50 protein-coding genes and 1 riboswitch (1 of these 51 running past the window's edge) are annotated in these 57,671 nt (G+C 38.3%); of the genes, 1 reads left to right on the plus strand and 49 read right to left on the minus strand.

Annotation, left to right across the window (positions count from 1 at the left end; all coding sequences use genetic code 11):
- Nucleotides 1-140: 140 nt before the first annotated feature.
- The 25 genes from AC2CGN_RS11470 to AC2CGN_RS11590 form a co-directional block, all read right to left on the minus strand.
- Nucleotides 141-2,300, minus strand: a complete 2,160-nt coding sequence (locus AC2CGN_RS11470; protein WP_484513944.1) for an EAL domain-containing protein — start codon at nucleotides 2,298-2,300, stop codon at nucleotides 141-143.
- Nucleotides 2,301-2,587: 287 nt separating this feature from the next.
- Nucleotides 2,588-3,829 carry a serine hydroxymethyltransferase gene (gene glyA / locus AC2CGN_RS11475; protein ID WP_484513946.1) on the minus strand — a complete coding sequence of 414 codons (1,242 nt, stop codon included), beginning with the start codon at nucleotides 3,827-3,829 and terminating at the stop codon, nucleotides 2,588-2,590.
- A gap of 61 nt (nucleotides 3,830-3,890) precedes the next feature.
- Nucleotides 3,891-4,433, minus strand: coding sequence for a TIGR01440 family protein (locus AC2CGN_RS11480; RefSeq protein ID WP_283870725.1), 543 nt, complete (start codon nucleotides 4,431-4,433; stop codon nucleotides 3,891-3,893).
- Nucleotides 4,434-4,513: 80 nt separating this feature from the next.
- Complete coding sequence (gene rpiB, locus AC2CGN_RS11485; RefSeq protein ID WP_429980262.1) at nucleotides 4,514-4,951, minus strand: ribose 5-phosphate isomerase B; 438 nt, start codon at nucleotides 4,949-4,951, stop codon at nucleotides 4,514-4,516.
- A gap of 462 nt (nucleotides 4,952-5,413) precedes the next feature.
- On the minus strand, nucleotides 5,414-6,697 hold the full coding sequence (locus tag AC2CGN_RS11490) for a methyl-accepting chemotaxis protein (protein ID WP_286924994.1): 1,284 nt from the start codon (nucleotides 6,695-6,697) through the stop codon (nucleotides 5,414-5,416).
- 8 nt (nucleotides 6,698-6,705) lie between these two features.
- Entirely contained in the window at nucleotides 6,706-7,146 is a 441-nt protein-coding gene (locus AC2CGN_RS11495) for a low molecular weight protein arginine phosphatase (protein WP_484513949.1), read from the minus strand.
- 31 nt (nucleotides 7,147-7,177) lie between these two features.
- Nucleotides 7,178-7,675: a manganese efflux pump MntP gene (locus tag AC2CGN_RS11500; protein ID WP_286924992.1), complete on the minus strand. Its 498-nt coding sequence runs from the start codon at nucleotides 7,673-7,675 to the stop codon at nucleotides 7,178-7,180.
- A 168-nt stretch (nucleotides 7,676-7,843) separates the two neighbouring features.
- Nucleotides 7,844-8,878 carry an L-threonylcarbamoyladenylate synthase gene (locus tag AC2CGN_RS11505; protein WP_429980260.1) on the minus strand — a complete coding sequence of 345 codons (1,035 nt, stop codon included), beginning with the start codon at nucleotides 8,876-8,878 and terminating at the stop codon, nucleotides 7,844-7,846.
- A 100-nt stretch (nucleotides 8,879-8,978) separates the two neighbouring features.
- Nucleotides 8,979-9,560, minus strand: a complete 582-nt coding sequence (locus AC2CGN_RS11510; protein ID WP_429980258.1) for a stage II sporulation protein R — start codon at nucleotides 9,558-9,560, stop codon at nucleotides 8,979-8,981.
- Between the two features lie 44 nt (nucleotides 9,561-9,604).
- Nucleotides 9,605-10,465, minus strand: a complete 861-nt coding sequence (gene prmC / locus AC2CGN_RS11515; RefSeq protein WP_429984268.1) for a peptide chain release factor N(5)-glutamine methyltransferase — start codon at nucleotides 10,463-10,465, stop codon at nucleotides 9,605-9,607.
- Nucleotides 10,452-11,528, minus strand: coding sequence for a peptide chain release factor 1 (prfA, locus tag AC2CGN_RS11520; RefSeq protein ID WP_286924987.1), 1,077 nt, complete (start codon nucleotides 11,526-11,528; stop codon nucleotides 10,452-10,454). Before prfA ends, prmC begins: the two co-directional genes overlap by 14 nt.
- A 425-nt stretch (nucleotides 11,529-11,953) precedes the next feature.
- The gene (locus AC2CGN_RS11525) at nucleotides 11,954-12,526 is read right to left on the minus strand and encodes a thymidine kinase (protein WP_054770248.1); all 573 of its coding nucleotides are present in this window, start codon (nucleotides 12,524-12,526) and stop codon (nucleotides 11,954-11,956) included.
- A gap of 120 nt (nucleotides 12,527-12,646) precedes the next feature.
- Complete coding sequence (gene rpmE, locus AC2CGN_RS11530) at nucleotides 12,647-12,850, minus strand: 50S ribosomal protein L31 (protein ID WP_004269457.1); 204 nt, start codon at nucleotides 12,848-12,850, stop codon at nucleotides 12,647-12,649.
- A gap of 170 nt (nucleotides 12,851-13,020) precedes the next feature.
- Complete coding sequence (locus tag AC2CGN_RS11535) at nucleotides 13,021-14,070, minus strand: NAD(P)/FAD-dependent oxidoreductase (RefSeq protein WP_484514159.1); 1,050 nt, start codon at nucleotides 14,068-14,070, stop codon at nucleotides 13,021-13,023.
- A gap of 46 nt (nucleotides 14,071-14,116) precedes the next feature.
- Nucleotides 14,117-15,154 carry a FecCD family ABC transporter permease gene (locus tag AC2CGN_RS11540; protein WP_286924983.1) on the minus strand — a complete coding sequence of 346 codons (1,038 nt, stop codon included), beginning with the start codon at nucleotides 15,152-15,154 and terminating at the stop codon, nucleotides 14,117-14,119.
- The gene (locus AC2CGN_RS11545; RefSeq protein ID WP_429990992.1) at nucleotides 15,151-16,206 is read right to left on the minus strand and encodes a FecCD family ABC transporter permease; all 1,056 of its coding nucleotides are present in this window, start codon (nucleotides 16,204-16,206) and stop codon (nucleotides 15,151-15,153) included. Before AC2CGN_RS11545 ends, AC2CGN_RS11540 begins: the two co-directional genes overlap by 4 nt.
- A 233-nt stretch (nucleotides 16,207-16,439) precedes the next feature.
- Complete coding sequence (locus tag AC2CGN_RS11550) at nucleotides 16,440-17,234, minus strand: ABC transporter ATP-binding protein (protein WP_429980251.1); 795 nt, start codon at nucleotides 17,232-17,234, stop codon at nucleotides 16,440-16,442.
- A gap of 63 nt (nucleotides 17,235-17,297) precedes the next feature.
- Complete coding sequence (locus AC2CGN_RS11555; protein ID WP_429980249.1) at nucleotides 17,298-19,022, minus strand: ABC transporter ATP-binding protein; 1,725 nt, start codon at nucleotides 19,020-19,022, stop codon at nucleotides 17,298-17,300.
- A 195-nt stretch (nucleotides 19,023-19,217) separates the two neighbouring features.
- Nucleotides 19,218-21,173: an AraC family transcriptional regulator gene (locus tag AC2CGN_RS11560; protein WP_484513956.1), complete on the minus strand. Its 1,956-nt coding sequence runs from the start codon at nucleotides 21,171-21,173 to the stop codon at nucleotides 19,218-19,220.
- Between the two features lie 114 nt (nucleotides 21,174-21,287).
- Nucleotides 21,288-22,571 carry a transcription termination factor Rho gene (rho, locus tag AC2CGN_RS11565; RefSeq protein WP_283870713.1) on the minus strand — a complete coding sequence of 428 codons (1,284 nt, stop codon included), beginning with the start codon at nucleotides 22,569-22,571 and terminating at the stop codon, nucleotides 21,288-21,290.
- A 256-nt stretch (nucleotides 22,572-22,827) separates the two neighbouring features.
- Nucleotides 22,828-23,787, minus strand: a complete 960-nt coding sequence (gene glpX / locus AC2CGN_RS11570; protein ID WP_286924977.1) for a class II fructose-bisphosphatase — start codon at nucleotides 23,785-23,787, stop codon at nucleotides 22,828-22,830.
- Between the two features lie 95 nt (nucleotides 23,788-23,882).
- Nucleotides 23,883-25,169 (minus strand): UDP-N-acetylglucosamine 1-carboxyvinyltransferase, encoded by a 1,287-nt coding sequence (locus AC2CGN_RS11575; protein ID WP_429980245.1) that lies wholly within the window; start codon nucleotides 25,167-25,169, stop codon nucleotides 23,883-23,885.
- A 60-nt stretch (nucleotides 25,170-25,229) separates the two neighbouring features.
- Nucleotides 25,230-25,880, minus strand: a complete 651-nt coding sequence (fsa, locus tag AC2CGN_RS11580; protein ID WP_283870710.1) for a fructose-6-phosphate aldolase — start codon at nucleotides 25,878-25,880, stop codon at nucleotides 25,230-25,232.
- A 193-nt stretch (nucleotides 25,881-26,073) separates the two neighbouring features.
- Nucleotides 26,074-26,928, minus strand: a complete 855-nt coding sequence (locus AC2CGN_RS11585; RefSeq protein ID WP_054770253.1) for a class II fructose-bisphosphate aldolase — start codon at nucleotides 26,926-26,928, stop codon at nucleotides 26,074-26,076.
- A gap of 649 nt (nucleotides 26,929-27,577) precedes the next feature.
- Nucleotides 27,578-27,934: a response regulator gene (locus tag AC2CGN_RS11590; RefSeq protein WP_286924975.1), complete on the minus strand. Its 357-nt coding sequence runs from the start codon at nucleotides 27,932-27,934 to the stop codon at nucleotides 27,578-27,580.
- Between the two features lie 156 nt (nucleotides 27,935-28,090).
- Between AC2CGN_RS11590 and AC2CGN_RS11595 the strand changes: the two genes are divergently transcribed.
- Nucleotides 28,091-28,621, plus strand: a complete 531-nt coding sequence (locus AC2CGN_RS11595) for a DUF2529 family protein (RefSeq protein ID WP_484513959.1) — start codon at nucleotides 28,091-28,093, stop codon at nucleotides 28,619-28,621.
- 65 nt (nucleotides 28,622-28,686) lie between these two features.
- Here the strand turns inward: AC2CGN_RS11595 and pyrG are convergent, their stop codons facing one another.
- The 24 genes from pyrG to AC2CGN_RS11715 form a co-directional block, all read right to left on the minus strand.
- Nucleotides 28,687-30,279 carry a CTP synthase gene (gene pyrG, locus AC2CGN_RS11600; protein ID WP_429980239.1) on the minus strand — a complete coding sequence of 531 codons (1,593 nt, stop codon included), beginning with the start codon at nucleotides 30,277-30,279 and terminating at the stop codon, nucleotides 28,687-28,689.
- Nucleotides 30,280-30,968: 689 nt separating this feature from the next.
- Nucleotides 30,969-31,508 carry a DNA-directed RNA polymerase subunit delta gene (gene rpoE / locus AC2CGN_RS11605; RefSeq protein WP_429980237.1) on the minus strand — a complete coding sequence of 180 codons (540 nt, stop codon included), beginning with the start codon at nucleotides 31,506-31,508 and terminating at the stop codon, nucleotides 30,969-30,971.
- 448 nt (nucleotides 31,509-31,956) lie between these two features.
- The gene (gene icmF, locus AC2CGN_RS11610; RefSeq protein ID WP_484514161.1) at nucleotides 31,957-35,205 is read right to left on the minus strand and encodes a fused isobutyryl-CoA mutase/GTPase IcmF; all 3,249 of its coding nucleotides are present in this window, start codon (nucleotides 35,203-35,205) and stop codon (nucleotides 31,957-31,959) included.
- An 89-nt stretch (nucleotides 35,206-35,294) separates the two neighbouring features.
- Complete coding sequence (locus AC2CGN_RS11615) at nucleotides 35,295-35,930, minus strand: TetR/AcrR family transcriptional regulator (RefSeq protein WP_054770255.1); 636 nt, start codon at nucleotides 35,928-35,930, stop codon at nucleotides 35,295-35,297.
- Nucleotides 35,931-35,933: 3 nt separating this feature from the next.
- On the minus strand, nucleotides 35,934-37,070 hold the full coding sequence (locus AC2CGN_RS11620; protein ID WP_484513960.1) for an acyl-CoA dehydrogenase: 1,137 nt from the start codon (nucleotides 37,068-37,070) through the stop codon (nucleotides 35,934-35,936).
- 256 nt (nucleotides 37,071-37,326) lie between these two features.
- Nucleotides 37,327-37,548: a hypothetical protein gene (locus AC2CGN_RS11625; protein ID WP_484513961.1), complete on the minus strand. Its 222-nt coding sequence runs from the start codon at nucleotides 37,546-37,548 to the stop codon at nucleotides 37,327-37,329.
- 73 nt (nucleotides 37,549-37,621) lie between these two features.
- The gene (locus AC2CGN_RS11630) at nucleotides 37,622-38,758 is read right to left on the minus strand and encodes an acyl-CoA dehydrogenase (RefSeq protein WP_484513962.1); all 1,137 of its coding nucleotides are present in this window, start codon (nucleotides 38,756-38,758) and stop codon (nucleotides 37,622-37,624) included.
- A 69-nt stretch (nucleotides 38,759-38,827) separates the two neighbouring features.
- Entirely contained in the window at nucleotides 38,828-39,679 is an 852-nt protein-coding gene (locus tag AC2CGN_RS11635) for a 3-hydroxybutyryl-CoA dehydrogenase (protein WP_429980230.1), read from the minus strand.
- Nucleotides 39,679-40,884, minus strand: coding sequence for an acetyl-CoA C-acetyltransferase (locus tag AC2CGN_RS11640; protein WP_484513965.1), 1,206 nt, complete (start codon nucleotides 40,882-40,884; stop codon nucleotides 39,679-39,681). Before AC2CGN_RS11640 ends, AC2CGN_RS11635 begins: the two co-directional genes overlap by 1 nt.
- 198 nt (nucleotides 40,885-41,082) lie before the next feature.
- Nucleotides 41,083-43,317: a heterodisulfide reductase-related iron-sulfur binding cluster gene (locus AC2CGN_RS11645; RefSeq protein WP_484513966.1), complete on the minus strand. Its 2,235-nt coding sequence runs from the start codon at nucleotides 43,315-43,317 to the stop codon at nucleotides 41,083-41,085.
- Between the two features lie 233 nt (nucleotides 43,318-43,550).
- A complete protein-coding gene (locus AC2CGN_RS11650; RefSeq protein WP_054770258.1) occupies nucleotides 43,551-44,114 on the minus strand; it encodes a cob(I)yrinic acid a,c-diamide adenosyltransferase in 564 nt (187 codons plus the stop codon).
- A gap of 15 nt (nucleotides 44,115-44,129) precedes the next feature.
- The gene (locus AC2CGN_RS11655; RefSeq protein ID WP_484513968.1) at nucleotides 44,130-45,587 is read right to left on the minus strand and encodes an adenosylcobinamide amidohydrolase; all 1,458 of its coding nucleotides are present in this window, start codon (nucleotides 45,585-45,587) and stop codon (nucleotides 44,130-44,132) included.
- The gene (locus AC2CGN_RS11660) at nucleotides 45,584-46,585 is read right to left on the minus strand and encodes a FecCD family ABC transporter permease (RefSeq protein WP_429980224.1); all 1,002 of its coding nucleotides are present in this window, start codon (nucleotides 46,583-46,585) and stop codon (nucleotides 45,584-45,586) included. The genes AC2CGN_RS11655 and AC2CGN_RS11660 overlap by 4 nt, the downstream gene beginning before the upstream one ends.
- Nucleotides 46,582-47,544, minus strand: coding sequence for an ABC transporter substrate-binding protein (locus AC2CGN_RS11665; RefSeq protein ID WP_484513970.1), 963 nt, complete (start codon nucleotides 47,542-47,544; stop codon nucleotides 46,582-46,584). The genes AC2CGN_RS11660 and AC2CGN_RS11665 overlap by 4 nt, the downstream gene beginning before the upstream one ends.
- Nucleotides 47,545-47,746: 202 nt before the next feature.
- Nucleotides 47,747-47,932: riboswitch (cobalamin riboswitch) on the minus strand.
- A gap of 310 nt (nucleotides 47,933-48,242) precedes the next feature.
- Nucleotides 48,243-49,910 carry an acyl-CoA dehydrogenase family protein gene (locus AC2CGN_RS11670; protein WP_484513972.1) on the minus strand — a complete coding sequence of 556 codons (1,668 nt, stop codon included), beginning with the start codon at nucleotides 49,908-49,910 and terminating at the stop codon, nucleotides 48,243-48,245.
- Between the two features lie 2 nt (nucleotides 49,911-49,912).
- Nucleotides 49,913-51,415 carry a class I adenylate-forming enzyme family protein gene (locus AC2CGN_RS11675; RefSeq protein WP_484513974.1) on the minus strand — a complete coding sequence of 501 codons (1,503 nt, stop codon included), beginning with the start codon at nucleotides 51,413-51,415 and terminating at the stop codon, nucleotides 49,913-49,915.
- Nucleotides 51,408-51,797 (minus strand): MerR family transcriptional regulator, encoded by a 390-nt coding sequence (locus tag AC2CGN_RS11680; protein WP_286923283.1) that lies wholly within the window; start codon nucleotides 51,795-51,797, stop codon nucleotides 51,408-51,410. The genes AC2CGN_RS11675 and AC2CGN_RS11680 overlap by 8 nt, the downstream gene beginning before the upstream one ends.
- Before the next feature lie 248 nt (nucleotides 51,798-52,045).
- Entirely contained in the window at nucleotides 52,046-53,713 is a 1,668-nt protein-coding gene (gene argS / locus AC2CGN_RS11685) for an arginine--tRNA ligase (RefSeq protein ID WP_429980217.1), read from the minus strand.
- Nucleotides 53,713-54,144 (minus strand): YwiB family protein, encoded by a 432-nt coding sequence (locus AC2CGN_RS11690; protein WP_429980215.1) that lies wholly within the window; start codon nucleotides 54,142-54,144, stop codon nucleotides 53,713-53,715. Before AC2CGN_RS11690 ends, argS begins: the two co-directional genes overlap by 1 nt.
- Before the next feature lie 378 nt (nucleotides 54,145-54,522).
- Nucleotides 54,523-54,939 (minus strand): hypothetical protein, encoded by a 417-nt coding sequence (locus AC2CGN_RS11695; RefSeq protein ID WP_429990997.1) that lies wholly within the window; start codon nucleotides 54,937-54,939, stop codon nucleotides 54,523-54,525.
- Between the two features lie 203 nt (nucleotides 54,940-55,142).
- Nucleotides 55,143-55,625: a CcdC family protein gene (locus AC2CGN_RS11700; RefSeq protein ID WP_484513977.1), complete on the minus strand. Its 483-nt coding sequence runs from the start codon at nucleotides 55,623-55,625 to the stop codon at nucleotides 55,143-55,145.
- An 89-nt stretch (nucleotides 55,626-55,714) separates the two neighbouring features.
- Nucleotides 55,715-56,365 carry a CPBP family intramembrane glutamic endopeptidase gene (locus tag AC2CGN_RS11705; RefSeq protein WP_484513979.1) on the minus strand — a complete coding sequence of 217 codons (651 nt, stop codon included), beginning with the start codon at nucleotides 56,363-56,365 and terminating at the stop codon, nucleotides 55,715-55,717.
- A gap of 119 nt (nucleotides 56,366-56,484) precedes the next feature.
- The gene (locus tag AC2CGN_RS11710) at nucleotides 56,485-57,054 is read right to left on the minus strand and encodes a TetR/AcrR family transcriptional regulator (RefSeq protein ID WP_484513981.1); all 570 of its coding nucleotides are present in this window, start codon (nucleotides 57,052-57,054) and stop codon (nucleotides 56,485-56,487) included.
- A gap of 591 nt (nucleotides 57,055-57,645) precedes the next feature.
- Nucleotides 57,646-57,671 carry the final stretch of a winged helix-turn-helix transcriptional regulator gene (locus AC2CGN_RS11715; RefSeq protein ID WP_429980209.1) on the minus strand. The gene runs 358 nt beyond the window's last position, so the window shows 26 of its 384 coding nt (coding positions 359-384); its start codon lies off the right edge, out of view; it ends in the stop codon at nucleotides 57,646-57,648.

The following is a 57,671-nucleotide window of genomic DNA, read 5'->3' on the forward strand; positions in this document are numbered from 1 at the left end:
ACCCCTCGTTTTGAAAAAGGGCTATACTTTTTAATTTGTCACCTTGATTTCATTGACATAATAGTATTTCAACAACATGAGGAGTCGTCTCAAAATTAAATTTGAGACAACTCTATTTCTAAAATGTTACCTAAGAGCGATTATTCGTCTAGTATTTTATCTAATTGCTCAATAGGCATAGGTTTGTAATAAAAATAGCCTTGTCCCACAGTACAACCAAGTGCACGTAATATTTCAACCTGCTCCTCGTTTTCAATACCTTCAGCCACTGAAGTCATTCCTAGATTTAATGCTAATTGTATAATAGAACGAACAATTGCAAGCGTAGCAGCATCATTAATAGCATTGATAAAACTTCGATCAATTTTTAATTCTGTAAACGGGAGCCTTTGTAAATAGCTTAGTGATGAAAATCCTGTTCCAAAATCATCTACTGATGTTTTAAACCCGTAGCTCTTCAACTCCTGAATGATGGTGAAGGCTGATTGAAAATCGACCAAGCCAATATTTTCAGTCACCTCTAATATGATATATTCTGGATCAATATCAAATTTTCGAACTAAATTCACAATATCTTGAACAAAGTGAACATAATAAAAATGATCTGGCGAAATATTTACTGCAACCCTTACTAAATTTTTACCCATTTTCTTGCGTTCGGCTAACCATGAAAGAACAATCTCTAATATTTGAACATCAATTTCTCGCACTTTCCCCGCACTTTCTGCAACAGGAATGAAAACTGCTGGTGACACAAAACCAAGCTTTGGAGAAATCCAGCGGGCAAGCGCTTCAATACTTTGGATTTCCCCGGTACGTAAATCAACCTTTGGCTGTAAGTTAACAGAAATCTCCTTGTTTTTTAATGCCTGTGACAAATGATTTAACACCGTCATTTGCTGTTCAAGGACATCATTTCTTTCCTGCGTGAAAATTTCCATATGGGTACCTGGTTTATTAGCTGCAAAGGATAAGGCATTGTCTGCAAAGCGAATTGCATCAGCAATTTTTATATCATCATTATAAAAAGCAATGCCTGTTTTCAATGTAATAAAAATGTGCTTTCCACCAATGATAAAAGGCTGACGAATAATTTCTTTAATACGTTTCTCGTAATTTTGAAAAGTAGCTTGGGATGTCACACTTGAAAGAATCAAACTAGAGCTTGTGAATCTAGCAATATATTCATTATACTCATCTTTTTCTTCATTTAGTCGTTTAGCAATTTGTCTTAATAGCTCGTCTCCTGCTTCTCGACCATATAGCTCAACTATTTGATGAAATTCACTAGGTTTTAAGATTTTAATAAAACCACATTGGCCACTCTCTTTATCTTTCTCTACCTTATTCAAGAAGCTGTGTCGATTAGGTAGCCCAGTAGTAATATCCATATAGGCCAAATCCCATATCATTTTTTGTGTTTTTGCATAAGAATATGCTAGCGCCACCAATGAACCAATTTTACTAAACATGTTTTCAAAAAACTCTTTGTCATTAGGATAAGGCTTTAAAAATATTGCAAACAACCCTATTGATTGCTGTTGCTGATTTCGTATCGGTACAAACCATCCAGCTGTCTTTTTAGAGGCATTGGCAAAGTTTTTATGTTCTGACGGAATATCAATATCATCCAAATTTGTAATAAAAATAGATTTTCCCTCTTGTATAACTTGGTCATAAAAATTTTTGCTTTCACAGCGTTCAGACATTCCTTTTACTTTATTCTTCCCTGTAAAAACTTGAAATTGATTTGACTCTGCTTTAATTAGTACCATACTTACAATGTTCGGCATAAAAAATTCATCTAAGCCACTACAAATAATGCTCATCTTTTTATCAAATGGATTATCCTTTTCGATTGCTTCATACATAGCTTTTTCAAGGCGCATTAAAAAATCTTCAGTGTGGTAATACGTGACATCCTTTACAAGTAATAGCACATATAATGTTTCGTTTTTACTATTTTGAAATGGCAGCGCTTGTATTTCAGCCCAAAAAGGAGGTTTGTCCAAGCATTTATGATGTAATTTTGCTTGTACCATGACCCCACTATGTATTTTCTGCTTAATCATTTCAATAGTTGCCTTCTGCTCCTCATTTAATAGCAATGAAAAATAATCACTTTCTACAATTTGTGTATGTGTAGTATTTGTTAGCGCACAAAAAGAATCATTACATTCCAATATTTTATGATTATTTTTTACGTCAAAAATAACGTAGCTTTCTTTTGAATTATCCCCTAATTTACGAATTGTGTTTAATAACATTTCATTCTGTATGTCCATCGATTTAGTAACCATCCAACCCCTCCCGTCTCGATCACTTCTTCTTTCTTACATTGTACATAAAAATTCAATAAATTGTCACTTTTATAAAAAAATCTTCTTTATTAGGACAGTATCTGTCCTCGATCCACTATACTATATCTTTTTCTAATCAGTTTATGTAAATTAATTCAAAAATAAGAGGATTTTATTTTTTTGTTAGAAAAAAAGATGCTTCTTACAGTTTTAGCCTTATTTTACAAAACAAAAGAGGCTATGTTTAAAGTGACCTATTGCACTTTAAACACAACCCCGATTAATAATTATGCGTATAAAGAATGTTTGTCTGTTAGAGCTTTGACGCGAGCTTTTGCCTCAGCTTTCACAGCTTCATTCTCTGGATTTTTTAGAACCGCTGCAATAATTGCGCCAACTTCTTTCATATCTTCCTCTTTGAAACCACGCGATGTAACTGCAGGTGTACCAATACGGATACCAGAAGTAACAAATGGAGATTCTGTATCATAAGGGATTGTATTTTTATTTGTTGTAATCCCTACTTCGTCTAGTGCATGCTCTGCTACTTTACCTGTTAAGCCAAGAGACTTCACATTAAGAAGCAATAGATGGTTATCTGTACCACCAGATACAATTTCAACGCCCTCAGCCACTAATACTTCACCTAATACTTTGGCATTCGCTTTAATTTGTTTTGCGTATTCTTTAAACTCTGGCTGTAATGCTTCGCCGAATGCTACTGCTTTTGCAGCGATAACGTGCATTAAAGGACCGCCTTGAATACCTGGAAATACAGATTTGTTTAGCTTTTGCTCCCACTCTTTCGAAGCAAGGATTAATCCACCACGCGGACCACGTAATGTTTTATGTGTTGTAGATGTCACAAAATCAGCATATGGCACTGGTGATTGATGTTCTCCAGCAGCTACTAGGCCAGCGATATGTGCCATATCAACCATAAAGTATGCTCCTACCTCATCTGCGATTTCACGGAACTTAGAAAAATCGATTTCACGTGGGTAAGCGGATGCACCTGCAACAATCAATTTTGGTTTATGCTCTAACGCTTTTTGACGTACATCTTCATAATCAATTACTTGAGTATCTTTTGTTACACCATATTCTACGAAATTATAGAGAATACCTGAGAAGTTTACTGGAGATCCATGTGTTAAGTGACCGCCATGAGAAAGGTTCATACCAAGAACTGTATCACCTGGCTCTAAAATTGTATGGTAAACTGCCATGTTAGCTTGTGCACCAGAATGCGGTTGCACGTTTGCATATTCCGCACCAAAGATTTCTTTTACACGGTCACGTGCAATATCCTCTACCACGTCTACATGTTCACAGCCACCATAATAACGTTTACCTGGATAACCCTCAGCATATTTATTTGTTAAAACAGAGCCCTGTGCTTCCATTACAGCTTCAGAAACAAAGTTCTCTGATGCGATTAACTCAATATTTGCTTGTTGACGTTTTTTTTCTGCAAGGATCCCCTCTAAAACTGCTTTGTCTTGTACTGCTAATTTTTCGTATGCCATGTTTGAAAAGCCTCCTAGTATGATTATTATTTATATTTACCCCTTTAAAAGAAAGGTAATATTATTTATATACTGCACGTTCTCCACCAATTAGCTTTGGACGTGTTGTAGCAATAGTTACAACTGCTTCTCCCACCATCCGAACCGATGTACGAACTGGGACAGCTACTGCCTTTAAATGCATGCCAATTAATGTTTGGCCTATATCAATTCCTGCGCTAGCCTTCACTGTTTCAACAACAACTGGATTGTCAAATTGTGTATAGGCATACGCAGACATTGAGCCTCCTGCTGTTCGAACAGGAACTACAGATACGGGTTCATAGCCAAAACGGTCTGCAATTGTTGCCTCCATTGTAATAGCGCGATTTATATGTTCACAGCCTTGGAATGCAAGATACAGCTGATGTTTCTTTGCAAATGCTTGAAGAGGCTCGAATATCGCCTCAGCAATTTCAAGCGCACCCGCTGTGCCAATTTTCTGACCAATCACCTCAGATGTCGAGCAGCCTACGACAAAAATAGTATTTGGTCGTAAGGTTACCTGCTCTTCAAATTCACTGAGCAACTGAGTCAAATGTGTCCGTATTTGTTGTGTAACCACTATGCCTCAGCTCCTTTATATATCTAATTAGAAACCACACACGAAAAAGAAATAATCCTGTGTGTAATAATTAGCTTTCATTATTGTTCAAGTTCAGTAATTTTTTCAATGCGACGAACATGACGTCCACCCTCAAATTCTGTTCCAAGCCATGTTTGGACAATTTCACGAGCAAGACCAGGTCCGATTACGCGTTCTCCCATAGACAAAACATTTGAGTCATTATGACAACGAGTTGCCTTTGCGCTAAATACATCATGCACTAAAGCACAACGAATTCCCTTCACTTTATTTGCAGCAATGGACATACCAATACCTGTGCCACAAATTAAAATACCTTTATCAAATTCCCCGCTAGCAACACCTTCAGAAACTGGTTTTGCATAATCAGGATAGTCTACTGAATCCGCAGATTGTGGACCAAAATCTTCGTAGCTAATATTTAGCTCATCTAACAGGTGCATAATCTCACGACGTAAGTTATTGCCTCCGTGATCAGAAGAAATTGCTATTCTCACTGGGTTCCCTCATTTCGAATTTATAGTCAACACTAGTGTACCACTTCTATCTCAAGAATAACATGATTTTTCTTGCATTTTTATGCTGATTTCTCCTGAAAGACGAACATTTCTTGTAAACTTCTATAAGATCATTCACTTTTAAAGTTAATTTTTAAAAGATAAATAGAATTTTATTCTTCTAAATTCGGATAACAGTCATTTGTTGTAATATTCTATCTTCTATAGTTTTTTCACCTTTTTAATTACAGTGGACATACTTTATCAGTACATCAAATGTGAACACTGTATTGAGAATCCTCTCGGTTTAATGTTCTCTTCGCCACTTTTAGTAATTTATCCATTGCTTTCGAGGTTCTATCCGTCATTTTAAAGAATCTATCCTTTACTTTTGCTGTTCTATCCATCAATAAAAAACTGTAGCAAACTCGATTCATCCGAGTTGAACTACAGTCAAAAATCTTATGCTTGTCTATCAAATTGTTGAATCATTTTATGCAGCTCTTCCGATTGCTTCTTTAATCCCTGTGCTAATTGCTCCACCTGTTCCATAGCATAAGCTTGTTCTTCTGCCGCTCCGCGTACTTCTTCGGCACCCGCTGATGTTTCTTGTGCAATAGCAGCAACTTCTTGAGATTGGCGAGCAGTTGTTTCAATATTGTGCATTTGTTGTTCTATTAATGAAGATATTTCTACAATCGCTGTCGCCATTTCGTGTACGCTCGAAGACATTCCCTCTACAGCCGTAGTTGTTTCTGACACACGGGCAGCTTCCTTCGTTGCAAAAGCTACTTGTTGATTCATTTGTCTAACAACAATCTCCACGTTTTGTTGCATGGATTGTATTAAGCTTGTAATGCCTTGTACCGCTTTGGCGCTTTCATCAGCCAAACCACGAACCTCTTCAGCAACAACAGCAAAGCCCTTACCATGCTCACCGGCACGAGCCGCCTCAATGGAAGCATTTAAAGCTAGTAAATTTGTCTGTGCTGCAATATCTCCTACTAAACTAATGATACGCTCCACTTGTCCAGCATTATCCTCTAATGCACGAATGCTCTCCAATGCTTCATTGTTACCAGTAGCGATTTGTTGAATACTATTAACTAATGTTTCAATAGCCATTGTCGTGTTCGTGAGATTATGTAAAATCTCTTTCGTTTGGGTTGCCGATGCTTCGGCTCTACTATTTACTTCTGTGGCAAGTGCCCGTACATCTTCAATAGCTTCAGCTGTATCTTGTACTGCTATAGCAGAGGCCTCTGCTCCAGTAGAAATATGCTTTACTGTAGAAGCAATACCTTCTGCTTTTTTCGTAGCAATAGCTGCCTCATCCGATAATTGAATAATCGATTGATTTGTTTGCTGGAAATTATGGTCTATACTTTCAACCATTTGTCGTAAGTTTAATACCATTTGCTGGAATGCCTCTGCAACAGAACGAATCTCATCATTTGTTTTCGGCAACTCTACATCTTGTCCTATCTTTCCTTCTGCGACACGTGATGCTGATAATTCTAGCTGCTGTAGTGGTTTGATTAAGACTCCGCAGAATCCCCAAGCTAAAATGCCTGACCACACTATACCTAATAGATAAGTAACTATTTCAAACAGTTTACGATTAATCTCTGGAAAGAAGGTAGGTTGTAAAAATTCGATAAATATAAAGCTAATGCTGTAGGTGATTAGTGCAAGAATACCGACAAATAATGCTAGTTTAAGTCGTAAGCCAAACTGTTTTTTCATAGCGACCCTCAATTCTTTTCAAGTTTTTTTACTAATCGTTCTACCAATTCTTTTAATTCTGCAAATGTTGCTTCATATATTTCTTTATTCCCACCATAAGGATCTACAACATTTTCCACACTACCTTCAATTATATATTCTTTAAGAGTAAAAACCTTGTGTTCTGTATTTGGATATTGAGCAATGATTGTATCTTTATGAGCTGTTGTCATTGTTAAAATTAAATCTGCCCATTCTATTTCAGAAATAGATAGTTGTGTAGCTGAATGTTGATGTCTCATATTCGCTTCATTTACTACTTGTTGCGCATGTGCGGACATTTCAGCATAGGGAATTGCAAAAATACCCGCTGATTGAACTTCAACATTAGCCAGCTGTTGATGTTTTAAAATAGCCTCTGCCATTGGACTGCGACAAGTATTCCCAGTACAAACAAATAGTATTTTCACACTTATCACCTTCCATTCTCTTCTCTTTCTTCTATTGTTGAATAGCTAAAATACTCATTATAATAAAAATAATACCTGCAATCATTTGAATTTTACTACCTAATAACAACTGACTTTTATTAGCAATGACCAAAGACCCATAAGAGCAAATTAGGGCACTTGCACCTGCACTGACAATAAATATTGTTTCTTCTAAGTTTAGCATACCAAAAGAGACACTTACTGAAAAGGTATCTAGGCTTGCAGTCACAGCTAAAAGTACCGGTGAAATTGTTACTTTTTCATTCTTTTGTGAGAACAGGAGCAAATGCATTCCAATCCCGAATAATAAAATACTTGAAACCCATTGTCCCCATTCTAACAGGAAATGAGTTAAATAGCTTCCTAATTCAAAGCCTAGTAACGGGAAAAGCATATGCAAAGCAGCCGTCCACACTGATAAAAAGAACTTATATCGGACATTCGGAATTAAGACATATAGACCTATTACATCAATAGACGTTAAGATACCTGCAAGTATGACCTGCAAGAAAGCACTCCTTCTTCACTAATATTTTATCATTTTATGCTCGAAAATACATTATTATCATCGTTATTCAATAGACATTTCCTTGTCTAAAGATATGTTTTTTACTATTCTTCTTCATAAAAAATAAGCATGCCAGTAATAATAACTAGTATGCTTATTCATTCATTTTTACGGTGTATACCATTTCCCACCAGCAGCCTTTTCTAATCGATTCATAATGGCGGCACCCATTCCTTCAGATGATGTAGTAGTTGCTAATATAATGGTAGCCGCTGTTTTATCGCATGCTCTTAATGCATGGTATAATGTAGCACCCATCTCTTCTTTCCGATGTGCAACTCCAATTGAGAAATAAAAATCTGCCTTTATGTCCCTAAAATTATCAGGAGCAAGTAGTGCTACCTTTTGCTGTTGTGCTTGTAATTGTTGTACAGCCTTCTTAACTTTTTCTACATCACAGTCTATTAATAACACAGGGGCATTCGGGGCATAATGTGTATATTTCATACCAGGCGCTTTTGGTGTTGATATTAAGTTTTGCTCATTTTTGGTTGGCTGAATAACAGGTCCAATCTCAAGCTCTAGCATTTCCTTTGTAATTCCACCTGGACGTAAAATAACCGGTGGCTCATGTGTTACATCCAATACTGTGGATTCTAGTCCAATTCCTGTAGAACCACCATCTAATATATAAGGTATGTACCCACCCAAATCATCCTGAACATGTACTGCTTCCGTAGGACTTGGCTTTCCACTACGATTAGCGCTAGGTGCAGCGAGTGGTTTTTTTAATTGTTGAAGTAACGCGAGCGCAACTGGATGATCTGGCATACGAATGCCTACTGTGTCAAGCCCAGCTGTCACACTTTTTGCCAATATATTTGGCTTTACTTGCATAACAAGTGTCAGTGGACCAGGCCAGAATAGCTCCATACATATTTTGGCTACTTCCGGAATATGTTTAATATAAAGCCCAACTTCCTCTTTCGTACCGATGTGGACGATTAATGGATTATCTGATGGGCGACCTTTTGCTTCAAATATTTTTTTAACTGCCTCGTCATTTGTTGCAACTGCACCCAAGCCATAAACCGTTTCTGTTGGAAAAGCTACCACTTCTCCTGCATTTAAGATATCCACAGCCTGTGCATAATTTAACTGATTATTCACATTACTGTCCACAACTTTGTAAACGGTTTCCATGATTAAAACCTTCCTTCAATTATCATTTTCACTGAATTATCCACATATTGTTAATAACTTTATAAAAATTGTGTATAAGTTATCTGAATTTGTGCACAATTCATTCAAAAAAACCCTTTATCCATTCCCAAATAAAAAATGTAACCTCTTCCTTTTCTTCTTCTGGCTCTTCGTTCTTGTCTGGTTCACAAATTGATGGAAATATGCTACACCACCAGTTATCACCACGCGCATTACCAATCTTTACAACAATTGAATGATACATGCTTTGTGGATAAAGAACAGCATTCTGTCTCTTAGGTGGAAATAAATGATCCCCAAGCTGAACCTGTGTATCAAGCTGTGGATAATTTTCGTTTATTTGTGTTTCAATTTCCCGCTTTAATAACTGTATTTGCTCATTATCCACAATTGTAGCAGCAGATACTTGCATAAAATATGGCTTTAAATCTTTAACAAGAAGCTCCTTTTCAAGCTGGTCCTGTGCTGTATTACTATTTGCAATTACTCTTATACGAAAATCTTGTTCTTGTTGTTGATTCATATTTTCCTTAGCTAATCCCACTAATGAAGGAATATATAAAATACATAGTTGTAAAGCAATGGCTATTAATACTAGTCTAGCAAAAGCTAGTAAGATATTCTGTTTTGGTAATCTTATAATCTTGTATTCATTTAACATAAAAATCCCTCCTTGCTCAACATTGTTGGCAAGAAGGAGATACTTTATACATGTATTTCACAAAAAATCATTCGAGGCCTACCATTAATATCTTTTTCTATCGAAATTATAGACTGTGGAAAACTATTTTTAAAGAACTTTGCAACCTGCTCTCCCTGTGTATAACCAATCTCTAGTCCAATAAGTGCGGGTTTATTCACAATGGCTGGCAGCTGTTCAGCCAACTTTCTATATAAAATAAGTCCCTCTTCCTCCGCAAAAAGCGCACTATGTGGTTCATGTTCAAGCACAATGCTCGACATCTCCTTTGCTTCATTAAAGGCAATATAAGGAGGGTTGGATAAAATGATATCGAATCGCTCGCCTACAAGTGGTGCCGTTAAATCGCCCAGTCTGAAATCGATAGTAGCTGCTAAATTTTCTGCATTCTTTTGAGCAGTCATTAGCGCCTTCTCGGATAAATCAGTAGCTACAACTGAAAGCTCTGGACATTCTAGCTTCATAGAAATAGCAATTGCTCCACTCCCTGTTCCAATATCAGCTAGCTTTAATGTTTGCTTATTAAACAGTTTGTCTAAGCGATTAATTGTTCCAAGTACTAACTCCTCTGTTTCAGGTCTAGGAATTAACACTGACTCATCCACAATAAATGAACGACCATAAAATTCCTCACTACCCACACAATACTGTACAGGGCGACCACTCGCATGCTCCTCAATAAGCTCCTTAAATTTCATTTGTTGTTCTATCGTTAGCATATCCTGAAGATGCAGCATTACTCCTGAGTAGCTAATCCCTAATATATGCTGCATAACAATACGTGCAGCAGTTTCCTCCCGACCATTATCCACTAAAAAAGAAGAAGCCCATGCAAGGGCCTCCATCACATTTTTATAAATCATCATTTAAACGCTCTAACTTTGATGCTTGCTCCTCTAAAATAAGGGCATCAATAATTTCGTCAAGTCTACCTTCGACGATTTGATCTAGCTTTTGAATCGTTAATCCAATACGGTGGTCTGTTACACGGTTTTGTGGATAATTGTAAGTACGAATACGCTCAGAGCGATCTCCTGAACCTACAGCTGATTTACGTGTGGCATCGATTTCCTTTTGTGCTTCTTGCATATACATATCAGCAACACGAGCACGAAGAATCTTCATTGCCTTTTCACGGTTTTTGATCTGGGAGCGCTCATCCTGCATCGATACTACAACACCTGTTGGTAAATGGGTCATACGAACGGCAGACATCGTTGTATTAACAGATTGACCACCTGCACCAGAAGATGCGAATGTATCTACACGAATATCTTTTTCATGAATTTCAACATCTACTTCTTCTACCTCAGGTAAACATGCTACTGTTGCAGTTGATGTATGGATACGGCCCTGTGATTCTGTAGCAGGAACACGTTGTACACGGTGCGCGCCATTTTCAAATTTGAATTTAGAATAGGCACCTTGTCCATTAATCATAAAGATCACTTCTTTATAACCGCCCATTGGGTTTGGAGTAGCCTCCATAATATCAATTTTCCAGCCCTGTGTCTCCGCATAGCGAGAATACATACGGAATAAATCTCCCGCAAAAATATTTGCCTCATCCCCACCTGCTGCACCACGAATTTCCATAATAACGTTTTTATTATCGTTTGGGTCTTTTGGAATTAGTAAAATGCGTAAACGTTCTTCAAATTCTTCCTGCTGTGCTTTTAATAGATTAAATTCCTCTTTCACCATTTCATGCATATCAGGATCTTTTTCGCTGTCTAGCATTTCACGTGCATCAGCTAATTGCTCTTTTACATTTTTATATTCACGATAAGTATCTACAGTTTCCTGGATATCTGATTGCTCTTTGGAATATTCTCGTAATTTTTTACTATCATTCACAATATCAGGATCACTTAAAAGCTCTGTTAGCCTTTCATAACGATCCTCCACTGCCTGCAATCGATCAAACATGGATTTCACCTCTATTTAGTTTTTTAAGAAGTTTCTTCTTTTCTCAAGTCAAAAAGAAACTTAGCGTAATTACCATTCTTTATCTTGTTTAGCAAAAATAGCTCTTCAAATAACTTGTGGTTGACTTCCGCTCCGCCAGTGTGCTTTCCAGGGGGCGTCCGATGAGCCGCTTCACTCGCGCTGTGATCTGACCCCAAAAACTGTGCGACAGCAACAGATTTTTTGTCCCCCGATAGCAAAGCGTCAGGTTCAGAATACTTACACACATCTGGATGTTGTGAGCTGAATGCGATTTCCCTATTCAGCGATGTGTCAGCTCGAACAAATACGGGCACAATACGATGGGACGTAATTGATTTCCACTACTTAGTATAAGGAAATTTTCACATGTACGCTACTTTTTCTTAGCTCTACGCTTGATTGTGTTATAGTGGTGGATGCGCGTGACATTTTCTGCAAACGGGATAGTAGGAATCATTACCACCAATTTGAATTTGATCACCTGTATACACAGGCTTTCCACTTTCATCAACACGTAAATTCATCGTTGCCTTTTTATGGCAGAACCAGCAAATGGTCTTCATTTCTTCAATTTTATCTGCATATGTAAGCATGTACTGACTGCCTTCAAATAACTCATTTTGAAAATCATTTTTCAAACCAAAGCCCATAACAGGTATATCCAATTCATCCACAATATTTGCTAGCTGTAAAACATGTGCCTTTTTTAAAAATTGTACTTCATCAACAAGAACACAGTATGGTTTAACTGCATTTTTTTCCACGAGATCAAATATATTTGTATCATCATAAACAGGTATAGCTTCTTGACGTAAGCCTACTCTACTTGAAACAAAGCCTACTTCATCTCGTGTATCTAAGCCTGATGTAAATATCATGACCGGTTTTTGTTGTTCTTCATAGTTATGCGCAACTTTCAAAATTTCAATGGATTTTCCACTATTCATCGCGCCATGCTTAAAATATAGCTGTGCCATGTTGTCTTCTCCCTTTCTACTTGTCGATCTGGATTGTTGAAAAGACTTGCATCAACGTGTTCATTCATATACTGAAAAAAATACCTGCCAAGCACATGCTTGGCAGGTATTAAACTAACATTAGTTTTTAAGACCGTATTTTTTGTTGAAACGATCCACGCGACCATCAGCAGACGCGAATTTTTGACGGCCAGTATAGAATGGGTGACATTCGTTGCAGAACTCGACAACGATGTTTTCTTTTACTGAACCAGTTTTGAAAGTGTTCCCACAAGAGCAAGTTACTGTTGCTTCTTTGTAGTCTGGATGAATTCCTTGTTTCATATTCGTTTTCTCCTCTCGCCCTGAACCATCTGGAACAGAGTATTATCGAACTGTACCTTACATAGCCCGAATATGAGTGAAACCATCAGCTATATATGTACACGTTGCATACTTTTGAAGTATAGCATATTCTTTTAAATTTTTTCAAGTAAAAAATGTATCTTATCTAATTATCCTTGTACTTCCCGATAATCATTATCTACTAAACCTATTTTTTTATTACGTTCTTTAAAACGAATATTGTGAGATGAAACATACGCTACTTTTGGTGCATCTGGTTCTAAATACAATTTAGCGCTATTTAACGCTAATATACCATCCGTAAATGCACCTGCTATATATCGAACCTTACTAGGATGATCTACAAAATCGCCTGCTCCATAAATCCCTTCAATGTTCGTTTCACGTTTTTCATTGACAATTGCAACGCCATCCTCAATGTTTAATCCCCATTTTTCAAGTGCACCATAATCACATTTTAAGCCATGATTCACAATGATCGCATCTAATTCAATACGTTCAATTACGCTAGTTTCCTTATTTTCTATTGAAACAGATTGTATTAATTCACCATCCCCATGTAGCTGAACTATTTCATAGGGTGTTTTTAAACATACTGAGGATTCCCTCATTTTTAAGACACTTTTTTCATGTCCGCCAAATTCATCTCGTCGATGAACAACTGTTACACTAGCAGCAATTGGCTCTAATTCATTTGCCCAGTCCACAGCAGAATTACCGCCGCCAGAAATTAAAATATGCTTATCGCGGAATATTTCTAATTCCTGCACAGTATAATGCAAGTTCGTTACTTCATATTTATCAGCACCCTCTATTTCAAGCTTTTGCATCGAAAGGACACCATACCCAACAGCCAAAATAACTGTTTTCGAATAATGCTTTTCACCTGTGGATGACGTCAAAATAAATGTACCATCACTTTGCTTTTCTACATGCTCGACTTTCTGATTGAACAAAATTGTTGGATCAAACGTTTTTGCCTGCTCGATTAAATGCTCGATTAGCTGACCGCCTAAAATTGGTGGTACCCCACCGACGTCCCATATCATTTTCTCAGGATAGATTAACATACGACCCCCAAGCTGAGAGCTATATTCAATAATTTTCGTCTTTAAATCCCGCATTCCACTATAAAAAGCCGTATAGAGCCCCGCTGGACCACCACCAACAATCGTCACATCATACAGTTCTTCCTTCATTTTTTGATATTCCTCCATTCAATCTACTCTTATGTTTTTTTATTATTTATTGTTTTAATCGAGCTAATAAGTATAGGAAATATGGGGCTCCTAAAACAGCAACAACTATCCCAGCAGGTATTTCAGAAGGCTCTAGTAAGGAACGACCAATGGTATCTGCCATTAGTACAAGTAAACCACCAACTAATGCTGAAGCAGGAAGTAAAATTTGATGTTTTGCTCCTACTAGTTGCCGTGCTAAATGTGGAGCAATCAATCCAACAAAGCCAATTCCTCCGCTGACTGAAACACTTGCTCCTGCTAAACCGACAGATGCTGCTAATAGCCAGCGACGTTCTTTTTCAATCGAAGCACCTAAACCAACTGCCGTTAACTCACCTAAATTCAAGACATTTAATACACGTGATTTTGAATAAACAAAAGGAAGCAGTACTACAATCCATGGCAATAATGCTAAAACAAATTTCCAATTCGAGCCCCAAATACTACCTGCAAGCCAAGTTGCCACAAATTGATAATTTTCAGGTGAAAGGCGGAGCGTTAGCACAATCATTGCTGAACTAATTCCCGCTGCTACAGCAATCCCGGTAAGAAGCAAGCGCATCGGTGTGATACCCTCATGACGTTTATAGGAAAGTGCATAAATAAGAATTGCAGTCATACCTGATCCAATAAAGGCTAATACTGGGAGGAGGAAAACAGGAGCTGCTGCTGTAGCCGGAAAGAAGGAAATAAATAACATTACCATAAGACCTGCACCAGCATTAATACCAAGAATACCGGGATCTGCCAAAGCATTCCTTGAAATCCCTTGTAAAATAGCACCAGAGATTGCTAACCCCATTCCTACTAACACAGCAACAATAATACGCGGAAGCCTAAATTCAAATAAAATAAGCTGCTGCTGCGCGTCGCCCTGACCAAATAAAGTACTTAGAACCTCCATAGGTGTTAGTTTAATAACCCCTGTATTCATACTAATAATAAAAGTAATAATAATTAATATCGTTAAGATGCTTAAAATGAAAAGATTCTTTTTCCTCGTCTTTTGCTGACTAGCTGTTAAATAACTATAATGACTCATAGCTCTTTTCCTCCTTTACGTGCTAAGTATAGGAAGAATGGTACGCCTATAAAGGCAATTAATGCCCCAATCGGTGATTCATATGGAGGATTGATAATACGGGCAATAAAATCAGCCAGTACAACAAGTAGTGCACCATACACTACCGAACAGGAAATAATCCAACGATAATCATGTCCTACTATGTATCTTGTTAAATGCGGAACAATTAGTCCTACAAAGCCAACTGCACCGACAACAGAAACAGCCGCACCCGCTAAAACAAGCACGATAATCATACCCCATACCTTAATGATACCTGTTCGCTGTCCCAAGCCGATTGCAATTTCCTCTCCTAAACTTAATAACGTAATTGAACGTGACAGAATTAGTGCCCCAATCATAGCTGCAAGTATCCAAGGCCCCATGATTTGTAGATGACTCCACTTAGTCCCTGAAACCCCACCTGCATACCAAAAGGCTAAATCTTGTCCAATACGAAAATAAAGAGCAATTCCTTCACCTAATGCCCCTAAAAGTGCACTTACTGCAGCCCCTGCAAGTACTAGTCTCATCGGTGTTAAGCCACCTTTAGCTATGGAGCCGACTCCATAAACAATAGCTACCCCTAATCCTGCACCTAAAAATGACCACATAATGATATACATATATGATAGACCTGGAAAAAATGCAAAGCAGACTGCAAGCATAAATGCTGCCCCAGCGTTTAACCCTAACAAACCTGAATCCGCTAATGGGTTGCGAGTCATTCCTTGCATAATAGCACCAGATACTGCAAAGCACGCACCAACTAATGCAGCACCTAATACTCGCGGTAAGCGTATCTCATGAATAATCTGATGTTCAGTTAAATCAGATGAAAAATTAAAGACTGCCTTCCATACAGTACTTAGCGAAATATCTGCCGCCCCAAAAGAGATTGATAAGGCTAATGCAAATACTAGTCCAACAAGTCCTACAACAAGTGCCACTACAGCACGTATTGGATGAGAACGTTTTTGTAGCTCCTCTAATTTTTCGAGTCCTTCTAGTCCTTCTGCTGACGTAGCCATGTGTTTCCTCCTTATCAATTACGCCCCAGCGTAATTGCGTCCGGATTTTTTCGAGCTCGCTCGAAAAGCTCCTCTTCAAAATCCGTTGACATCCGCCGGGGGCTTTATCTTAATTCAGCGGGTGTTTGTACGCCCGCTAAATAGAAAAATTTATCTCGCCACCTATAGAGGTGGGAGTATTCTGCTGAATCAAGATAATTCCTACTATTTCTTCCTACTAGAATTATTAACCACTACTCTTCTCTTCCATATAATTGGTAAGATAAACAAATCGGATTCTCGCTAAAAGGACAAGTAGCCATTTCTGCATCGATACTAAATACCTTTTGTAGATTTTCTTTAGTCATGACCTCATCAGGGCTTCCATTTACAATTAATTGTCCATTTCTCATCGCAATCATAAAATGAGAAAAACGGGAAGCGTGGTTTAAATCGTGTAAGACCATCACAATTGTACGTCCCTCTTCTTTATTCAGCTTTTGTAATAACAGCAGAATATCAAGTTGATGGGCTAAATCTAAATAAGTAGTAGGCTCATCCAATACTAGGATATCTGTCCCTTGTGCCAATGCCATGGCAATCCAAACACGCTGACGCTGTCCTCCAGACAAGGCTTCAATAGGACGATCACTAAATTCACGTAAACCAGTAACATCTATTGCCCAATGAATATATTCATAATCCTCTTTGCGTAGAGTGCCAAAACCCGTTTGATGTGGGAAACGACCATAGGATATTAATTCAAAAACAGTTAAACCTCCTGGTGCTGTTGCTGTTTGAGGCAATATTGCCATTCTTTTCGCAACCTCCTTAGTTTTTAACTGATGGATTGCCTTCCCATCCAAATAAACTGCACCGCTTTGCGTTCTTAGCATACGTGCCACAGCCTTTAATAAAGTAGATTTCCCACATCCATTTGGACCTATAATTGTTGAAATTTGCCCTTTTGGAATTTCTACACTTAAATCATCTACAATTAAAGTAGAAGAATAACCAATAGCAATATGTTCTATTTCAAGGACTGCCATATAAAAATTTCTCTCCTTTAGGTATGAAGTTATAAATTCAAAGTCATTTCTTCAATTTGAATTCTATATTTGTAGACCGAATTGTGCGGTATACAGTCCATAGTATGCTTTTTTGCTGTTCATCAATTCATCGTGCGTGCCTTCTTCAATAATTCCCTTCTTCGACACAACAACAATACGATCAGCATCCTTAATGGTTGCTAAACGATGGGCAATTACTAGGGTTGTACGTCCTACTGAAAGCTCGTTTAATGCTTGTTGAATTGCTTGCTCTGTTTCTGTATCCAAGGCTGATGTCGCCTCATCTAAAATCAATATTTTAGGATTTTTTAAGAAGATCCTTGCAATTGATAATCTTTGTTTCTGTCCACCTGATAATTTCACACCACGCTCACCTATCAATGTATCCATTCCTTCTGGTAAAGCTTTAATAACATCTTCTAGTTGTGCTCGTCGTGCTGCATACCATATGTCTTCTTCACTTGCATTTAAATCACCATAAGCAATGTTTTCTCTTATTGTGCCATCAAATAAAAATACATCCTGTTGTACAATCCCAATATGAGAGCGTAGAGAGTGAAGCTTGAAATCTCTTATATCTATTCCATCAACTGTAATAGACCCTTCATTCACCTCATAAAAACGTGGTAGCAAACTACATATTGTTGATTTCCCAGCGCCTGATGGTCCAACAAGTGCAACCGTTTCGCCAGGACGAACCTTTAAATTAATTTGGTTTAAAGCTCTCTTGTCCTCGGTATAGCCAAAAGATACATTGTTAAATGTAATTTCCCCTTCAATGTCCTTAATTGCCTTCGCTTGTGGACGATCAGCAATTTCAGGCTCCGTTTCAAGAAAATCTACATAGCGCTTAAAGCCTGCCATGCCTTTAGGATAGCTTTCAATAAACATATTAATTTTATTAATAGGGCCTAATAGAATATTAGATAATAAGATAAATGCGATAAATTCACCGTTTGTTAAATAACCATTTAACACAAAATACGCACCTATGAATAATGTAAACAATGATAAAACCTTCGTTAAAATTCCTGAGATAGCTTCATTCCAAGCCATCACTTTATAAGAAAATAGCTTCGTCATGCGGAATCTTTCATTATTTACCTTAAAGCGATTAATTTCATGCTCTTCATTTGTAAAGGCTTGTACAACACGAATACCGCTAACATTATTTTCAACCCGTGCATTAAAGTCAGCAATATCTCCAAACATTTGACGAAATGCCTTTGACATAAGCTTTCCAAAAATAATCGTTAGGATTAAAATAATTGGCACAAGCAGGAATATAAGAATTGTAAAGGTTGGATCAATATAAAACATAACGCCAAACGTCCCAATAATTGTCATAATAGCAATGAATATATCTTCTGGTCCGTGATGGGCTAGCTCTCCGATATCCATTAAATCATTTGTTAGACGTGAAACGAGATGCCCTGTTTTGTTATTATCAAAATATCGGAATGACAGCTTCTGTACATGGGTGAAAGCTTCCTTTCGCATGTCAGTTTCAATATTAATGCCTAACATATGTCCCCAATATGAAACAATAAAGTGCAGAATAGAGTTTAAAATATAGAGCCCAAATAGCAATGAGCTTGCCATTATAATCCACTTTAATTCTCCATCTGGAAGAACATCATCAATTACCTTGTTTAGCACAATTGGAAAAGCCAATTCTATGAGCGCCACCAAAATTGCGCAGGAAAAGTCCAGTATAAATAATCCCTTGTATGGTTTGTAATAAGAAAAGAAACGCTGTAATAACATGGATGCATCCTCCTATTTTTAATGTCCGCAAGCTCTAAAGGATCATTAATTAAAGATAATTGTAACTCAAATGATAATGATTATCAATTTCATTTATTGTGAAATCTAGTAAATAAGCTACCTGATTACAACAGGTAGCTTACCTCCCTAATTTTTTGTCAGCAATGAGTATCCTTACAAGGAACACTCTAATGATTATTTAGCTAGTGTAAATTCTATAATTTTGTCAGCTAAATCTTCAGCTTGATGTAATCCAGAAAGTGGATCAGAGGCAAAATAAAATTCTGATGCTAACTGAATGGTTTTCCTTTTCTTTACAACATTTAGATTGGTCCAGGTTGATGGAAACTCTCCTTCTTTATTGAAGAAATTTATCACAAAAACATAATCCCCAACATAGTCTCCCACGGCTTCATAAGAGATTTCATAACGCCCAAGACTAGGATCTTGTGTATCGAAAAGGTTTTGCACCATTTCCTGAGGTTTTACACCAAGAATTTGATATAATGCCCTTCCACCCGACACGCTTTTATTTCCAACAATTGTGGCTTTCTTTGCGAATAAATCAAATATAGTAAATGTGGTATCTTCTGATACAACAGCATTTACTTTCTCTTGTGCCTTAGCTATCCGACTCTGGAAATCGTTGATAAAGGCATCCGCTTCCTGCTGCCTTCCTAAATATTCTCCCATTGCCTTAATTTCATCAGTGGCTGTTTTATAGGCTGTATCAGAGAATACAATAGTTGGTGCAATTTTTTCATACTTCCCTACATCTTCTGGATTCCAAGTAACAATTAAATCAGGCTTTAATTTTGCCGTTTTTTCTATCGACACATTACCATCTGTTCCAACATTTAAAATATCTTCGTTTTTGTAATATGGTTTCAAGAATGCTGCAAAGTCTAAATTTGCTGTTACAGCTCCTACTGGTACTACATCTAACGCTAGAATTTGACCAAGGTACCAGTCTGTTACAATACGTTCTGCTTTCATGGGTATGACTACCTCACGTCCACTATCATCTATGACCGTTTTTGTCATCGCTTCATTTGTTGTAAGTCTACGGGAATGGAGTTTACTTTCTCCACCATATGCCGAAAGTAAAACCAATAATTTAAGCAAAAAAGGTAGTTTTAGATGTTGGATTCTATTTGTTATCATTTCTTCATTTTTGAACCGATTTGCTTGTGCCAGCTGATTCTCATTGTATTGAAAACTGTTCTCAATTGTAATGGTGATTTCGGACATATCGGATGGATAATTCAGCCTGTAATTACTTGGAGCCATATTCGTCACCTTTTTAAAGGCTCGACTAAAATAGTATTCATCCTCAAATCCCAATGAAACAGCGATTTCTTTAATACTAAATTGATTGGCAAGAAGATATTTTTTTGCGTGTTCTATTCTCAATTGCTGTAAGTAAACTTGTGGACCAACTTCAAAACGAGCCTTAAAAATTCGTAATAAATGCCGTGTACTAATGTTGAGTAAATCCGCAAGTTTTTGAATGGATAAAGATTCATTAATGTGTTGCTCAATATATAGGCGGGCTACTTCAGCTTTATCAATTTCGTGAGGCTCTCCATATCCCCCCACAAGTTCTTGAAAAACACGATAAATAAGCTCATAAAAAGAAGCCTTTACTGATAAATGCTCTTGAATAGAACCGGACTGCCATTTGATATACATATCTTGCAGCAAAGAATGAATAGCGATAGGATTTGCTGATATACATGAAAAAGACGTTTGGAATGGTTGATATTGCATCTGTAAGTGCTGCATAAATGCATCTGTATAAACGATATCCCCTCTATAGTAGATGAGATAATAACTCAATTTATCTTGAGCTGTAATATGTAAGGATTGCGATTTTCCAATATGAAAAATAGTAAAGCGCTGTACAAAATAAGGTTGATCATCAATCATTATTTCTGCAGCACCTTCAGTAATTATTAATAATGTGCTATATTTCATTACTTTCGTCATTCGTACAGGAGTATTCTGTACATAGTCAATTTGCTTTAACTTGATATATGCATTTTGCCATAGCAGCATATAGGCCTCATAATTCATATCTCTCTCCTCAAATTCAGAATTATATGCTATCATTATATTGATAACGATTATCAATTTCAATACATATATCATACATCATGATTCCTGACTGATTGCAAAAAAAAAAATCACCATCAACTATTTTTTAGTTAATGATGATTTATATTTGAACTAATGGTATAACTAACAATCTATGAAGGTTTCCTTTTATAGCAACCCTTTACCTTTAGTAGCCTTTTTCATATCTTCGTTTAATTTTTCAAAGAATTCTTCATTTGATTTGGTTGTTCGTAATTTCTTTAAGAAACGCTCTGCAAAATCAGGTGCGTCTGAGAATGTTTTACGAATTGCCCATAGTTTTTCAAGCTGCTCAGGCTCAAGAAGAAGCTCCTCTTTTCGTGTCCCTGAACGACGTATATCTAACGCAGGGAAAATGCGTCGCTCTGCTAATTGACGATCTAAATGAAGCTCTAGATTGCCTGTCCCTTTAAATTCCTCGTAGATTACTTCATCCATTCGCGATCCAGTATCCACTAAAGCTGTTGCTAAAATCGTTAAACTGCCGCCTTCTTCAATATTACGCGCGGAACCAAAGAAGCGTTTTGGTCTATGGAAGGCAGCAGGATCAATCCCTCCTGATAACGTACGACCACTTGGCGGAATAACTAAGTTATAAGCTCGGGCTAAACGAGTAATAGAGTCCATTAAAATAATTACATCACGTTTATGTTCAACTAAACGACGTGCTCGTTCTAATACTATTTCTGCAACTTTCACATGATTTTCAGGAACCTCATCAAAAGTAGAGCTTACGACATCTGCATTCACAGAACGTTCAATATCTGTCACTTCCTCAGGACGTTCATCAATAAGTAAAACAATTAACTCAGCCTCTGGATAATTGGTTGTAATGGCATTGGCTATTTCTTTTAATAATGATGTTTTCCCTGCTTTTGGTGGTGCAACGATTAATCCACGCTGACCAAAGCCTACTGGTGCTACTAAATCCATAATACGCGTCGATAAATTACGTTGTGTTGTCTCAAGCTTAATTTGTCGATCTGGATATAATGGTGTGAGAGCAGGGAAATGCACACGTTCTTTTGCTACTTCAGGATCTTCACCATTCACCGCATCCACTTGTAATAGCCCGTAATAGCGTTCATTTTCTTTAGGTGGACGTACCTTACCCGACACCTTGTCCCCATTACGTAGGTCAAAGCGGCGAATTTGTGATGCCGAAATATAAATATCCTCTTTACTAGGAGAGTAGTTAATTGGTCGAAGGAAGCCAAAGCCTTCTTGCGAAACAATTTCAAGTACGCCTTCCATAAAGAAGTAGCCCTCTTGCTCTGAACGCGTTTTCAAAATAGCAAATATCAATTCCTTTTTCGTTAGCTTGCTATAATATGAAATTTTATATTGGCGTGCAAGGGCGTAAAGCTCTTTTAACGTCATGTTTTCTAATTGAGCGATTGTCAATGCAGACATATGCACAACTCCAGTCTTTTTCAAAATATAATACTTTAATGGGGTTATCATGGAAGTTATTTTTACGAAAGGCTTTGTTTTCAGTTATTATTTTCCATAGCAATCAGCGTTTTTTACTAAAATCAAAACTACGGATATTACTTCAATTGTAAAACAATGAAGCATAACATAGCCTTATGAAACTAAGGGATGGTTTAAAATTTAGAAGAAGGTACCTAGCGCAAAAGATGCACTAGGTATATTTTAGAAGAAATCTTTATTTATAGCTAGGTTTTTTATCAAGTGCGTGACGACCTTCTACAAAACGCACAGTTCCCGATTTAGCTCGCATAACAACTGAATGCGTTAAAGCGTAGGCACCTTTATATTGAACACCCTTTAACAGCTCACAATCTGTTACTGCTGTTGCTGCAAAAATAGCATCATCGCCTTTAACTAGGTCATCTAAGTATAGCACTTTTTCTACGTCAACACCCATTTTTTTGCAACGTTCTAACTGTTCTTCGTCCTCTGGTACTAGCTTCGCTTGGAAGTCTCCGCCTAGACATTTTAATGCTACAGCCGCAATAACACCCTCAGGGGCACCGCCTGTACCAAACATAATATCAATACCAGTTTCATCAAAAGCAGTATTAATTGCAGCGCCAACATCACCATCTTGAATAAATTTAATACGTGCACCAGCTTCTCGAATCTCATCTACTATTGCTTGGTGGCGTGGTCGATCTAAAAGTGTAGCTACCACGTCTGAAATATCTTTATTTTTAGCTTTAGCTACTTGTAATAAATTATAAGTAACAGAAGCGTTAATATCGACTTTACCCGCTGCTTCTGGTCCTACAGCAATTTTCTCCATATACATATCTGGTGCATTTAACAAATTACCTTTATCAGCAATCGCCAGTACTGTCATAGCACCATTTGTACCTTTTGCCACAATATTTGTACCTTCTAATGGGTCGACCGCAATATCTACTTGAGGACCTCCATTACGTAAGCCAAGTTCCTCACCAATATAAAGCATTGGTGCTTCGTCCATTTCGCCTTCACCTATTACTACTGTAGCATGCATTGGAATTGTATCGAACATGGAGCGCATCGCAGTTGTTGCTGCATCATCTGCCTCAATTTTCAAACCGCGACCCATCCATTTACCAGATGCTATTGCTGCTGCCTCTGTTACTCGTACTACTTCCATCGATAAACTACGTTCCATGATTGTTTTGCCTCCCGTTATCGGCATCGATCTTTCGCCGAAACATTCAAATTATCTCTATTGTAACATATTTGGTTCGAAACTTTTAGCTCTCATTATTCCTTTGTTTCTGCTACGCGTGCTACATTTGTTTCACGTCGAATATCAGCGCCTAAATCACGTAATTTTTCAATAAGTGAGCTATAACCACGTTCAATATGATAGATCTCTTGAATTTCCGTTTCACCTTCAGCTAAAAGACCCGCTAATACGAGCGCAGCACCTGCTCGAAGATCTGTGGCAGTTACAGTTGAGCCATGTAATTTACTAGGACCTGTAATAATAGCTGTATTTCCCTCTACACGGGCATTGGCATTCATACGTCGAAGTTCATCGATATGCTTAAATCTAGCTGTATAGATTGTATCTGTCACCTTTGAAGAGCCGAACGCCTGAGACATTAAAACAGCAAGTGGCTGCTGAATATCTGTTGGGAATCCAGGATACACTAATGTTTTTACATCAACAGCTTGTAACGTATTGAGGTCAGTTTTAGGGACATAAATACTTTCCTCTCCGATATCAATCTTGACACCCATTTCACGTAGCTTGGCAATGATTGCCTCTAAATGCAATGGAATCACATTATCAATAGTAATGCCCTCACCAACTGCTGCGGCCATAATCATAAAAGTAGCTGCTTCAATTCGATCTGGAATAATTGTATGTTCTGTACCATGAAGCTCCTCAACACCATCAATCCGAATAACACTTGTACCTGCGCCTTTAATATTAGCACCCATATTCGTTAGCAGTGTCGCCACATCAATAATTTCAGGTTCTTTTGCTGCATTTTCAATAACTGTACGCCCTTTTGCAAGGACAGCGGCCAGCATAATATTTATCGTAGCACCAACACTTGCAACATCTAGATAAATTTTTGCGCCAATTAATTCTTCTGCACGTAAATAAATAGCTCCATGTTCATTTGTAATCCTTGCTCCTAATGCCTCAAAACCTTTTATATGTTGGTCTATAGGGCGTGGTCCTAAGAAGCAACCACCAGGTAAACCAATAACAGCTTTTTTAAAGCGTCCAAGCATCGCTCCCATTAAATAATAAGAAGCACGAAGCTTTTTCACATTGCCATTTGGTAATGGAAGGGCGATCATATCAGTTGGATCAATGGTCATTTTACCATCCTCAAATGTAACTTCCCCACCAATTTCCTCTAATAAAGCCTTTAATGTCCATGCATCTGAAATTTCTGGTATCCCTCCAATTGTCACTGGAGAGTTCGCCAAAATTGATGCTGGAATTAAGGCGACTGCACTATTTTTTGCACCACTAACTTTAATTGTACCTTTTAGACGATTTTCGCCTGTAATTTTATAAACATCCATTTTGCGTTCTCCCTCATGATTGGAAAGTAATTTTTGCGGTTTGCTCACTCTATAATCTTATTATTCGCCTTTTCTCTTATTCCAATCCGCTAAAAATCCTTCAATTCCTTTTTCCGTTAATGGATGGTTAAAAAGTTGCTTTAATACTTTATAAGGAGTAGTGGAAATATGTGCACCTGCAAGTGCTGCTGCTGTTACATGCTGAGGATGACGAACAGATGCAGCAATAATTTGTGTTTCGATATTGTGAATAGTGAATATATCTGCAATTGTTTCAATTAGTTCTACACCGTTTTGTCCAATATCATCAAGGCGACCGATGAATGGTGATACATATGTAGCACCTGCACGAGCAGCCATTAATGCTTGATTTGCACTAAAAATTAAAGTTACGTTCGTTTTAATACCTTTATCAGCAAAATAGCGACACGCTTCTAATCCAGCGGGCGTCATTGGTAATTTAACTGTTATGTTTGGAGCAATAGCAGCCAATTCTAATCCTTCTTTGATCATACCTTCTGCATCTAGTGCAATGACTTCCCCACTTACCGAGCCATCTACAAGCTCTGCAATTTCACGAAGACGATCATGGAAAGAAACATTCTCTTCTTTAGCTACTAATGACGGATTTGTTGTAACACCAGATAAAATCCCCCATGCATGTGCTTCTTTAATCTCTTCAAAGTTTGCTGTATCAATGAAAAATTTCATAATTATTTCCTCCTGGGCTCGACATCAAAATTTATTGATTTATAAAGGTATATTGTTTTATTGTGAGCCATATAATTGAATTTTTACCAAAATACCATTATTTCAAAAACAAGAGAAGGTCGATAGTTGCATCAACACTTCTCTTATATTATGTGTATTCATCTATGCTTTCGTAACATATTAGATGCAAAAATTATGCTTTTTTTGCACTGCCAAATTCACGGATCTTTCCAATAACCGTTGCTTTAATCGCTTCACGAGCTGGCCCAAGGAATTTACGAGGGTCATAAACAACTTTATCGTTATCAAGAATTTCACGGATTACTTTTGTTGCAGCAATTTGATTTTCAGTATTGACGTTAATTTTTGCTGTACCTAATGAAATGGAGCGTTGAATATCTTTTGTAGGGATACCTGTACCTCCATGTAAAACTAATGGAAGGTCAGCTAATTTCGAGATTTCTTCCATTTCCTTAAAGCCTAAGTTTGGTTCACCTTTGTAAGGACCATGCACAGAGCCAAGTGCTGGAGCTAGACAATCGATATCAGTTAATTCAACCATTTTGCGGCATTCCTCTGGATCAGCATACATGATACCACCGATGACACCATCCTCATCACCACCAACTGTTCCAAGCTCTGCTTCAACAGAAACTCCTTTTGAATGTGCATATTCAACCACTTTTGAAGTAATCTCAATATTTTCTTCAAATGGATGATGAGAAGCATCGATCATAACAGAAGTAAAGCCAGCATCAATAGCTTCCTTACACTTTTCAAAGCTTGAACCATGGTCTAGGTGAATTGCTACAGGAACTGTTGTACCATAAGATTCCATTAATCCCTTTACCATGTGAACAACTGAGATAAATCCACCCATATATTTACCTGCGCCTTCAGAAACGCCAAGAATAACTGGAGATTTTTCTTCTTCTGCTGCTTGTAAAATTGCTTGAGTCCACTCAAGGTTGTTGATGTTGAATTGACCAACCGCATAACCTTCTGCTTTTGCTTTAATTAACATCTCTTTCATAGATACTAATGCCATACTAAAAATCCTCCTCTTAGGACTATTCTTTCTACATAAATATGCTATTTAATCATAGCAAAAACAAAGTAACCTGAAAAGCATTTCAGGTTACTTTGTTTTCTGCACGAAAGCGAAGCGGCAGTGCCACCGCAGTGCAGTGCAACGCAACGAAGGCTTGCTCCTGAAAAGCAGGGGCTTTTATTTTCTACGCGATAGCGCAGTGCAACGTAGCGACAGCGTCTCTTTTCTGCACGAAAGCGAAGCGGCAGTGCCACCGCAGTGCAGTGCAACGCAACGAAGGCTTGCTCCTGAAAAGTAGGGGCTTTTATTTTCTACGCGATGGCGAAGTCCAACGTAGCGACAGCGTCTCTTTTCTGCACGAAAGCGAAGCGGCAGTGCCACCGCAGTGTAGTGCAACGCAACGAAGGGTTCCCCCTGAAAAGCAGCGCAGTGCAACGTAGCGGCAGCGTCTCTTTTCTGCACGAAAGCGAAGCGACAGTGCTACCGCAGTGTAGTGCAACGCAACGAAGAGTTGCCCCTGCATCTGTTTTCTACACAAAACGCAGTACAACAACAGATTGAAAATTAAATATTTTAGGAAGTAATGAGAATAAGAAACTCTAGAATATCACTACTAAAAACAGGCCGTGTTAACCACTGCCTGCTTCTAAGATTTTAATACTTTATTTACCTCATCGCGCACTTCAAAAATATCAAAAGGTTTTGTGAAATATCGAATAGCCCCTAAATCTAATGCTTCCTGAACGACATCCAGTTCGCCATAGGCAGTCATCATAAATACAGGCAGATGTGGCCATTTCTCTTTTAAGCACTTTAAAATTTCTATGCCGTCCATCCCCGGTATTTTCATATCTAATAGGACACAATCCATTTCCTCTTCAGCATATTTTAGTGCCTCCATGCCGTTAGCAGCCAAATATGTAACATAGCCTTCCTTTTTTAATACTTCATTCAAAAGCAAACGAATTCCTTGTTGATCATCGACAATTAGTAATCGTTTCACATTTCATTCCGCCCTTTTTGAGTTATTATTCTTGCACAAAAACTTCCCTTAGTATGTATTATTCTCCTTTATTATCTTAATACCTTCTAGTATTATAAATTATCTGCTTTTGATTTATAGCCCCTTCAAACATATAATATTGATTGAGGTGGGATTATGTCAAAAATACTAACAACACAACTAAGTGGATTATTACAAAGAATAATACAAAGTGAAGAGGATTCTATTGAAGAAACAGCGCGTTTACTAGCACAAGCAGGTATTGGAGAAGGTAATGTCTATTTCGCATGCTTTGGTGAAATGCAGGTAGTTGAACTAAATGCATGCCACGCTGTAGAACGTTTTACTAAGCTAGCACCTTGGACAAAGGAAACTGTGCTTACAGAGGCTGATCGGGTATGCATTTTTACCCGTAGTGCAGAAGATAAAGAAGCCATCGCTTTAGCACAGCAACTCAATGATCAATTAATTCCATTCGCAGCTGTTGCTTGTGAAGTAGCTGATCCTCAAAATTCACTGGCGGAATTAGCCTATACGTATATTTCAACACGCGTACGAGGTGGTTTATTACCAAATGATTTAGGTGAGCGTATCGTAATTCCACATGCTATTGCTGCCCTTTTTGTTTATGAAGCTGTCAAAATGGCTTATGATGAAATGCTTGGTATGAATGACGAAGAATTGTAAAGAAGCAATTATGAAATAGCTTTAAAAAAAGAGTTGCCTCAGCATGTGAGACAACTCTTTTTGCATTATTTAAATGTTGCACCGATAAAATCTCGGAACAATGGTTGTGGACGATTTGGACGTGAAACAAATTCAGGATGGAATTGACAAGCTACGAAGAAATTATTATCCGGTAATTCAATTATTTCCACTAACTTACCATCAGGACTTGTACCTGAGAAGACAAGACCTGCCGCTTCCATAGCTTCACGATACTCATTGTTAAATTCATAACGATGACGGTGACGTTCATAAACAAGTTCTTTCCCATATGCATTCTTTGCTTTTGAGCCATCCTTTAACTTACATGGATATAATCCTAAACGCAATGTACCACCAAGATCAACATTATCATTTTGATCTGGTAAGAAATCAATAATAGGATAATCTGTTTTTGCATCAAGCTCTGTAGAATGTGCACCCTTTAAGCCAAGAACGTTACGAGCAAATTCCACTGTCGCCAGTTGCATACCTAAGCAAATACCTAAGAACGGAACATTATTTTCACGGGCATATTGTGTCGCTAAAATTTTACCTTCAACTCCACGGTCGCCGAAACCACCAGGCACTAAAATAGCGTCAGCACCTTTTAATAGTGTAGCAACATTGTCAGCATCTACATGCTCTGCATTAATCCAGTCAATTTCAATATCAGAATTAAATGCATAGCCTGCATGTTTTAATGCTTCTACAACAGAAATGTAAGCATCTTGTAGTTCTACATATTTACCTACTAATGCTACTTTTCGTTTATTTGGTAAGCTCTTCACTTTTGCTACAAGCTCGCGCCATTCTTCCATATCTGCTTCTGGTGCTTCAATGCCAAAATGGTCAAGTACGATATCATCAATATCTTGTGCATGTAGGTTTAATGGTACTTCATATAAATGCTCTGCATCACGAGATTCAATAATTTCGTGTGGCTGTACATCACAGAATAAAGCTAGTTTTTCTTTCATATCTTGTGGCACTTCTTGCTCTGTGCGGACCACGATAATATTTGGTTGAATACCTAAAGAACGTAATTCTTTTACAGAGTGCTGAGTTGGCTTTGTTTTTAGCTCACCTGCAGCTTTAATGTAAGGAATAAGCGTACAATGAACGTACATTACGTTGTTATGGCCTAAGTTCGTTTTCATTTGGCGAATTGCTTCAAGGAATGGTAATGATTCAATATCCCCTACTGTTCCGCCTACTTCTGTAATAACTACGTCTGCGTTAGTTTCGCGACCAGCTCGTTGAATACGATCTTTGATTTCATTTGTTATATGAGGAATTACTTGTACTGTACCACCATTGTAATCTCCGCGGCGTTCTTTTTGTAAAACAGACTGGTAAACACGACCTGACGTTACAGTAGAATGTTTGCCAAGGTTAATATCAATGAATCGTTCATAGTGACCTAAGTCAAGGTCAGCCTCTGCGCCATCATCTGTTACGAAAACCTCACCGTGTTGATAAGGACTCATTGTACCAGGGTCAATATTGATATAAGGATCAAATTTTTGAATGGTTACTTCTAACCCACGATTTTTTAATAAACGACCTAAAGATGCCGCTACAATCCCTTTTCCAAGCGATGACACAACCCCGCCTGTTACAAAAATATACTTTGTCATGAAAAAATTCCTCCTTATGATGTTCTAAAAATTGCAAGTAAGAAAAGTGCATAGACGCTGTGTTAATAACTAAGTATCTTAGCGTAAATGTCTCGGTAAAGAAATACTTATACCTAAAAATAAGAAAAGCCGAGAATGTCTACAAAAAAGTGTAGTCGATTCGAAGCTTAATCGTTTCTATCTCTTTTCTACTTTCCTTTTAAAAATTGATTGCTAACATTTATTCAGTCACCGATTACTATACATCATGAAGTATTTGGAACATTTATATTCATGTCAGTAGTAATTTGGGAGTGTTTAACTGAATCAATTTCGCCTTGGCGTAATTGCGTCCGGATTTTGAATTGTGCCCGCACCATTCATTCCTTTGAAAATCCGTGACATCCGCCAGAGGCTTTATCTTCATTCAGTAGGTGTTTGGACACTCACTGAAAAGGAACCAATACCGCATTCATCTCACCACCTGTAGAGGTGGAGACTTCTGTATCTGCCGCTATGCTTTCGATACCAAAATATTTGCTGAATGAAGATAAAGTTAACAACAAAAAAACGCCCCTCCTGCATAGGTTTGCAGGGGGAGCGTATTACATACACGGTCTTTCTCCTTTTTTAAGGAGCCCAAGTAAAAGATTAAACGTAACCGAGATAGAAGTCAAGAATTATTACCATGGGCATAAAAGATAGAAAAATTAAATTTCTTCCTCTTCTTCGTCGAATTCCTCATCGTCATCTTCTTCGATAAAGTCTTCATCTATTTCTTCATCGATGTCCTCTAGTTCCTCATCGTCAAAATCAATGTCTTCTTTATCTTCTTCCTCAACTTCGTCTTCTTCAACAAATTCTTCATAATCTTCATCAAAGTCAATATCTTCTTCATCTAGATCCAGATCCTCATCCAAATCATCCTCGTCAAGGGCAGCTTTAGATTTTTTCTTATGCGTTTTCACAGAAGGAGCTGTCTCTTCCTCAATTTGCTCAACTTTAAACCATTCGCGTAAACCCCAACCTGTCTCTTGATTGTATAAGAAGCGACCATCTACATTCATATCTGTGTAAAATTGTAGTAGGCGTGCTTTGATTTCTTCATTACTATAGCCTACAAGCTCCTGAATGATTGTTAGTAAGTCATTAAAAGACACTGAGGCACGTTTTTCATTTAAAATTACATAAGCTAAGTTAATTAACGATTCTTCCGCTAATTGTTCCTTTGTCATTTCACGAAAATTCAATTCGTGCACTTCCTTTCTCTCATCACAATGGACGTTTTTATTGCTTTATTTTCGGAGCGCAGCAAAAAAAGACCGCACAAAAGTAACTTTCCATATCATAAGCATAATACCCATTATATACAAAGTTTTATCCTCTTTGCTAGCTTCAATTACTGTTTTTTATATCATGTATTTTTTTTATCCCAAGGTAAAATAAATATATAGATAGAATTAGTAAAGGAACAGCGCCAATTTGCTTATTATACAGGAAAATGACTCCCAACACTAAAGCTAAAATAATAATGAAGTGAAAAGCTGATTTCATCCTCTACTGCGCCTCCCCTTTTTTTACAGTTCTATTATAACGAAAATAAAAAGAAGTGCCTAATCCTAAGACTAGACACTTAAAACTACAGAAGCATTTTAAAGAATAAATGCTAATAAGTAAGAGGATATGCATATTTGCAAATTACATATTACGACGATATTGTCCCCCTACCTCATATAAAGCTTTCGTAATTTGTCCTAAACTTGCTACTTTTACTGTTTCCATTAGCTCTGCAAAAATATTACCGTTGTTAACAGCTACTTCCTGTAAGCGAGTAATAGCTGCTTCTGATTCACTTTCATGTTGCTTCCAGAATTCCTGTAAATTATGGATTTGCGTCTCTTTTTCTTCTGTGGACGCACGTGCAATTTCCATATTATCTATATCCGCATCGGAAGGTGGATTCGGATTCAAATATGTGTTGACACCGATAATCGGTAGCTCACCAGAATGTTTCAACATTTCATAGTACATGGATTCCTCTTGGATTTTACCACGTTGATATTGTGTTTCCATTGCGCCTAGCACGCCACCACGATCATTTATGCGATCAAATTCTTCCAGAACGGCTTCTTCTACAAGATCTGTTAACTCTTCCACGATAAATGCCCCTTGCAGTGGGTTTTCATTTTTCGCTAAACCATGCTCTTTTGTAATGATCATCTGAATAGCCATCGCTCGACGAACTGACTCTTCAGTAGGTGTTGTAATGGCTTCATCATAGGCATTTGTATGCAATGAATTACAGTTATCCTGTAATGCCATAAGTGCCTGTAATGTTGTACGAATATCATTAAAATCAATCTCCTGTGCATGCAAGCTGCGTCCAGATGTTTGAATATGGTACTTTAATTTTTGTGCACGTTCATTAGCGTTGTACTTATCACGCATTACCACTGCCCAAATTCTACGAGCAACACGTCCAATAACCGTGTACTCTGGGTCAAGTCCATTCGAGAAGAAGAATGACAGATTTGGTGCAAAGTCATTAATATTCATACCGCGACTTAAATAATATTCTACATACGTAAAGCCATTCGCCAATGTAAAGGCCAATTGTGAAATTGGATTTGCACCAGCTTCGGCAATATGATAGCCAGAAATGGATACTGAGTAATAATTACGAACCTTATGGTCAATGAAGTATTGTTGAATATCTCCCATCATACGTAAGGCAAACTCTGTTGAAAAAATACATGTATTTTGCCCTTGATCTTCTTTTAAAATATCCGCTTGCACTGTTCCTCGCACAACCTGCAATGTTTTCTCTCGTGTCTCTGTAAATTCTTCAACTGTCAAAGGTCGACTAAGTTCTTTCTCACGTAGTTTCACTTGTTGATCAATAGCCGTATTCATAAACATTGCTAAAATAATTGGTGCTGGACCATTAATTGTCATGGATACTGATGTTGACGGAGCACATAAATCAAAGCCCGCATAAAGCTTCTTCATATCCTCTAACGTACATATAGAAACACCTGATTCCCCAACCTTTCCATAAATATCTGGTCGATAATCTGGATCTTCGCCATAGAGTGTTACCGAATCAAAAGCTGTAGATAAACGTTTTGCATCATCATCCTTCGATAGATAATGGAATCGTTTGTTTGTTCGCTCTGGAGTTCCCTCACCAGCGAATTGTCGCTTTGGATCTTCCCCTTCACGTTTAAATTGGAATACACCTGCTGTATATGGGAATTCACCAGGTACATTTTCTTTATAAACCCAGCGTAGAATTTCACCATAGTCCTCAAATTTCGGTAAGGAAACCTTTGGAATTTTTGTTCCAGAAAGACTTGTTGTCTTTAAAATTGTGCGAATTTCCTTATCGCGAACCTTTGTGATAAATTCATCTCCTGAGTATGCTTCCTTTAGAGCCTGCCAATTATCTAAAATACGTTTGGATTCCGCTGTTAATTCATCTCTGACACCTTCTGCTAAAGAGGTAAGAGATGCGACAAGTGCATCCTCAGGAGCCTTTTCTTTCACTGCAGCAATTGCACCCTCTAGTTGGAATAGTTGACGTGCAAATACTACCTGTTGCTCTGATTTTTTATGATAGCCACGCACGGTATCTGTAATTTCGCGCAAATAATAGCGACGGTCATTTGGAATAATGACATCCTGTTTTTGAGTTTTTGCAAATTGCTCATAACCTGTTTCCCAATTGTAGCCTGTCTTTTCATTAATAATGTTAACAAGTGCGGCAAATAAAGCATTCGTGCCTTTATCATTGAATTGGCTTGCAATCGTACCATAAACTGGCATTGCGTCTAGTGATTCATGCCAAAGCTCTCGAGAACGTTGATATTGCTTCTGTACCTGTCTAAGCGCATCCTCAGAGCCCTTACGTTCAAACTTATTGATAGCGATAACATCGGCAAAATCAATCATATCAATTTTCTCAAGCTGCGTTGGAGCACCAAACTCACTGGTCATCACATACATGGATAGGTCCGTATATTTTGTAATTTCAGCATCCCCTTGACCGATACCACTTGTTTCTACAATAATTAAATCATAGCCTGCTACACGAACGACATCTAGCACATCTCCAATGGAAGCGGTAAGCTCTGTACGAGATCCACGAGTTGCTAAACTACGCATGTATACTCGATTGTTGAAGATAGCATTCATCCGTATTCGGTCCCCTAGCAATGCACCACCTGTTTTTTGCTTAGTTGGATCGACTGAAAGTATTGCTACACGTTTATCTGGGAATTCCTTTAAGAATCGACGGATTAACTCATCTGTCAGAGACGATTTCCCAGCACCACCAGTACCAGTAATACCCAAAACAGGTGTCTCTTTCGTGCGCTTTCGAGCTTCTTCTATCATTTTTTTCGTTTCTTCATCGTCATTCGACTCCGCAGCAGTGATTAAATTCGCTAAAATCTCTGGTGTCTCTGTCGTTAACATATCTAGCTTTTCTAAATAGCTACCTGTTGCTGTAGGAAAATCAGTACCTTTAATTTGTTCATTGATCATCCCTTGCAAACCTAAAACACGTCCATCCTCTGGCGAAAAAATCCCTGCGATCCCATAAGCATGTAGCTCCTTAATTTCTCGTGGCAAAATAACACCACCACCACCACCATATATCTTTATATGTGGAGCACCTTTTTCACGCAGTAAATCATACATATATTTAAAGTATTCCATATGGCCGCCTTGATAAGATGAGATGGCTACGCCTTGCGCATCTTCTTGAATCGCAGCATTCACGACTTCTTCTACAGAGCGATTATGTCCTAAATGAATAACCTCTACCCCACTAGATTGTAAAATACGTCGCATAATGTTGACCGAAGCATCATGTCCATCAAATAGACTCGATGCTGTAACAAAACGTACGTGATTTTTTGGACGATATACTTCTACCTTTGTCATATGAAATCCCCACTTTCTCCCCTTAATCAATTGTAGTTCAAAAAAAGTCGGTAATTGCAATGTCGCTTTATGCAATTACCGACAACCCCTTAACAGAACCCCTTTATACCTGAAATAAACAATGTTATTTGCATGTCAATAAATTCATCAATCGAATGCTGACGATGTAGCGCCCATTTTCGGAACGCCCAGCTTTGCCCTGAGACAACTAAATTATTGGCTGCCAAATGGATTTGCTTATCGGTCATTGTAATTTCACCTGACTGCACACACCGCTTTAGCAGTCGTTCAAACGTGGCAACCATTTCAAACTCCTTACTAAATACATAGCGCTGCGCTTCTTTTGATAAAGATTTTGTTTCCTGATACATGATAGTCAGTTCATCAACCATGTGATCAATTTGCAAGAAATACTCTCGGATCATTTCTTTTAATTCTTCTATCGTCCCTGCTTTTATCTCATAACTTGAAAGTCGCTCCATTGCATGATGATAGATACTATCACATACTAGATAAAGGACATCCTCTTTAGTTCGGATATACTCATATAAAGTACCGATACTAAAGCCAGCAGCTTTTGCGATTTCTCTCGTCGTGGCACGATGAAAACCTTTTTCTTTAAATAATTTTATGGCTCCCTGTATCATTTGTTCCCGACGAATGGCGATGAGATTTTCATCTTTAACTGTTGACTGTACCTGGGGCCTTTTCTCTTTTTCTGTCATGTATTATCTTGTTAGCATACGAGAGATAACAAGACGTTGAATCTCTTGCGTACCTTCATAGATTTGTGTGATTTTAGCATCACGCATAAAGCGCTCAACTGGATAATCTTTTGTATAACCATAGCCGCCAAAAATTTGAACCGCCTCAGTCGTTACACTCATCGCCGTATCGCCAGCCATTAATTTCGCCATTGCAGATGCTTTACCATAGGGTAGACTACTCGACTCTAACCAAGCCGCCTGGTATGTAAGCAGTCGAGATGCTTCAATTTGTGTAGCCATATCTGCTAGTTTGAAAGAAACACCTTGATTGGCTGTAATCGGTTTACCAAATTGCACACGCTCTTTTGCATACTCTACCGCTGCATCCAGTGCTCCTTGTGCAATCCCTACAGCCTGAGCTGCAATACCATTACGTCCACCATCAAGTGTTGTCATTGCAATTTTAAAACCATCTCCCTCAGCCCCTAGCAAGTTTTCTTTTGGAACTCGACAGTTATCAAAAATAATTTCAGTTGTAGGAGAAGAACGAATCCCTAACTTTTTCTCCTTTTTACCTACTGAGAAACCTTCAAATCCGGCCTCTACGATAAAAGCGGATGTGCCATTTTTAGCCTCTGGATCTGTTACAGCAAATACAACATATGTATCTGCTACTCCACCATTTGTAATGAAAATTTTCGAGCCATTTAAAATATAATCATCACCATCACGTTTTGCGTAGGTTTTCATACCACCGGCATCTGAACCGGACCCTGGCTCTGTTAAACCATATGCCCCAATATGTTTACCTTCTGCCATTGGACGAAGATATTTTTGCTTTTGTTCTTCATTACCAAATTTATAAATCGGCCAGCCTGCCAGTGAAGTATGAGCCGATAAAGTTACCCCTGTTGAAGCGCAGACACGGGATAATTCTTCTACAGCAATAACATACGCGAGATAATCAAAGCCTGCCCCACCATATTCCTCTGGCCATGGAATACCTGTTAAACCAAGCTCCGCCATTTTATCAAAAATTGCACGATCAAACTCTTCGTTCTCGTCACGATCCGCTGCTGTTGGCGCCACTTCATTAATAGCAAAATCTCGAATCATTTCGCGTAATTGTTCATGCTCTCCTGTTAATTGAAAGTTCATTGTCCATTTCCCCTTTTTAGTTAGACTCTGTTAATGCTAAACTATTTATTTCTAGGTGATTACGCTTCTTTGATGATTGCTCTTTTTATTTAGTGCATTCTATTATCGATTTTGAATCTCGGTGTGACATTAATTTATTGGGCTGAGCGGTTTCTTTGGATATCCGAGCGATTCTATGACTCTCCTGAGCAGTTTCCACGGCTACCCGAGCAGTTCTATGACTCACCTGAGCAGTTTCCTTGGGTACCCGAGCGATTCAACGACTCTCCTGAGCAGTTTTCTTGGCTACCCGAGCAGTTCTTCGCCACACCTGAACAGTTTCCACGGCTACCCGAGCGATTCTACGACTCACCTGAGCAGTTTCCTTGGCTACCCGAGCAGTTCTTCGCCACACCTGAGCAGTTTCCCCGGATACCCGAGCGATTCTCCAACTCTCCTGAGCAGTTTTCTTGGCTACCCGAGCGATTCTCCACCACACCTGAGCAGTTTTCCTGGATACCCGAGCGATTCTCCACCACACCTGAACAATATAAACTATGCAACATAGGATTTTATTTCAGTAAATGTTTACTAATAACTAACCGTTGAATTTCACTTGTGCCTTCATAGATTTCTGTTACCTTTGCATCGCGGAAATAACGCTCTACTGGATAATCTTCAGTGTAGCCATAGCCACCAAAAATTTGAACAGCCTCTATTGCGGTTTGGACAGCTGTGCGTGAGGCAAATAGTTTCGCCATGGACGCTTCTGCTCCACACGGTAAACCTTTTGCACGTAAATCAGCAGCTCGATAGACTAATAATTTTGCAGATTCAACAGCAGTGGCCATATCTGCCAGCTTAAAGCTAACTCCTTGCTGTGCAACAATCGGTTTACCAAATTGAATACGCTCTTTTGCATATGCTGTAGCTGCTTCAAGAGCTGCTTCTGCAATCCCTAACGCTTGTGCTGCAATCCCAATTCTTCCAACATCTAAGTTAGCCATTGCAATTTTAAAGCCTTCTCCCTCTTCCCCAAGAAGGTTTTTGGCTGGTATACGGCAATTATCGAATGTGAGCTGAACTGTACGTGAGCCATGTAAGCCCATTTTTTGTTCATCTTTACCGATAATTAAGCCTGGCGTTCCCTTCTCAACTATAAACGCAGAAATGCCGCGTGTTTTTTCAGCAGGGTTCGTTGATGCGAATACAATATACACATCAGCCTCTCCACCATTTGTTATAAACACTTTGGAGCCATTAATGACATATTCATCGCCATCTCGCACTGCCTTTGATTGTAACGAGCCAGCGTCTGAGCCGGCACTTGGTTCTGTTAAACAAAATGCTCCTAAATATTCACCTGTTGCAAGCTTTGGAACATAGCGTTTCTTTTGCTCTTCATTTCCAAAATAAATAATTGGATTGGTGCCTACTGAAGTATGAACGGATAAAATAACGCCCATTACAGCACTCACCTTCGATAGTTCGTTAATAGCAATTATGTACGATGTAAAATCCATCGCAGCCCCGCCTAACTCTTCGGGTGTTGTGATCCCCATCAATCCAAGTTCACCCATTTGTGCAAGAAGCTCACGTGGAAACTCTCCTGCTTCCATTCGTGCTATCCATGGTTCAATTTTTTCCTGTGCAAAATCTCGAACCATATCTCGCATCATCACTTGTTCATCTGTAAACTGTAAATGCATCTATATTGTCACCCCTCTAAGTTGTCCCGCAGCATTACATTTCCTTGAAATTGTCCCATCCCCATAGGATTATTCATAAACGTAAAAGCCTCTTCCTGATTTCTTTCCTAGCCAGCCAGCTGCCACATACTTTCGAAGCAGTGGACAAGGTCTATACTTACTATCACCTAAGCCCTCATGTAAAATCTCCATAATGGAGAGACATGTATCAAGACCAATAAAATCTGCCAGCGTTAATGGACCCATCGGATGATTCATACCAAGCTTCATTACATCGTCGATTGCTTCCTTTGTAGCTACACCCTCATACAATGCATAAATCGCTTCGTTAATCATAGGAAGTAAAATTCGATTTGAAATAAAACCAGGGAAATCATTTACCTCTACGGGTGTTTTGGATAATTTCACTGTCATGTCTTCTACTGCTTTATAGACTTCATCACTAGTTGCTAACCCTCGAATGATTTCCACTAGCTTCATAACAGGTACAGGATTCATAAAATGCATCCCAATTACTTGCTCTGGACGATTAGTAACTGCTGCAATTTCAGTAATAGGAAGTGAAGATGTATTTGTCGCTAAAATAGCATGTGCTGGTGCAATTTGATCAATTTGCTTAAAAATAGATTGCTTCACTTCCATATTTTCTACTGCAGCCTCAATGATAATATCTACATCACTAGCATCCTGTAAATCTAGTGACATCTTGATACGACTTAATATAGCCGCTTTTTCTTCCTCTGTTTTACGACCCTTTTCTACATCACGTGATAAATTTTTCGTAATAACCCCTAGACCACGTTCGAAAAACTCTTGCTTCATGTCATTCAATTTGACCTCATAGCCCGCCTGTGCGCAAACTTGTGCAATGCCAGAGCCCATTTGCCCTGCACCAATGACCATTACCTTTTGAATTCCCATCATTCATGTCCCCCTGTTTTTGGTACTTCAATCATAATCGCATCGCCTTGCCCACCACCTGAACAAATTCCTGCAATTCCTATGCCACCACCACGGCGCTTTAATTCCTGTGCAAGTGTTAAAATAATACGTGCTCCAGATGCACCGATTGGATGTCCTAGCGCAACTGCTCCACCGTTCACATTGACCTTTTCAGCATCTAAATCGGCTAGCTGTTTGCTGACTAGTGCTACTGCGGCAAAGGCCTCATTGATTTCGAATAGATCAATGTCTGCTAATGACTTCCCTGTCTTTTTCAGTAATTTGTTAATTACTAAGCCAGGTGTTTGCGGGAAATTCTCTGGCTCAATGGCAAGCTCTTCATGGCCGATAATTACTGCTAGTGGCTCCCTGCCTTCACGAGCTGCACGTTCCTCGCTCATGACTACTAGTGCACATGCACCATCATTTACCCCAGGTGCATTACCTGCTGTAATTGTTCCATCCTTATCAAAGGCTGGTTTAAGCTTCGCAAGAACCTCCATGGATGTACCGGTTCTTGGTGCCTCATCTGTATCAACTAGAAGAGATTCTCCCTTACGTTGTGGAATTTCCACAGTCACGATTTCTTCAGCAAAGTAACCTTTTTCAATAGCTGACAGTGCTCGCTCATGACTGCGAACAGACCAAGCATCCTGCTCCTCACGGCTTAATGAAAACTCCTTGGCTGTTGAATTACCGTAGCTCCCCATATGTGGTCTTGCCTTATCAAAAGCACATGTTAAGCCATCATATAACATGCCATCTACTATTGTAGAATCACCCATCCGTAAGCCTGTTCGACCATTTTGTAGATAGTACGGTGCATTGGACATTGATTCCATACCACCAGCGATAATCACTTCTTCGTCCCCTAAACGAATAAGCTGATCTGCTAGTGTGACAGCACGCATTCCTGATGCACAAACTTTGTTAATCGTTTCTGTTTTTACAGCTTTCGGTAAATCTGCTTTAATTGCAGCCTGTCTAGAAGGAATTTGGCCCTGTCCCCCTTGTAATACGGAGCCTAAAATCACTTCATTCACGTCATCTGGTAAAATATTGGCTTTCTCTATTGCCCCCCTTATGGCGATAGCACCTAAATCACTTGCACTTAATGCTGAAAGTGAACCTCCAAACTTCCCAAATGCCGTTCTTGCTCCTGCTAAAATAACAGCTCTATTCAAGTAAAACACCCCTTTTGTTTTACGTACTCTATGAATTATCAGAGCACCGTTGTTGACTGAACGCTCGCTCGATTTAACTCTATGAAAAATGGGAGTTTAAAGTCTCACTCCCATTTCCATTTAATCTTATTCTACAAAACAATTATTTATTGTGCAATTTATATTTTTCAGATAACTAAAATATTTCTACAATAGCTATCAATTTTCTGCGTTAATTTCTACATTCTTGTCTTGTTCGACATTGTCTACAGAAGCCACTACCTCTTCAAGCATCTCATCTACAGCTTCTTCAGCAGGGTTTTCAAGTGCTTTCCCTTTTTCACCAAACACAGATCGCTCTAATAGCTCTGCAACATCGAATGTTCCAATTGTATCCTCAACTTCTTTTGCCTTTGTACCATCCTCAAGCATCGTTAAGCAGTATGGACAGCCCGATGAAATAACTGATGCATTCGTTGCTAAAGCCTGCTCTGTACGTGCAACATTAATACGGTTACCAACATGTTCTTCCATCCACATTAAGCCACCACCTGCACCACAGCACATAGCCGTTTCACGATTACGCTCCATTTCTACAAGTTTCACGCCTGGAATACCTCGCAGTATCTCACGTGGTGCATCATAAACATCGTTATAACGACCTAAGTAACAAGAATCATGGAATACAATTGTTTCATGAACTTCATAATTCAAGGCAAGTCGATTTTCATCAATTAGCTGATTCAACAGCTCTGTGTGGTGATAAACTTCACCCTTCCAGCCAAAGTCTTGATATTCATTTTTGAAGATATTGTAAGCATGAGGATCGATTGTTACAATTTTCTTCACATCGTTCTTCTCAAATTCGTCAATATTCGCTGTCGCAAGCTCTTGGAATAAAAATTCATTTCCTAAACGACGAGGTGTATCCCCTGAATTTTTCTCTTTATTTCCTAAAATCGCAAATTTCACGCCTGCCTCATTTAATAGGCGACAGAAGGCTAAGGCAATTTTTTGTGAGCGATTATCAAATGCGCCCATTGAGCCTACCCATAATAAATAGTCCATTTCCTCACCAGATTTTTTCAGCTCTTTGACTGTTGGAATATGGATTGTTGGATCAAGGTCACGCCAATTTTCTTTCTCTTTACGGTTTAAGCCCCAAGGATTTCCTTGACGCTCGATATTTGTCATCGCGCGTTGTGCATCTGGATTTACTTTTCCTTCTGTCATTGTTAAATAACGACGAAGGTCAATTATTTTATCGACATGCTCATTCATAACTGGACATTGATCCTCACAGTTACGACAAGTTGTACATGCCCAAATCTCTTCTTCCGTAATCACTTCACCGATTAAAGATGGACTATAGATATCCTCAATGACCGCACCCTCAGCACCAGCCGCCATTGCTAACTGATTCCCCTTTGTATTAGCAAAGAATTGATAAGGTACCCACGGCTTTTGCTTTGTTACCACTGCTCCTGTAAATGTTAGATGGTCACGAAGCTTCACAATTAAATCCATCGGTGATAGCATTTTACCAGTTCCTGTTGCAGGACACATATTTGTACAGCGCCCACATTCTACACAGGAATATAAATCTAGCATTTGCTTTTGTGTAAAGTCTTGAATGCGTCCAACCCCAATGGATGGCATTTCATCTTCACTTTCAGCATTTTCTCCAGCTTCCTCTAATGCTTCAAAGTCGATTGGCGTTAGTGTTCCCACACGATCTAGACGATTCATATAAACATTAATTGGACTAACAATTAAGTGGAAGTGCTTAGATTGTGGTACATACACTAGGAATGTTAGTAAAATTAATAAGTGTGCCCACCACATTACATAGAATATAGCTGCGGCTGCAGTTGTTGGTAGGAAACTAAAAATAGCAGCAATGCTCGAAGCAACTGGCTCCGTATATGTTAATTCCTCACCATGCCAAATTAACCCCATACCATTAGCAATTAATGTTGATACCATTAAGCCACCAATGAAAATTAATACAAGACCGTTTTTCCAGCCTCTTTTTAGACGTACTAGCTTTTCTACATAGCGACGATAAAACGCCCAAACAACTGCTACTAAAATCATTAAGACCACAAGCTCTTGGAAGAAAGTAAAGAGTCCATAGAAAATACCTAGTGGTAAATGTGATTCAGGCACTAATCCCTTCCAAATTAAATCAATGGCTCCTAGCTGCACATTTAAAAATCCATAGAAGAACATCACGTGAATTAACCCACTCTTTGGATCTTTCAGAAGTTTATTTTGGCCAAATACATTGACCATAATATAACGAATTCGTTCTTTTACACTTTCATCAAACTCAACCTTTTTCCCCAATTGCACAAACTTATAGCGTGTTTTTAACAGATAGAAGAACAATCCTACTGCATAAAGCACAACCACGACTGTTAAAACGATGTTTGCAATTAATAATGGACTCATGGTTGGTCCCCCCTTTAGTTTGTCGTAATTTTCTCTCTTTGTGGTAAATTTGCTAGCTCATACGTAAATGTACGTTATTACATCATTATATTCCTATTCTAATAAATGAGTGAGCATTCAGTCAACATAAAACGGAAATATTTCTGATAATTTTATATTCTTACATTTTCCAAGAAAAAAAGCCACCCTGAATTTTTTCAAAGTAGCCGTTTTTCTTTTTCTTTACAAGAATATTACTTTTTAAAAACATTACCGCTTCGAATATATTCAATATCAGAAACCTTCATTCTACAGTTCACAACTCGTGCAGCGGCAAATAAATAATCTGATAGTCGGTTTAAATATTTTTGGACAATTGTTGGTACATCCTGAATTTCCTTCATGAGAGTTACCATTTGGCGTTCTGCTCGACGTGCAACTGTACGGGCAATGTGTAAGGTTGCAGCTGCTGGGGCACCTCCAGGTAAAATAAAACGCTGTAGAGGTGGTGCTTCATCTGATAAAGCATCAATTCGAGATTCCAACACTTCAATTGGCTGCTCCGTAAGCTTATAATGACGCTCCTTCATAACATTTGCTAGGTCCCCACCTGCATCAAAAAGCTCATGCTGAATCGTTTCTAAATCAATAAGAATATCCTTAAAAAGCTCCCGATCTAATTCACTTACAGCCTTGCCAATAAATGAATTTAATTCATCAATAGCTCCGTAAGTTTCCACTCGTAGGCTATCCTTGTCAACACGTCCACCAATAAGACTTGTTTTGCCTGTATCCCCTGTTTTCGTATAAAGCTTCATCTCTCTCATCTCCTATCATCCATTTTTATAATTTTTAATGGCTTGCACAGTTGTCGCAAAAACACCCTTACCAATGATCTTCCCCACCTCTGTAATAGGGCCTCCATACTGCATTTCCTCACCTTTTTGTGTTGCAGCAATCAGCAAACTATCTGTAGCAGTACCTGTTGCAATGGTTCCACTTAGTTCATCGCAAACATCTTCTGACTGTAATGCCTTCGTTTTTGCTTCATTTGCTGTCATCATTGCTTGGAAAAATGCTTCTTCTGACAGACTACCATTGATAATAACCCATGTATTTATAGTACCAATATATGGTTCAATCTGTCGTTCATGTACACGAGAAACATCTACAGCATTGCCAACACCAGCAGTAACAGCAACAAGCACACTGCCAAAGGATGCTGCATATTCATTAATTGCTACTAGCCTTGATGGAACTGCTGTTAGCATAACAACTGTACTCGTTGAGGAAAAACTCTCCTTTTGTAAAAATGCTGCTACCTCTCGCTTGACATCATTTATGACATAATCCCCTGGAACTGAGCGATTTAAGAGGCAATCATACCAGCCAATCCCTGGGTTATGGACGGCAGAAGACACTGTTTTTAAAGGGAACTCAGATTTTAACTGAATATAATGTTCAGTAACCTTAAAATTATCTTTGTTAATATATGCACGTTGCAGATGCTCACCCGATGCAGGCATCATCGTTATTTGTGGCTTTGGAATTTCAGGATGTGCATAGGTCGCTACCCTTGCCTGATAGACCTCTTCAATTTGTGAAGCCATCAATACTTCATGGGGTACCCCAAATGCACGCATTTGCCCTGATTCCATTAATAATAATTCGTCACAATAAAGAGAAGCTAAGTTCATATCATGTAACACCATAATAACGGTTAATCCGCATTCAATTGCTTCTTTCCGCACCATATCTAAAATTTGCCGCTGATGTGCAATATCTAAATGATTGGTCGGTTCATCCAGCAATAATATTTCTGCTGTCTGCGCTAAAGCCTGGGCAACAAAAACTCGTTGCTGCTCACCACCTGATAAGAATTCCATGGGTGTCTGCTCGTAGCGTGTCACATCTGTTAGGGCCATTGCGTGTTGGACTGCTTGTTCATCAAAATCTGACCAGATGGAAAAAAAACCCGATTGATGTGGATAGCGTCCAAGAGATACTGCATCTCGCACACTGTTTGAAAAGGCATTCGCATGTAATTGTGGAAGAACGGCCATTTTTTTTGCCAAAGCACGAGCATTGTAAGAACTAATATTTTTGCCATCTACTTTTATAGTACCTGCCGTTGCTGGTAATATGCCAGTAATCACTTTTAATAGTGTGGATTTTCCGCTGCCATTTGGACCTAATATCCCTAATATTTTTCCCTTTTTTACTGAAAAACTAATATCTTTGACGATTGGTACGCCATCATAGCCACCTGATAGATGTTCAACGACGATCATGCCCGTACCCCCTTACCTCTGCGCTGCTTATAAAAAATATAGGAAAAGACAGGTGCCCCAATAAATGCAGTAATAACACCAATTGGTAGCTCCCTCGGCATAATAATTGTTCGTGCAATTAAATCACATATAATAAGCAATGTCGCACCATTTAAAAAGGACAATGGTAATAAATGACGGTGGTCTGAGCCCCAAATCATCCTTGTCATATGCGGTACGACTAATCCAACGAATCCAATTGTTCCCGAAACAGCCACTGCTGCTCCTGTCAGCATGGATCCACCAACTAAAATTAAATACTTACTTCGTTTCACGTTAACACCTAAGTGCTTTGCTCGTTCCTCCCCATATAACAGCACATTTAATTCCCTTCTTTGTGTCCATAGCATCAATGAACCTACAATAACAAATGGGATAATCATTTGCACAAAAGGCCAGCCTCGCATTGATACAGAACCAAGTAGCCACCCCATCACTTGCCGCAGCTCCTCGCCTGATAGGGCAATCATTAGAGAAATAAGTGAGCCTAAAAATGAACTAAAGATGACTCCTGTTAAAATTAACGTTTCCATTTTCAGAGAACGATCTACTACTCTTGCAAAGCTCATGACTGCTACCATTGTTAATACTGCCCCAAGCATACTAAAGGTTGGCAATGTATAGAGACCAACTACCGGAATTGAAAGACCAAAGAATATCGTCATTACTGCACCAACTGATGCACCAGAAGAAACACCCAATGTATAGGGATCTGCTAAAGGATTTTTTAGCAGGCCCTGGAAGGCAGCTCCTGCAATGGCCAGTGAAGCTCCCACAAGCCCTGCTAGGAGAACTCGCGGCAGACGTATTTTCCAAAAAATATTGGCAGCCGTTTCATCAACTGTTTTATTCCACAATACTTCTAGCGGAATATGAACAGAGCCTATAGCTACGCCACACCAGATGCCAATGATAAGAAGTGTAATGGCTGTTACATAGGCTGTGACTATTTTACTCACTTAAACGCCTCTGGGTAGATCGCTTTCGCTAACTCTTCAAGACCCTCTCCTAAACGTGGTCCTTGACGACTTGTTGTATTCTCATCTACCTGAACAATGGCTTTATTTTTTACTGCATTAATTGTGTCAAAGCCAGCACGCTGTGGTAGCTTTGTTAAAATATCAGGTACATAATGATATGTCACCACGATGACATCTGGATTTTTTGCAATAATTTGTTCGGAACTGATTTCATACCAATCTGCTGTATCTGCTGCAACATTTTCGGCATGAATCATATTTAGCATTTCATTCATAAATGTATCTTTACCAGCTGTAAATATATGTGGCTCATCAGATGCTTCTACAAAAACTTTCTTTGGCTTTACATCCTCAAGTTTTGCAAGAACCTCTTCTACTTTTGTCTTCATATCTTTAATTATTTTCTTGGCCTCAGGTAATTTCCCAGTTGCACGACCTAGCTGTTCAATTGTTGTGTAAATTTCATTAAAGTCCTTCGCATTTGTTACCACAAAAACCTTTAAACCGGCAGATTCAAGCTGTTCAATGGCCCCTGCAGAAAATGTCATACTCGAAGCATGAGCAAACACGATATCTGGTTGTAAGGCAATAATTTGCTCAATATTATATTCCATACCACCAACTTTTTGTTTTTCAGTTGCCTCTGCAGGATAATCATCATTATCGGTAACACCCACTATTTCATTGTTTAAGCCAAGAGCAAATAAAATCTCTGTATTACTTGGAATAAGAGAAACTATTTTTTCAGGAGGTGACTCCAGCGTAATCTCCTTGCCAACAGCATCTGTTATCGTCATAGGGAATGTTGCTTTGTCTACTTGTGTTGTTTCTTGCTGCTCAGAAGATGCTGGCTTTTCATTTTTTGCTCCTTCTCCACAGGCAGCAAGTAAGCCAATTGCTAAAAATGCGGAAAGTCCTAATTTCCAAAATTTCTTCATATGAATCCTCCTAGTATATAAATGCGTAAATTTTTACAAATTATTTTGCTGATAGATTAGTAATCGACGAACTTTATAAGTTTATCGCTCATTTTTTCAAATTTATCGACATCTTTCATACAAAACAAATACCCCTCATCCAAAGTGAGGGGTAATAATGCACAAAAATACGCAAAATCCACCACCCTATCCTCGTAGGTTGTAACGTGTCTCTATAAAGGCAGGTCTCCTGGCTCGTGCTCCATACGTTTTTTCAAGCCTTCCCGAAAAACTTTCAGTGGCGTACATTGAAAAAAACTAGCACATACAGTGGCGGGACCGCATCGGAATATCACCGATTTCCCTTTTCACTTTACATAAGTAAAGAACCTTTATAATATTCAGTTGATTTTATTATACATGAAAACAAAAAAAGTCGCCTACCATCTAGACGACTTCTCCTTTAATCAATTATGCCTCGGCATAATTGCGTTCGGAATCGGCTTTGTGCTTACACAAAGAACTCCTTTTCGATTCCGTGACATCCGCCGGAGGCTTTGGGCCAACACGATGTTGGTCACTCAGGCGTTTTCACAGGATGTGAAGATCTTAGCCTGAGTTCCTCTATTTCAGCGGGTGTTTGGATACCCTCTGAAAAGTAGCTTAAATTCGCATTCATCTCACCACCTATAGAGGTGGGAAACTTCTGCTGAAAGAAGTTAAAGAATATCTGCAAAATATTGAACTGTTTTCATCGGTGCCCCTAGTTCTCTTAATGCCCATGTATGCTCTAAATATATATCTGCCAGCTTTTCATATTTACCACCGAATCTGTGAGCCCATTCCACAGCTACAACGCTTTCATACATATGCGCCATTTTTTCTGCTACCGCTTTTGCCTCAAAAGTTTTCATTGCTTCATCCAAAGAGCTAAACGTATGCAATGTCGATTTCAATTGTACTAATTGTTCCACTACTAATTGGCTTAGAGTGCTGTTAGCTACCTTAGCTAAGCGTTCCTCCATAATACGTACAAACAACTTATGAGCTTGGAACTTATCTACTAAACGAATCAGCTCTAATGCCAGTATATTGGCAGTTCCTTCCCACACCGTAAGCACCTGTGCATCTCTTAGTAAGCGAGGTGTCACAAAGTCTTCAATATAGCCATTTCCACCATGTAATTCAATCGCTTCACTTGCATATTTCACCGCTTGCTCGGCTGTTTCCTTTTTCATAATGGCTATATTTAAACGATTCATCATCATATCCTCATGATTGCCCTGACCACTTGTCACTTTATCATATAGCTGAATAAGATCAAAAACTGTTGCTACTTCCACATGAAGCTTTGCCGCAAATTTTCCTAGTGTATCCTGAATCATTGGATATTGCGTTAAAGGCTTACCAAAGGCAGAACGATTTGTCACATAATGCTTTGCCTCTAAAAAGCCACGTCGCATAATACCTAAAGAAGCTACGGCATTGCAAATTCTTGATAGATTAAGTGCCTCTAGCATATAATAAATTCCTTTATTCGGCTCACCTACAATATAGGCAAGTGCACCTTCAAATTCTACCTCACCAGAGGGAACTGCCTTCACACCAAGCTTATCCTTTAAGCGACGAATACGAAGGTTATTCACAGTACCATCCTCCGCTCGCCACGGAACTGCAAATAATGTCAGCCCTTTAGAGCCGGCAGAAGCCCCTTGGAGTCGCGCCAGTACCATTGCTACACCGCACATGCCTACATTAGATGCAAAATATTTTTCACCATATAAACGGAACTGCTCGCCTTCCTGTCTTGCCTCTACAGCATTTGCCCCAACATCCGAGCCACCTTGTCGTTCTGTTAAAAAGGTTGCTCCCTCATAGAGCTCAGTATCACCTGTTGCACAAACATGTGGTAAAAAGCGTTCCTTTACCTCATCATTCGCATAGTGATCGAGTAAATAAGCTGTAGCCATTGTTAATGTAACAGGACAATAAAAGCCCGGCTCAGCATGGGATAGTAAATACCCTTGGGCAAAGCTATATACATAATTACCCTTTCTTCCTAGTTGCGGAATATTCTTATGCACATAGCCCACAATCCCTGTATTATACGTATCTTCTATTGTTTTTTTGTAGCCATCATTGACCCAAATCTCTGATACCTCTTCACCGTAAGCATTATAACGTTGTAATCGAGGCTCGCCCTCTCTATCTGTATGCTTCGCTCTCTTATCAATATCTCCAGCACAAAGCTCTCCAAAATCTATTAGCTCACGTGTTGCATATTCCGCAAATTCTTTATCAAGCATTATTTCTAAAATACTATGGAGCGTATCGTTATCTTTAAAAAAGTTCGTTGTTTTCATTTCTTCCTGCTGTAACACCTTCATAATTATCTCACCTCTTGTCCCTTCAAGGATTGTTTTAATATTTTGCCCGATGCATTCCGCGGAAGCGCTTCCACTTGCTCAAAAATTCGTGGAATTTTAAATTTAGCGAGATGCTGCTCCAAATAATGTCGAAGAGCCTTGTCATCAATTTCTGTTTTGGCAGCATAAACAGCCTTTACTGTTTCACCCCACTGTGGATGAGGTACACCGATAACCGCTACCTCAAAAATCCCCTCAAAATTTACAATACAATCTTCAATTTCCTTTGGATAAATATTGACACCACCAGAAATAATCACATCCTTCTTGCGATCAACAATCCATATATACCCGTCTTCATCCACACGGGCTAAATCACCAGTTTTTAACCAACCATTTATAAATGCTGCCTTCGTCGCAATGTCGTCCTTGTAGTAGCCTAGCATATTGCCCTCTCCAAATAACACAATTTCACCTACCTCACCAGCACGCACATCCTCTCCATCCTCATTAATAATACGTAGCTCCGTTCCAAGAGGTGCACGTTGTCCTATACTTCCTGCCTTTGTCTTATGTTCCTCACCAAATAATAATGAGCCGCTTGGACCAGCCTCCGTTAATCCATAAACACATGTTAGATGATTTGTACGGAAAGCTTTTTGTATATAACTGATTTCATTTTGTGATAATGGTGCACCACCATATACCCACCACTTCATAGAGGATAAATCAGCAGTTTGTAATCTCGGCATTTGAGCAGTTAACAAATAGGCAACTGGCGCACCAAAGAAATGCGTTGTCTTCTCCTGTTCAATTGAATCCAAGAACAAATCAGGTGTAAATGTTGAGGTTAATACATGTGTCGAGCCAACAAGCATTCCCGCCATTAAAAATAAATGCAAAGGAGCTGAATGCGTTAACGGCATCATTAGAAGGATGCGGCTTTCGGGCTTTACCTCCATCTCGACAGCAATCATTTGTGCCACGGTTAAAATATTACGATAGCTAAATAACACACCTTTTGGTTTCCCTGTTGTCCCTGAGGTATATAAAATTGTCGAAGCGTCATCCTCATTGAGCTGACAATCAATTGTTTGTGAGCTGGCACTTTGTATTAATGCTTCAAAGCTTAACCAACCAGCTGTCTCTTGACCCGTTTTAATTTTCATTGGTATGATCGAAATATTTTCGACTGCATGAAAAATAGCTTCATGTACAAGAATAGCTGTAGCCTCTGCATGCTGTGCCACAAACTCTACCTCTTGTAAGGTAAATTTAGCATTGACTGGAACAACAATTGCCCCAATACGTTGGATCGCAAAATAGCTAACTGCAAACTCTACAACATTTGGCATAAAAATGATGACCTTATCTCCTTGCTGAACACCCCTCTCAAGCAAAGCATGACTAAGTCTTGTCACTTGCTCATCTAAATCGCGATAGGTCACACGTCGACCATGACAAATCACTGCTTCAGTTGTTGGATACTTTCGGGCATTCCGTGCTAATAAATTTGAACTATTCACCGTGCATCTCTCCCTTTAAAATCGCTAATTTTTCACTAAATTTGTCATGTAATTGCTGTAATTCCATCTTCATTTGTACAAGCTCTGTTATTTTACTATCAATTTCTTGTATTTTTTGTTCCCCATATTCGACTGTTCGCTCTAATTGCTGAATCCCCGTACGATCAAAATCAAATAGCAGAACCATCTCCTTGATTTCCTCAAGGGAAAATCCATAACGCTTTCCTCGAAAAATAAGTTTAAGCTTGGCTAACTCTTTTTTTGAAAAGGTTCGCTGATTAGTAGATGAACGACTAGGATGAAGAAGCCCAAGCTCCTCATAATAGCGAATGGTTCGTGTAGAGACAGTAAACTCCTTTGCCACTTCTTGAATCGTCTTCATCTTCTCCCCCCTCTCAATTTCCATCAGTATACCATTGACGTTAACGTAAACTTCAACAAAATTTTTGAAATTAACAGAAAAAATACCACTTAAAGCAGTTGAATAAAACCATTTGCAGAGTCTATCCGTCACTTCGCTGCTTCTATCCGCCTGTTTCTACTTTCTATCCGTCACTTTTGACCCTTCCATCCATCCGAGCCACAAAAAAACCCCCCAGCACAATATCATGCTAGGGGGTAAAAACATTATTACATTTTTTCTGGAGCGGATACTCCGATTAAGCGTAACGCGTTTGCAATTGTTGTGCGCACAGCAGTAATAAGGGCCAAACGTGCTTCTGTTAATTCTTTATTTGAAGCATCTAACACTTTTTCAGCGTTATAGAAGCTATGGAAAGCTGCTGCTGTTTCTTGAATATAGTTTGCGATGCGGTGTGGTGTGCGGTGCTTCGCAGCTTCAGCTACCACTTTCGGGAAATCGCCCACTTTTTTCAATAAATCAATCTCTTTTTCAGCTGTTAACAGCGTTAAATGATCTGTTGTTGCAGCAAAGCCTTGCTCATTAGCTGAACGTAAAATCGATGAAATACGTGCATGTGCGTATTGTGCATAATACACTGGGTTTTCATTTGATTGAGAAACAGCTAGGTCAAGGTCAAAGTCCATATGAGAATCGCCTGCAGTTTTTACGAAGAAATAACGAACTGCATCTAATCCAACCTCTTCAACTAGTTCACGCATTGTCACAGCGTTCCCTGTACGTTTTGACATTTTAAATTTTTCGCCATTTTTATAAAGCTGTACCATCTGGATAACTTCAACCTCAAGCGTATCACGATCATAGCCAAGTGCTTGAATAGCTGCTTTCATACGTGGAATATAGCCGTGGTGGTCAGCTCCCCAAATATTGATTAATTTATCGAAGCCACGAACAATTTTGTCCTCATGGTAGGCAATATCTGGCGTTAAATATGTGAACGAGCCATCATTTTTAATCAATACACGGTCCTTATCGTCACCAAATGTAGTAGAGCGGAACCATGTAGCGCCATCTTCTTCAAATACATGACCATTAGCCTTTAATTTCTCTAATGCAACTTCAATTTTACCGTTTTCATATAGCGAAGTTTCAGAATACCAAACATCAAAGTTTACTCGGAAGTTGGCAAGGTCTGTTTTTAGTTTATCTAATTCTAAAGCTAAACCATGCTGGCGGAAGAAAGTAAATCGTTCCTCGTCTGATTTGGATAAAATAGTATTACCATGCTCACCAGCAAGTTTACTAGCGATTTCAATGATATCAGCACCATGGTAGCCATCCTCAGGCATCTCTGCATCTAGACCTAAAGCTTGCTTATAACGAGCTTCTAGTGAATAGGCTAAATTATTAATTTGATTACCTGCATCATTAATATAATACTCACGAGATACATCATAGCCTGCCATATCTAATACATTACATAAAGAGTCCCCTACAGAAGCTCCACGTGCATGTCCTAAATGAAGGTCACCTGTTGGATTTGCAGATACAAACTCAACCTGGATTTTTTCTCCTGCGCCAGCATTTGAACGACCATAATCAGCCCCTTGCTCAAGTACTGCCTTCACAACACCCGTTAAGAAATCCTTACGTACTGTGATATTAATAAAGCCTGGACCAGCAATATCAATTTTTTCGATATCTGTCCCAGCAGTTTCAAGATTTTCTAAAATAGCTTCAGCAATTGCACGGGGTGGTTTTTTTGCTAATTTCGTTAATTGCATTGCAATATTAGTTGCATAATCCCCATTTGACTTATCCTTCGGTGTTTCAAGGTGAATATTTAAATTTGTCCCAGCCTCAACTAAGCCAGCTTTTTCAACAGCCTGCGCAATTGCGGTCTTAATGGCCTGTTGTACTTGTTCTACAGCGTTCATCATTGTACCTCCGTAAATGTAATATCTAATGTATAATTGCCAACGGATTGCCCACCCATTAGTAAATCGTACTGTACACGGAAATCTCCGCTTACTGCCTGTTTTGAAAACGTCATTTTTTTTGTATGGATGACAAGTGGCATTGAACCAAATTCACTATCATAATGACCAGTCTGTTGTTCCATTATATTAAGTGGAAGCCGCATATTTACTGCTCCCGCTCGCATAATAAGAGCACGTTCATTGCCTAGTTTCATTGTCGTGTGGATAATTTTATCATCAAGCACTTCTTCATATTTTAAATACAAGCTTCCGGCCTTTTCCAAAAGTTGTCCTGTCAGCCACATTTCCTGACTTTCGGATTCTCCATCAATCGGACGAATCGTCGAAATGAGCTTAATGTTCACCTGCGATCTTGCTTCATTCGTCATTATGGATGCTCCCTTATATTGTTTTTCCTATAACCTTTTTATTATAGGATGAATCCTCCTGTTTTTTCAAGATAGAAGTCAAGTATATCCAAGCAGATTCCCATCTCCACAAATTATTACAATTCAATTCATACTGTAAAACATAAGGTAGTTCATCTTTATAATAATAAAAAGCATCCACTCAAATTAATGAGCAGCCGCTTTTGATATTATTCGTAATAATAATCTAAGGTGGTGCCTTCCTCTTTTGTTAAGGCTGTTTTCTAAAATATTGTTGCTGTTAAAACATAAAAATAAAGTTAATCTACAAAATGTGTAGAATCAGCTCTGTTTTTATGTTTGGTATTTCGTAAATCGAATATTTAACTAAAGTCCTCGTTAGTTCAATAACTGCAACCTTATAACATCTTGTTCATCATTGAATTTTATTTTGATTTTATATTCATCCTCTTTATATGTTTCATTATTAACAGTACCAACTAAAAATGAAATAACGCTCCCGTTAATTTTTGTTACCATATCTCCAATATTCCCTGTAATTAACCCATCTCTACCTTCAAACTTAATGTCAATATTATGTAAATCCCCATGCGATAGTTCCAGATCCTTCCATTCGATTTCAACCCAATTTACTTTTTTTTCGTCATACAATTCAGGATTGTAAATATATTTTACTTTCCAATGTTCTCCCTCGCCATAGAAGATAACCTCATCTGTTATATCAGTTTGTTTGGTTGATGAACAAGCTGTCAAACTAAGTATAAGAAAAATACCAAACAACATTCTCAGTTTCATTTTCAAACCACCTCCTTAGAATTAGTAACCTACGTAAAAAAACATTTCTTTTTCGCTACCCTGCGCCTTTAGTTCAATATGAAAAAAGAGCTGCATATGGAACTCTATGATCTTCAAGTAATGCACCCGTTTGTTTAAGTGCATTTATTCACAAACTTATACTTCTTGTTTCATTTTGGAGGGTGTTAGAGATATACGAAGTTCTACAAACTGACTATATTTTTTAGTTTAAGAACCTTTTTATACTTTATATAGCAAGCTATTCTCCAAGGAATTAAATAACAAATAACTAGTAAGAAAATTAGCATATTGAGTGTACCTGGTTCGATAGTCGAAATATGTTGTCGAAAATAATAACGTAAAGCAATCATAATGGCGAAAGTAATTATAAAAGCAGGACTTTTCTTCGCATAAATTAAACCATCATTTCGTATTTCATAATCTGACCATAAAATAAGAGGAATAGAAAAACCCACTCCTAAAAAAATCGCTATAGATAATTGAAGGTATGTGACGTGCCCAGAAGCGTTTAGAAAAAATGATAATCCAGGTGTTAAAAATAAAAGAGGAAGAATTATTCGCCCCCCTCTCCCTTTGGTTGGTTTGTACATAGAACGGATTCTACGAATTAAAATGAACAACCCTATAATTATAAACATAGATGTAGCAGGTATTACGGTTTGCATAAAAACCTCCTTGAATTATTATTGCATAAATCCCTCATACAACTAACTGCCCGTTCGTATAGCAACAATCTTTTCAAAAACAGCCTTTGTTAAACACCAATCTCAGGATTTCCATTGTTTAATTTCATAAATTCTGTTGTTTCTTTCTTAGAAAATAATGCTCGCCAGAAATAAATTGCGAGACCAATTAACAATAAACAATGCAAGACATAAATAGAAACAGAAAGTACATTCGGCTCACTATCGGTCAAAAATGCTATAAAATCATGCGTAGCGTGCCAGACAATCGGGATAATAATGCTTTTTGTCTTTGCTACAATTTCTGCACAAACTAGCCCAAAGAGGAATGCAAAAACTATTTGTATTAATACCAATAAAAGATTATGACCGGAAGCTAAATTTGCAAGGTGTCCAATACCAAATAAAATTGAGGAGCCTAGAATAGCCACTTTCAGCCCTTTTGCTGATAAATATTTAAAAATTAGGCCTCGGAAAATAAGCTCTTCACAAAAACCAACTGCAATAACCAATAGAAGTAAAATAAATACATACTGCGCAGAAAAACCATCTTTATCAGTAATACCATTCAAGAATGGAACTAGCTCAGAAACAACGATAACAGCTATCCACGCCTCTGCTTTAAACTTTCTAAATCCGAAGTCTTGGAAAGAGAATTTACTTTTTTTCATAATCCAGAGGGTAACTAGAACACCACCTGCAAAGGCAATAAATTGAATCAAACATATAGAGCTTAAGCTACTTATATTTTTGACAGCTATAATTACACCAGCAATGGTAGGAAAAACAAGCGCAAGCAAAGTAAATAGTATGGATAAAAGAATAGGTGAATTTTTCATTTTTATTTATTTTCTCCATTCATTAATTTTAGTTTAACGCCTTCATAAACCTCTTTTAAAATACCCTCAATTTCCGAGCCATCTAAATCGCAAGTATTCGTCGCACACATAGTTGCAATACCATGCGTAGTTAACCATATATCTATAAATAGAGATTTAGCAGAGGTTTGAGTTAATCCAGTTAATTTAGAAATTAGCGCTACAATCCCTTGGTTTTCTATGTCATTTATTAACTCTGAAAAGCTTGAGATTTTATATTTATTGGATAGGAATAACAGCTCAAATAGCTTTTTTTCGTCGCGAGCAAAATTAATATAGGCTAACCCCATTCCTAAAAAAGAACTTTCTTGTAAGCCCCGAAACATTCTTTCATTATAAAGACTGCTAGCCCTTTCATAGATTGCGTACTTTAAATCGTCCATACTCGAGAATAATCGAAAGATAGGCTTTGTCGAACAACCTAACTCTTTTGCTAAATCCCTTGCATTAATACTATCAATGCCACTTTTTCTAGCCATTTCAAAAGCACAATCCAATAAAATCCCCTCTGTAAACCGTTCTTTTGGTGCCAAAAAAATTTGCCCCCTCCCAATAGGTAACGCCCGTTACCTATAATGTAACAATATTTTCCTTCCAATGTCAATAAGGTATTCAAAAGTTTCCAAATAAATAAAAGAGCTCACTTTGTAAATGAGCCTTGTTTTCCCAAGAAAGTCCGTAAACTCCCAATAGCTATGGATGCCTGGAATGAAAAAGCAAGTGGGGCTAAAAGTAAGCTCACTACACTTCCCCACTTTTAGCCCCACATTAGTTCTATTAACATAATTCTTTATTCCAAATTTAGCAAATCAGAAATTATTTCTGCACTTCCTGGTGAAAACATAAATATTGAGAATGAAATGCATAATAATCCTACAAATACAATACTAATTTTCTTTATTAACAAAGATTGCTTTTTCATAAATAGTCCTTTAAATACGAAAAACAGCCCTACAAATAAGATTAAGAAATACCAAACTCCCATAAGCTCACCCCTTTTACAAAAAGACGATAAAAGTAGCGGAAAGTTCTACCATCTTAATCGGCCTGTGTATAGAAATAAAGCACCCATCTATCAGCTATAATAAAATTGTTTAAAAACAGCACTGATAATTTAAATTATCCTAAATGACCCCATTATTGCTTTCTC

This window comes from Lysinibacillus sp. DFXJR4 (genome assembly GCF_057196045.1).

Excerpts from the sequence above, each read along its gene's own strand:
- AC2CGN_RS11470 (WP_484513944.1), bottom strand. The coding sequence starts at position 2,300 with ATGGTTACTAAATCGATGGACATACAGAATGAAATGTTATTAAACACA.
- glyA (WP_484513946.1), bottom strand. The coding sequence starts at position 3,829 with ATGGCATACGAAAAATTAGCAGTACAAGACAAAGCAGTTTTAGAGGGG.
- AC2CGN_RS11490 (WP_286924994.1), bottom strand. The coding sequence starts at position 6,697 with ATGAAAAAACAGTTTGGCTTACGACTTAAACTAGCATTATTTGTCGGT.
- AC2CGN_RS11505 (WP_429980260.1), bottom strand. The coding sequence starts at position 8,878 with ATGGAAACCGTTTACAAAGTTGTGGACAGTAATGTGAATAATCAGTTA.
- AC2CGN_RS11510 (WP_429980258.1), bottom strand. The coding sequence starts at position 9,560 with ATGTTAAATGAATACAAGATTATAAGATTACCAAAACAGAATATCTTA.
- prmC (WP_429984268.1), bottom strand. The coding sequence starts at position 10,465 with ATGATGATTTATAAAAATGTGATGGAGGCCCTTGCATGGGCTTCTTCT.
- prfA (WP_286924987.1), bottom strand. The coding sequence starts at position 11,528 with ATGTTTGATCGATTGCAGGCAGTGGAGGATCGTTATGAAAGGCTAACA.
- AC2CGN_RS11525 (WP_054770248.1), bottom strand. The coding sequence starts at position 12,526 with ATGGCACAGCTATATTTTAAGCATGGCGCGATGAATAGTGGAAAATCC.
- rpmE (WP_004269457.1), bottom strand. The coding sequence starts at position 12,850 with ATGAAACAAGGAATTCATCCAGACTACAAAGAAGCAACAGTAACTTGC.
- AC2CGN_RS11535 (WP_484514159.1), bottom strand. The coding sequence starts at position 14,070 with ATGAAGGAAGAACTGTATGATGTGACGATTGTTGGTGGTGGTCCAGCG.
- AC2CGN_RS11540 (WP_286924983.1), bottom strand. The coding sequence starts at position 15,154 with ATGAGTCATTATAGTTATTTAACAGCTAGTCAGCAAAAGACGAGGAAA.
- AC2CGN_RS11545 (WP_429990992.1), bottom strand. The coding sequence starts at position 16,206 with ATGGCTACGTCAGCAGAAGGACTAGAAGGACTCGAAAAATTAGAGGAG.
- AC2CGN_RS11550 (WP_429980251.1), bottom strand. The coding sequence starts at position 17,234 with ATGGCAGTCCTTGAAATAGAACATATTGCTATTGGTTATTCTTCTACT.
- AC2CGN_RS11555 (WP_429980249.1), bottom strand. The coding sequence starts at position 19,022 with ATGTTATTACAGCGTTTCTTTTCTTATTACAAACCATACAAGGGATTA.
- AC2CGN_RS11560 (WP_484513956.1), bottom strand. The coding sequence starts at position 21,173 with ATGATATATGTATTGAAATTGATAATCGTTATCAATATAATGATAGCA.
- rho (WP_283870713.1), bottom strand. The coding sequence starts at position 22,571 with ATGTCTGCATTGACAATCGCTCAATTAGAAAACATGACGTTAAAAGAG.
- glpX (WP_286924977.1), bottom strand. The coding sequence starts at position 23,787 with ATGGAACGTAGTTTATCGATGGAAGTAGTACGAGTAACAGAGGCAGCA.
- AC2CGN_RS11575 (WP_429980245.1), bottom strand. The coding sequence starts at position 25,169 with ATGGATGTTTATAAAATTACAGGCGAAAATCGTCTAAAAGGTACAATT.
- fsa (WP_283870710.1), bottom strand. The coding sequence starts at position 25,880 with ATGAAATTTTTCATTGATACAGCAAACTTTGAAGAGATTAAAGAAGCA.
- AC2CGN_RS11585 (WP_054770253.1), bottom strand. The coding sequence starts at position 26,928 with ATGGCATTAGTATCTATGAAAGAGATGTTAATTAAAGCAAAAGCAGAA.
- AC2CGN_RS11595 (WP_484513959.1), top strand. The coding sequence starts at position 28,091 with ATGTCAAAAATACTAACAACACAACTAAGTGGATTATTACAAAGAATA.
- pyrG (WP_429980239.1), bottom strand. The coding sequence starts at position 30,279 with ATGACAAAGTATATTTTTGTAACAGGCGGGGTTGTGTCATCGCTTGGA.
- icmF (WP_484514161.1), bottom strand. The coding sequence starts at position 35,205 with ATGACAAAGGTAGAAGTATATCGTCCAAAAAATCACGTACGTTTTGTT.
- AC2CGN_RS11615 (WP_054770255.1), bottom strand. The coding sequence starts at position 35,930 with ATGACAGAAAAAGAGAAAAGGCCCCAGGTACAGTCAACAGTTAAAGAT.
- AC2CGN_RS11620 (WP_484513960.1), bottom strand. The coding sequence starts at position 37,070 with ATGAACTTTCAATTAACAGGAGAGCATGAACAATTACGCGAAATGATT.
- AC2CGN_RS11630 (WP_484513962.1), bottom strand. The coding sequence starts at position 38,758 with ATGCATTTACAGTTTACAGATGAACAAGTGATGATGCGAGATATGGTT.
- AC2CGN_RS11635 (WP_429980230.1), bottom strand. The coding sequence starts at position 39,679 with ATGGGAATTCAAAAGGTAATGGTCATTGGTGCAGGGCAAATGGGCTCT.
- AC2CGN_RS11645 (WP_484513966.1), bottom strand. The coding sequence starts at position 43,317 with ATGAGTCCATTATTAATTGCAAACATCGTTTTAACAGTCGTGGTTGTG.
- AC2CGN_RS11650 (WP_054770258.1), bottom strand. The coding sequence starts at position 44,114 with ATGAAGCTTTATACGAAAACAGGGGATACAGGCAAAACAAGTCTTATT.
- AC2CGN_RS11655 (WP_484513968.1), bottom strand. The coding sequence starts at position 45,587 with ATGATCGTCGTTGAACATCTATCAGGTGGCTATGATGGCGTACCAATC.
- AC2CGN_RS11665 (WP_484513970.1), bottom strand. The coding sequence starts at position 47,544 with ATGAAGAAATTTTGGAAATTAGGACTTTCCGCATTTTTAGCAATTGGC.
- AC2CGN_RS11670 (WP_484513972.1), bottom strand. The coding sequence starts at position 49,910 with ATGAAGGTGTTACAGCAGGAAGAAATGAAAACAACGAACTTTTTTAAA.
- AC2CGN_RS11680 (WP_286923283.1), bottom strand. The coding sequence starts at position 51,797 with ATGAAGACGATTCAAGAAGTGGCAAAGGAGTTTACTGTCTCTACACGA.
- argS (WP_429980217.1), bottom strand. The coding sequence starts at position 53,713 with ATGAACGCTGTAGAACAAGTACAACAGGCCATTAAGACCGCAATTGCG.
- AC2CGN_RS11690 (WP_429980215.1), bottom strand. The coding sequence starts at position 54,144 with ATGACGAATGAAGCAAGATCGCAGGTGAACATTAAGCTCATTTCGACG.
- AC2CGN_RS11695 (WP_429990997.1), bottom strand. The coding sequence starts at position 54,939 with ATGAAACTGAGAATGTTGTTTGGTATTTTTCTTATACTTAGTTTGACA.
- AC2CGN_RS11700 (WP_484513977.1), bottom strand. The coding sequence starts at position 55,625 with ATGCAAACCGTAATACCTGCTACATCTATGTTTATAATTATAGGGTTG.